Origin of the sequence: Catenovulum sp. 2E275, assembly GCF_025515275.1 — a bacterium.
Lineage (GTDB): Bacteria > Pseudomonadota > Gammaproteobacteria > Enterobacterales > Alteromonadaceae > Catenovulum.
Genome location: NZ_JAOPFU010000038.1, coordinates 1 through 43,376 on the forward strand (window position 1 = coordinate 1; position 43,376 = coordinate 43,376).

General features: G+C 38.9%; 45 protein-coding genes and 1 pseudogene. 33 read left to right on the forward strand and 13 right to left on the reverse strand.

Going from position 1 to position 43,376, the window contains the following annotated elements; genetic code table 11:
• The first annotated feature begins 105 nt into the window (after nucleotides 1-105).
• Complete coding sequence (locus N7931_RS15070; protein WP_262795175.1) at nucleotides 106-447, forward strand: hypothetical protein; 342 nt, start codon at nucleotides 106-108, stop codon at nucleotides 445-447.
• Between the two features lie 301 nt (nucleotides 448-748).
• Nucleotides 749-1,114, forward strand: coding sequence for a hypothetical protein (locus tag N7931_RS15075; protein ID WP_262795176.1), 366 nt, complete (start codon nucleotides 749-751; stop codon nucleotides 1,112-1,114).
• A gap of 387 nt (nucleotides 1,115-1,501) precedes the next feature.
• Here the strand turns inward: N7931_RS15075 and N7931_RS15080 are convergent, their stop codons facing one another.
• The 5 genes and pseudogenes from N7931_RS15080 to N7931_RS15100 form a co-directional block, all read right to left on the reverse strand.
• Nucleotides 1,502-2,380, reverse strand: a complete 879-nt coding sequence (locus tag N7931_RS15080; RefSeq protein WP_262795177.1) for a hypothetical protein — start codon at nucleotides 2,378-2,380, stop codon at nucleotides 1,502-1,504.
• 99 nt (nucleotides 2,381-2,479) lie between these two features.
• On the reverse strand, nucleotides 2,480-4,111 hold the full coding sequence (locus N7931_RS15085; RefSeq protein WP_262795178.1) for an esterase-like activity of phytase family protein: 1,632 nt from the start codon (nucleotides 4,109-4,111) through the stop codon (nucleotides 2,480-2,482).
• A 451-nt stretch (nucleotides 4,112-4,562) separates the two neighbouring features.
• A pseudogene (locus N7931_RS15090) lies at nucleotides 4,563-4,707 on the reverse strand (transposase); the annotation flags it as partial.
• Nucleotides 4,708-5,146: 439 nt separating this feature from the next.
• Nucleotides 5,147-5,455, reverse strand: a complete 309-nt coding sequence (locus tag N7931_RS15095; RefSeq protein ID WP_262795179.1) for a DUF3301 domain-containing protein — start codon at nucleotides 5,453-5,455, stop codon at nucleotides 5,147-5,149.
• A complete protein-coding gene (locus N7931_RS15100; protein WP_262795180.1) occupies nucleotides 5,442-6,473 on the reverse strand; it encodes a DUF3549 family protein in 1,032 nt (343 codons plus the stop codon). The genes N7931_RS15095 and N7931_RS15100 overlap by 14 nt, the downstream gene beginning before the upstream one ends.
• Nucleotides 6,474-6,560: 87 nt before the next feature.
• Here N7931_RS15100 and N7931_RS15105 point away from each other — a divergent pair, with 87 nt between their 5' ends.
• From N7931_RS15105 to N7931_RS15115, 3 genes are read left to right on the forward strand one after another with little or no spacing between them, the layout of a single operon-like run.
• Nucleotides 6,561-6,881 carry a YqcC family protein gene (locus tag N7931_RS15105; RefSeq protein WP_262795181.1) on the forward strand — a complete coding sequence of 107 codons (321 nt, stop codon included), beginning with the start codon at nucleotides 6,561-6,563 and terminating at the stop codon, nucleotides 6,879-6,881.
• Between the two features lie 14 nt (nucleotides 6,882-6,895).
• Entirely contained in the window at nucleotides 6,896-7,705 is an 810-nt protein-coding gene (truC, locus tag N7931_RS15110; protein WP_262795182.1) for a tRNA pseudouridine(65) synthase TruC, read from the forward strand.
• Nucleotides 7,702-8,154, forward strand: coding sequence for a flavodoxin domain-containing protein (locus N7931_RS15115; protein ID WP_262795183.1), 453 nt, complete (start codon nucleotides 7,702-7,704; stop codon nucleotides 8,152-8,154). Before truC ends, N7931_RS15115 begins: the two co-directional genes overlap by 4 nt.
• A gap of 13 nt (nucleotides 8,155-8,167) precedes the next feature.
• On the opposite strand, the gene N7931_RS15120 is transcribed toward N7931_RS15115, so the two are convergent.
• From N7931_RS15120 to N7931_RS15145, 6 genes are all read right to left on the reverse strand, one after another.
• Entirely contained in the window at nucleotides 8,168-8,872 is a 705-nt protein-coding gene (locus N7931_RS15120) for a TIGR01621 family pseudouridine synthase (protein WP_262795184.1), read from the reverse strand.
• A gap of 28 nt (nucleotides 8,873-8,900) precedes the next feature.
• Complete coding sequence (locus N7931_RS15125; protein WP_262795185.1) at nucleotides 8,901-9,332, reverse strand: DUF2069 domain-containing protein; 432 nt, start codon at nucleotides 9,330-9,332, stop codon at nucleotides 8,901-8,903.
• The gene (gene wrbA, locus N7931_RS15130; RefSeq protein ID WP_262795186.1) at nucleotides 9,332-9,916 is read right to left on the reverse strand and encodes an NAD(P)H:quinone oxidoreductase; all 585 of its coding nucleotides are present in this window, start codon (nucleotides 9,914-9,916) and stop codon (nucleotides 9,332-9,334) included. The genes N7931_RS15125 and wrbA overlap by 1 nt, the downstream gene beginning before the upstream one ends.
• On the reverse strand, nucleotides 9,916-10,272 hold the full coding sequence (arsC, locus tag N7931_RS15135) for an arsenate reductase (glutaredoxin) (protein WP_262795187.1): 357 nt from the start codon (nucleotides 10,270-10,272) through the stop codon (nucleotides 9,916-9,918). The genes wrbA and arsC overlap by 1 nt, the downstream gene beginning before the upstream one ends.
• 2 nt (nucleotides 10,273-10,274) lie before the next feature.
• Complete coding sequence (locus N7931_RS15140) at nucleotides 10,275-11,738, reverse strand: M48 family metalloprotease (protein WP_262795188.1); 1,464 nt, start codon at nucleotides 11,736-11,738, stop codon at nucleotides 10,275-10,277.
• Between the two features lie 67 nt (nucleotides 11,739-11,805).
• Entirely contained in the window at nucleotides 11,806-12,444 is a 639-nt protein-coding gene (locus N7931_RS15145; RefSeq protein WP_262795219.1) for a hypothetical protein, read from the reverse strand.
• A gap of 82 nt (nucleotides 12,445-12,526) precedes the next feature.
• On the opposite strand from N7931_RS15145, the gene N7931_RS15150 reads away from it, so the two are divergent.
• The 10 genes from N7931_RS15150 (at nucleotide 12,527) to N7931_RS15195 (ending at nucleotide 23,367) form a co-directional block, all read left to right on the forward strand.
• Nucleotides 12,527-12,748 (forward strand): sulfurtransferase TusA family protein, encoded by a 222-nt coding sequence (locus tag N7931_RS15150; protein ID WP_262795189.1) that lies wholly within the window; start codon nucleotides 12,527-12,529, stop codon nucleotides 12,746-12,748.
• Nucleotides 12,749-12,826: 78 nt separating this feature from the next.
• Nucleotides 12,827-13,339 (forward strand): hypothetical protein, encoded by a 513-nt coding sequence (locus N7931_RS15155; RefSeq protein WP_262795190.1) that lies wholly within the window; start codon nucleotides 12,827-12,829, stop codon nucleotides 13,337-13,339.
• Between the two features lie 117 nt (nucleotides 13,340-13,456).
• Entirely contained in the window at nucleotides 13,457-15,367 is a 1,911-nt protein-coding gene (locus N7931_RS15160) for an ATP-dependent DNA helicase (RefSeq protein WP_262795191.1), read from the forward strand.
• 82 nt (nucleotides 15,368-15,449) lie between these two features.
• The gene (tsaB, locus tag N7931_RS15165) at nucleotides 15,450-16,157 is read left to right on the forward strand and encodes a tRNA (adenosine(37)-N6)-threonylcarbamoyltransferase complex dimerization subunit type 1 TsaB (RefSeq protein WP_262795192.1); all 708 of its coding nucleotides are present in this window, start codon (nucleotides 15,450-15,452) and stop codon (nucleotides 16,155-16,157) included.
• Between the two features lie 92 nt (nucleotides 16,158-16,249).
• A complete protein-coding gene (locus tag N7931_RS15170; protein ID WP_262795193.1) occupies nucleotides 16,250-16,900 on the forward strand; it encodes a M50 family metallopeptidase in 651 nt (216 codons plus the stop codon).
• Nucleotides 16,884-17,492, forward strand: a complete 609-nt coding sequence (locus N7931_RS15175; RefSeq protein ID WP_262795194.1) for a Slp family lipoprotein — start codon at nucleotides 16,884-16,886, stop codon at nucleotides 17,490-17,492. The genes N7931_RS15170 and N7931_RS15175 overlap by 17 nt, the downstream gene beginning before the upstream one ends.
• A 15-nt stretch (nucleotides 17,493-17,507) precedes the next feature.
• Nucleotides 17,508-18,452 carry an alpha/beta fold hydrolase gene (locus tag N7931_RS15180; RefSeq protein WP_262795195.1) on the forward strand — a complete coding sequence of 315 codons (945 nt, stop codon included), beginning with the start codon at nucleotides 17,508-17,510 and terminating at the stop codon, nucleotides 18,450-18,452.
• Nucleotides 18,453-18,521: 69 nt separating this feature from the next.
• Entirely contained in the window at nucleotides 18,522-18,740 is a 219-nt protein-coding gene (locus N7931_RS15185; protein ID WP_262795196.1) for a DUF3820 family protein, read from the forward strand.
• An 89-nt stretch (nucleotides 18,741-18,829) separates the two neighbouring features.
• Complete coding sequence (locus N7931_RS15190; RefSeq protein ID WP_262795197.1) at nucleotides 18,830-22,513, forward strand: hydantoinase B/oxoprolinase family protein; 3,684 nt, start codon at nucleotides 18,830-18,832, stop codon at nucleotides 22,511-22,513.
• A gap of 53 nt (nucleotides 22,514-22,566) precedes the next feature.
• Entirely contained in the window at nucleotides 22,567-23,367 is an 801-nt protein-coding gene (locus N7931_RS15195; RefSeq protein WP_262795198.1) for a tRNA1(Val) (adenine(37)-N6)-methyltransferase, read from the forward strand.
• A gap of 57 nt (nucleotides 23,368-23,424) precedes the next feature.
• Here the strand turns inward: N7931_RS15195 and N7931_RS15200 are convergent, their stop codons facing one another.
• On the reverse strand, nucleotides 23,425-25,134 hold the full coding sequence (locus N7931_RS15200) for an alpha-amylase family glycosyl hydrolase (RefSeq protein WP_262795199.1): 1,710 nt from the start codon (nucleotides 25,132-25,134) through the stop codon (nucleotides 23,425-23,427).
• Nucleotides 25,135-25,406: 272 nt separating this feature from the next.
• Between N7931_RS15200 and N7931_RS15205 the strand changes: the two genes are divergently transcribed.
• The 17 genes from N7931_RS15205 to tsaA all read left to right on the forward strand — a co-directional run bounded on the left by N7931_RS15205 (nucleotide 25,407) and on the right by tsaA (nucleotide 41,368).
• Nucleotides 25,407-27,038, forward strand: a complete 1,632-nt coding sequence (locus N7931_RS15205) for an alpha-amylase family glycosyl hydrolase (protein ID WP_262795200.1) — start codon at nucleotides 25,407-25,409, stop codon at nucleotides 27,036-27,038.
• A gap of 118 nt (nucleotides 27,039-27,156) precedes the next feature.
• A complete protein-coding gene (iscR, locus tag N7931_RS15210; RefSeq protein WP_262795201.1) occupies nucleotides 27,157-27,648 on the forward strand; it encodes a Fe-S cluster assembly transcriptional regulator IscR in 492 nt (163 codons plus the stop codon).
• A 54-nt stretch (nucleotides 27,649-27,702) separates the two neighbouring features.
• Nucleotides 27,703-28,917 carry an IscS subfamily cysteine desulfurase gene (locus N7931_RS15215; protein ID WP_262795202.1) on the forward strand — a complete coding sequence of 405 codons (1,215 nt, stop codon included), beginning with the start codon at nucleotides 27,703-27,705 and terminating at the stop codon, nucleotides 28,915-28,917.
• Nucleotides 28,918-28,936: 19 nt separating this feature from the next.
• The gene (gene iscU / locus N7931_RS15220) at nucleotides 28,937-29,317 is read left to right on the forward strand and encodes a Fe-S cluster assembly scaffold IscU (protein WP_262795203.1); all 381 of its coding nucleotides are present in this window, start codon (nucleotides 28,937-28,939) and stop codon (nucleotides 29,315-29,317) included.
• Between the two features lie 44 nt (nucleotides 29,318-29,361).
• Nucleotides 29,362-29,685, forward strand: coding sequence for an iron-sulfur cluster assembly protein IscA (gene iscA / locus N7931_RS15225; protein ID WP_262795204.1), 324 nt, complete (start codon nucleotides 29,362-29,364; stop codon nucleotides 29,683-29,685).
• 38 nt (nucleotides 29,686-29,723) lie between these two features.
• On the forward strand, nucleotides 29,724-30,239 hold the full coding sequence (gene hscB / locus N7931_RS15230) for a co-chaperone HscB (RefSeq protein ID WP_262795205.1): 516 nt from the start codon (nucleotides 29,724-29,726) through the stop codon (nucleotides 30,237-30,239).
• 22 nt (nucleotides 30,240-30,261) lie between these two features.
• A complete protein-coding gene (gene hscA / locus N7931_RS15235) occupies nucleotides 30,262-32,127 on the forward strand; it encodes a Fe-S protein assembly chaperone HscA (RefSeq protein ID WP_262795206.1) in 1,866 nt (621 codons plus the stop codon).
• 1 nt (nucleotide 32,128) lies between these two features.
• Nucleotides 32,129-32,467: an ISC system 2Fe-2S type ferredoxin gene (gene fdx, locus N7931_RS15240; RefSeq protein WP_262795207.1), complete on the forward strand. Its 339-nt coding sequence runs from the start codon at nucleotides 32,129-32,131 to the stop codon at nucleotides 32,465-32,467.
• A 160-nt stretch (nucleotides 32,468-32,627) separates the two neighbouring features.
• The gene (ndk, locus tag N7931_RS15245) at nucleotides 32,628-33,053 is read left to right on the forward strand and encodes a nucleoside-diphosphate kinase (RefSeq protein WP_262795208.1); all 426 of its coding nucleotides are present in this window, start codon (nucleotides 32,628-32,630) and stop codon (nucleotides 33,051-33,053) included.
• A gap of 150 nt (nucleotides 33,054-33,203) precedes the next feature.
• The gene (locus tag N7931_RS15250; RefSeq protein WP_262795209.1) at nucleotides 33,204-34,328 is read left to right on the forward strand and encodes a bifunctional tRNA (adenosine(37)-C2)-methyltransferase TrmG/ribosomal RNA large subunit methyltransferase RlmN; all 1,125 of its coding nucleotides are present in this window, start codon (nucleotides 33,204-33,206) and stop codon (nucleotides 34,326-34,328) included.
• Nucleotides 34,309-35,145 carry a type IV pilus biogenesis/stability protein PilW gene (gene pilW, locus N7931_RS15255; RefSeq protein ID WP_262795210.1) on the forward strand — a complete coding sequence of 279 codons (837 nt, stop codon included), beginning with the start codon at nucleotides 34,309-34,311 and terminating at the stop codon, nucleotides 35,143-35,145. The genes N7931_RS15250 and pilW overlap by 20 nt, the downstream gene beginning before the upstream one ends.
• The gene (locus tag N7931_RS15260; RefSeq protein ID WP_262795211.1) at nucleotides 35,142-36,203 is read left to right on the forward strand and encodes a RodZ domain-containing protein; all 1,062 of its coding nucleotides are present in this window, start codon (nucleotides 35,142-35,144) and stop codon (nucleotides 36,201-36,203) included. The genes pilW and N7931_RS15260 overlap by 4 nt, the downstream gene beginning before the upstream one ends.
• Before the next feature lie 2 nt (nucleotides 36,204-36,205).
• Nucleotides 36,206-37,324: a flavodoxin-dependent (E)-4-hydroxy-3-methylbut-2-enyl-diphosphate synthase gene (gene ispG, locus N7931_RS15265; RefSeq protein WP_262795212.1), complete on the forward strand. Its 1,119-nt coding sequence runs from the start codon at nucleotides 36,206-36,208 to the stop codon at nucleotides 37,322-37,324.
• Between the two features lie 159 nt (nucleotides 37,325-37,483).
• Nucleotides 37,484-38,758 carry a histidine--tRNA ligase gene (hisS, locus tag N7931_RS15270; protein ID WP_262795213.1) on the forward strand — a complete coding sequence of 425 codons (1,275 nt, stop codon included), beginning with the start codon at nucleotides 37,484-37,486 and terminating at the stop codon, nucleotides 38,756-38,758.
• A gap of 10 nt (nucleotides 38,759-38,768) precedes the next feature.
• Nucleotides 38,769-39,401: a YfgM family protein gene (locus tag N7931_RS15275; RefSeq protein ID WP_262795214.1), complete on the forward strand. Its 633-nt coding sequence runs from the start codon at nucleotides 38,769-38,771 to the stop codon at nucleotides 39,399-39,401.
• Entirely contained in the window at nucleotides 39,401-40,621 is a 1,221-nt protein-coding gene (gene bamB, locus N7931_RS15280) for an outer membrane protein assembly factor BamB (RefSeq protein ID WP_262795215.1), read from the forward strand. Before N7931_RS15275 ends, bamB begins: the two co-directional genes overlap by 1 nt.
• A gap of 9 nt (nucleotides 40,622-40,630) precedes the next feature.
• Nucleotides 40,631-41,368, forward strand: coding sequence for a tRNA (N6-threonylcarbamoyladenosine(37)-N6)-methyltransferase TrmO (gene tsaA, locus N7931_RS15285; RefSeq protein WP_262795216.1), 738 nt, complete (start codon nucleotides 40,631-40,633; stop codon nucleotides 41,366-41,368).
• Here the strand turns inward: tsaA and N7931_RS15290 are convergent.
• Nucleotides 41,343-41,939, reverse strand: a complete 597-nt coding sequence (locus tag N7931_RS15290; protein WP_262795217.1) for a YtjB family periplasmic protein — start codon at nucleotides 41,937-41,939, stop codon at nucleotides 41,343-41,345. The two genes, tsaA and N7931_RS15290, sit on opposite strands and share 26 nt — an antisense overlap.
• A gap of 160 nt (nucleotides 41,940-42,099) precedes the next feature.
• Here N7931_RS15290 and serB point away from each other — a divergent pair, with 160 nt between their 5' ends.
• Entirely contained in the window at nucleotides 42,100-43,152 is a 1,053-nt protein-coding gene (gene serB / locus N7931_RS15295; RefSeq protein WP_262795218.1) for a phosphoserine phosphatase SerB, read from the forward strand.
• Nucleotides 43,153-43,376 lie beyond the last annotated feature (224 nt).

Here is a 43,376-nt window from a genome sequence, read left to right on the forward strand (position 1 = left end):
AGAAAAATAGGTAAAAGTAAATATCAAATTAATTATTAAGCAGATTGTGGCTAAACCGGAGCTTTAAAACAGGTTTTTCTACAGTCTCGTTATGTGCACATGTTAATGCGAATATTTTTAGTTTTATTATTACTTAGCGGTTGTTCAAGCATAGACAATAAAATTGGCTACGGTGTTAGTTTTGAAGTACCAATAAAAGCTTCGTGCTTAATACACGCTATAAAAAAATATGAACCTTTTAGTTCGACTATAATTGTTGATACAGAGTTGAAATTCTATTACTCAGATAACCGAGTGGAACTAGAATTTTATTCTCACAATTTAACAGCTGGCTATAAGCTAACTATTGACGGTACCTCAAAAGGAAAGAGTTATAAGCAATTTATTCAAGAAGCCGAAGAAACATCGAAAATAGTGGGACAACTCGTTAGTAAAGAATGTTCTTAGTCGGTGGTGCACATAACAGTGCAATTAAGGGCGGACTAAAAAAGCTTGGCTTAGTTCGTATCTCACTAATTTTAGCCAAGCCTTTTTAGCCGCTTATTGCGGCGTTGAGATTGTAGAATTACTCATATTTGGCATTTTGGGTAGATAATTAACGTTTTATACGCCAAAAATGGCCTGTCTACGTGAAATCTAGTTAACTTTTCATCTGAAGGGTAGCTAAATTTTAGGTAGGAGCGCACAATTTAATTTTATTTTTACAGACTGGAGTAATTCTTACAGTCTCGTTATACAGCAAGGACGTATGGACGAAACATTCAGACAAAATAGTATTAATTTAGTCATTTCTACCTTGGCTATTTTGTGTTCTTATTTCTTAGACCTAGGCGGCGGTCTATTTTGGTTTGGTGGGCTTCTAATAATTCCTGCCATTGCTTTTTTGTTTCAGTTTAAGTTTGCCTGCGGTCCATACTTATTACGCCTCAGTATCGCAATCTTGCCTTGGTTAGTTCTGTGCATTATTGGTTTGCTTTGGGCATCAAAAACGGAGCATGATGGTCAACGAACCATGAATATGTTCTTTTTTGAAATGCCACTGTACTCTGTTGCAGCGGGGAGCGTTTTAGTGACCATATGGTTTCTCATTCAAAAAGCGAGAACACCAAGTTAGTTGCTGTATAACAAACCAAGTAAGCGGGACAATAACCACGTGGGCTCCCGTCACTTCGTTCCGTATTTTAGCCCACGTATTATTGCCCTTTCTTGGGGCGTTGAACTTGTTTTTCTGTATTTAAGTTTAGTCGGCTAACTGGCTTTAGCTGACGTATATATCCTAGAGCTCAACTTCCGCTTCTGGCACAATTTTGACAAAGCCACCAAACATGGTTGTTAATCTCTATTAACACTCATGGTGAGTGACGTTCCAAAAGCTACTGACAGATTCACTACGTTTATCAACACTGATTAGTGGCATATTACAAAATTTTAATTTATAGCTTTTAGGTCGTGGCCTATTTAACTTGACTACTACAGGTATAAATTGCTGGGCGAATAATCATTAATTGCAAAAGTTGCTGTTATATTGATAGACAGATTGAGTCTTTGTCGTTGAACCTAATTCATTCCAACTATCTAATGTCAACAAGCTATCAAAAGCGGCTTTTGCTCTTTTTACGACTTTTTGTGTGTAATCGGCTGATGGATCTTCATATTTAAACGAGGCTTCAGCAATAAATGGGCTTTGACTGCCTGATGGTGAGCTGGTGTACCATAACGTGATACTAACCTCGGCATCAATAGAACCTAAATCAATCTCTGCACCTTTATAGACTCGTTCGTGGATAGTTAGGTTACCGACTAAATCCAAAGCTAAGTTATCGTTGAAACCATAATCGTTTTCAAAACCTGGATAGTGAGTGTTGATGTCTTTAAAATCGTTAATGGTTCTGGTGTTTGGTGCTTTGGTTGAGTGTCCATATACAATTTTGTAACCAGCGCTATTGATCCCCCAATCGGCTTCTAATTTAGTTTCGGCACCACTGGTTGCTGAAGATAAATCCTCAAAATCTGAGATATATCTATCTTGGCTACGGAATTTAAGGGTGACTTCAGAGTTCCCATTTTCGATGCGCTCACGAAACACATAACCCAAGGCGTTAAGTTGGCAGCTACCTGAAGTGTCGAAAAACTTAACGGTACGAACTTTATCAAGCGACAAAGAGCCTGTAACATCACGGGAGATAGCCGCTTCTACCACAGTTTCAAACGCACTGAAATAATTAGCAACCTTGGTGGATTCTGTGTTGTAAGTGAATAATGTCGGGTCTAATAATCTTTTATATTCACGTGATGTTACATCAGGATTTGCCATTGCTAGCTCACAAAACATAGTTGTAGCAATACATGCGATACCAGTAAATAAATGCTTATTACGCATAGTCATCGTCCTTATACATTAAATTAAGTGGATTATGAGTAGGTAAAAAAGAGCCGACATTAAGTCAGCTCAGGTTTGATCTCTTATTAAGATTACAGCTTAGTTAGCTGATAAATCTAAACCAGCAACGATATATAACGTATTGCCGTCAACAACCGTGTTGTTGCTGTCTAGGTATTTTTGACCTAATGGACCACCACTTGTTGCTTCTGACCAAGTTGCGAAATCGTCGTCGTTAAGTACGCCTAAACGGTGTTCATCAATTACCCACAAGCCTTCCATTTTGTCATGCGGGTATGAAACTTCGTTCACCATATCAACTACTAAACTTAGTTTTTCAGCTGGAACAATACCGTTGTTTGAAAGGGTATTCCAACCCGTATCATAATCTGCTGCGTTATTGACAACTTGCTCTAACGTTTCGCCTGCAATGGTTAAACCTAGCGCGTCGTCTTGTGCAATGTCGCCAGCTGCCGCAATACCTTCAAGGTTTGTTGCATTGCTGATATCAATTTTATAGACGTATTTCTGAGCAGTGTCGCCGCCTTTGTTGTAGAACGCGCCATCACGCTCTAATACTAAGAACTGAGTTGCACTTAGTGCTTTAATCGCAGAGTTAGAGTTCGAACCTTTATCTTGTCGGTAAAGATATTGCGCAATGGCTCCAGTTTCTAGGTTAACCGTAACGATACGAGTTAAGTCAGTGCGGTTTTTACTAGGGTTATCTAAGCTAGATTGCATAATACCAACTAAGGTTTTTTCATCAGGTGTAATCGTTAAACCTTCCATTCCACGGTTAGCCCAACGGTTACCAAATTCAGCTGGTAAGTCATAAAGATTACGGTCATCTGCCGCAAATGGGTTGATGCGCTCTAACTCAACGCCTTCCGCACTGTAATGAACCATGTGTGGGCCGTATTCGTCACTTACCCAGAAAGTACCATCGCTAAGTGCAGCTAAACCCTCAGAATCTAAACCATAGTCATCAAATACTGCTGGGTTAGTCGTTGCATCATATGGTTGAGTCATATCTTGGCGAATAACTTCACCGTTAGTGTTATAAGGTACTTCGCCAGTGCCACCTAATGCAGATGAATTAGGTAAACCGCTGATTGCATTGCCATCACGGTCTTTTAATAAAATATCTTTAATTTTAGCAATAGAACCGTTGGCTTGGATTTCGAATAAACCGATGCGAGGTGTGTAATCTGGTGTTGGGAACTTTTTACCATTACCGTAAGGTGCACCTTCTTGAGTGGTACGGTAGTTCGCATTTGGACCACGGTCAGTCAATGCGTAAAATTGCATTGGGTTAGTTGGATGGCCATCCATATCTGAACCATAACCACCATTACGTACTTCAAACGTTGAACCAGTGTAATACACGTTGTTTAGATCGTTACGCATAACTGAATAGGGTAAACGAACGCCGCTTGTACCGAATGTATCAGGATTACATGCATATGAAGTGCTAGTGATTTCGCTCGCTTCTAAAGTTGCATTAGCATCTTGATCTAAACCAGAATCGATTTGTACACCACCTAACCAGCAATGCTCATTACCTGTACTCAACTGAGTTTGTACAAGTAAGCTATTTAAGCCATTGTTACCAGCTGCGCCATCTACACCGTTAGTACCATTGGTGCCGTTTGCTCCGTCTTTACCATCATTACACGCACTTAGTAGTAAAGCTGTCGTAACGGCTAGTAGAGAAAAGTTAAATTTTTTCACGGTATAAACCTCTTTTTTATAATGTTTTTTAATGAAAGCGTTTTAAAGGTAACCAACATAGCGAGACTTAATTTTATTTTGATATGCTTTTTGTGAATTTTTTATGTGAAAAATATTAAACGAGAGGGGAGTGAACATTACATACTTTTAATATGCCGAATTTGTTAGTTAAGAATATTCAACCGAAGATGCATGATTTCATCAAAAGATAAAAGCATTTAAACAAGGTATTGAACACAGGTAAATATTTAGCCTCCTGATTAGAGGTATTAAATATCAATCATGAGCAAAATTAAGTCAATTGAATTGAATCTGCAAAAATCTAACATTGAAATTCTGTTATCCGTTCGTTACGGTGACCCTGTAACAGATTCTGTGTAACTGCCATTTAGTTTATATGTCTTTCGAGGCGTTCCTCGAATTCGATAATAAATCGACTCATCGCCTGACGCTAGTTTTGAATGGGCATAGTCCATTTTTTTACTGGCATTCTTGATACCAAGGTAAACCATCTTTTTAGCTAAATCATCGCTGGGGAAGATTTTTCGCTTCTTTATAGCCTTGCGGGTAACGCTGTTAAGTGACTCAATGGCATTCAGGCGTTTTTATTCCTCTGTCCGCTTCCTTTGCGAAAGCTTAAAGTTCTTTTTTGTTCATTTGTATCTGCCTATCCTTAACTCTCAATAGGGTACGTTGTGATAGGCAGTTACACAAAATTAGTTACAGACTCGCTTTTTTGTTGTGGTGTAATACTCATCGAATAACTCATACGAGCTATCCGTTAATCGCTCAAACCAACCAGATGTCTCCTTAGGATCGCATATCTGACCTGAGTAAAGTTTTTACTAAGGTTCCCAAAGTGGCATAGTTATGAAATTTAGTCGAGAGTATTTTCGTCCGCTCTTGCTTGAGTTTAAATGAGCAGAAGCGGGAGTTTGATCGTCGGTAAATGGCACCTTGGCGACAGCCTAGTTTGATTAATTCCTCTCTGTTTATTTACCTAAAAGCTACTTTTAGTGTGATTATCCTCTCAGGTTAATTAATCGGATAAGCCTGAGTGGTGATATTAACTAAGCGCATATCCTGAAGCTGCATAAAGCCTAAGCTTGAATCTTCGCCATTGCCGCTAAATTCAATTTCAAATTCACTTTGCCATTCAATCAGCTTTTTTTTGAATAGTTTTATTTTGGTTTGTTTACGGGCAAGCGAAATAAACTGCAAATTATTTTGTTCGCAATAATTATTCGCATAAGCCAGCGCAGCTTCAGTTTGTTTACGGAGTTGCCAAAACTGAAACCCGACTAAAAATAGCCCAATTAAAATAACAATATCAATGAGCTGCATTATATTTACCTGCAACCATTTTACTTAATGCTTCACGGGTTTTGGGGAGTGCATTTGGGTTTTGCAGCAATGCAAAAATACAGCGGCGAATATTTGGAATGGCGACTAAATCGGTAAACAAAGCTTCAAATAAACCATCAGTCGGGTAAGCTGCGATTTTTTCAAGATACAGGCTTAATAATAATGGATCGCCCAATGCGGCAAAACAGCGGGCGCTAATCACTGCCAATAAATCTGCATCCAATGTTTGTTCTTGGCTCAGTAGCTCAGTTAAGTATTGATTAAATTCTGCGTCATCAGAAAATCCAGCTAAGCAGCGTAATAAAGTGACTTGCTCGGTTTTATCCAAATCTTTATTTTGAAGCTGTCGCACAATTCGTCGGTATGCTGCGCGGCTTAACTGTTCATGTTCAATTAAACTGGCTAACTCGGTTTTCATCTCAGCCGGAAATTCAAAAAAGCCATCGTCAAATAGCTGATTAACTTTCGGATCGTTTAATCTTACTAATAAGTCTGCCCAACCCTGAATTGCAAGGTTTTGCCAGTTATCCCAGTTTTGATGCGATAAATAACTAATGCAGTCGGCTAAATATTTTGATGGTGGAAGTTTTAATTTTTGTTTTAATTTGGCATTAACGACTGCTAGTTTTTTTGCATCCGGCGCTTTTATATACGGATTATCCGGCAGTTTATCTTCACTGCCTTGGGTTATTTGACCGCCCATTGCTTCTTGAATAATCGCTACAAAATGATTTCGAGATGCCAGAATAACCTGACTTTCTTCATTTAGCGGTAAGTTCATAAACCAGATATAAGGATTATTGGTTTGCCCTAAAGGCCAATAAACCAGTGCAAATCTGGCCGTTTTTTGAATTGGATACGGGTAGGGAATTTGAGTATTTTCAAACTGTTCAAACTCGGTTTTTGAAATTTCGGTGACCCGGCGACCAATATCGTAAATGCAATAATCGCAGCCAGCAGCTTGAACCAGTTGATATAAAGTTGAAATAGTATCCATAACAAAATTCAGTAAAACATAAATAATTACATTATATCAGAAGCTGACTCAGGCTATAATAGCCATTTTGCCTAAAAGCTTTAAATTATGACCCAAAATCAACATCTGGATATGCTATTAACCGAACTGGAACAAGCACTTAAACAAGTTAATTTATGGCAGCAAACCCGCCCGAGTGCACAAGCTTTAGCCAGCACTCAACCTTTTTGTATTGATACATTAAGCTTTGAGCAATGGCTACAGTTTATCTTTATTGAAAAAATGCGTATTTTACTGCAAACCAAGCAAGCCTTACCGACTACATTGGCGCTGTTGCCACTGGCAGAAGAGGTTTATAAAAATAGCCAGTTTGATAAACAGATTTTATTAAACGTGATTGTAAAAATAGATAACGTGTTTGCACCTTAAATCCAAGAGTAAAGATGATTAATCAAGTCGAATTAAACACAACGGAATCAGTTGAAACTGCTGAAAGTATGCAGCGACAAACTGAACCTGAAAAATTGGAAGTGCTATATCAGGATGAATATATCATCGCGGTAAATAAACCGTCTGGCCTGTTGGTGCACCGCTCGTTAATTGATAAAAGAGAAACCCGCTTTGCGATGCAGATTGTACGCGATCAAATTGGTCAATATGTATATCCGGTACACAGGCTGGATAAACCGACTTCGGGCGTATTATTAATGGCGTTATCGTCGGATATCGCACGGGCATTATCTCAACAGTTTGAAAACCGGCAAATTCAAAAAACGTATTTTGCTATAGTACGTGGGCATTTAAATGATAGCGGTGTGATTGATTATCCTTTGGTTGAGCAGCTTGATAAAATGACAGATAAAAAAGCCAATCAACAGCAACCGGCAAAAGAGGCAATCACCGAATATCTATGTTTACTTCAGTCGCAAATTAATGTTGAAATTAACCGTTATCCGCAATCACGTTTTAGCTTATTAAAGCTGTTACCTAAAACGGGCCGAAAGCATCAAATTCGCCGGCATTTAGCACACCTTCGCCATCCAATTATTTATGATGTAAACTATGGCGATAATAAATACAATAAGTATTTCAAAACGTTAAATGATGAAACCCGATTAGCGCTACATGCCTGTCAATTAGATTTGCTGCATCCGGTTTCACAACAAAAATTAACTTTAATTGCCAAATTAGATTCCAGTTTTAAACAGTTATTGGCAATGACAAATTTAAATTTTAAAGAGGATATAAAATGAGCCTGACTGCAATTTTAGTCGGATCTGTGTATGGTGGCGCGGAAGATTTAGCAGAAAACACCTTAAAAAAGTTTAAGCAAGCCGGAGTTGAAGCTAAAGTTTTTTCAGATTGTTCCTTGGCTGATATTCTTGCCGAAAATCCAGAACATTGGTTGGTTATTACCTCTACCACCGGGCAAGGTGATGTGCCAGATAATTTAGCTAATGTGTATTTTGAACTCAAAAATACCCCCAATTTAACTGGCCAAAAATACGCTGTCATTGCGATGGGGGATTCATCTTACTTTGATACTTTTTGTCAGGCAGGTAAAGATTTTGATGAAGTATTAGCAGAATGTATGGCGACCCAGCTTCAACCTAAATTAGAAATTGATGCCTGCGAAACGATGGATGCGGTTGGTGCCGCACAAACTTGGCTTGATGAATTTATCGCTAAACTTAAAGTGTAACCAACAAAAATAATTAAAGTATGGGCCAGTTAAAATCGTTAAACTGGCTCACTTGAGTTAATAAATCTGCTGGTATTTGCTTAAAATAATCACCTTGCTTTGGGATTGAGATTAGGCTGATTTGTGTTTGTTGGTAATTAAAACTCAAAGCAAAAGCATGTAAGTATAATCTGTCTGCTTTTTCACCCTGATAAATATCATCACCGATAATACTGGCACTGATTGATTTCATTGCCACCCTAAGCTGGTGGGTTTTACCTGTGTAGGGTTTTAATAAATATAATCTTTTTTTATCGCCAACAGAAAATGAATAAAAGAAGGTTTTAGCTGGATTGAGTTTGGTTCGAGATAACTTCCATGCTTTATTCCGCGATTTTTCCATATCACCAATAATTCGCCCTTGTTTTTGTTTAGGCTTATGGCCCCCAATGGCAAGGTAATATTTATTGATTTGATGTTGTTGCAATGCTTGATTAAAAAAATGTTCAGCTGCTAAATTGCGGGCAAATATGATAAGGCCAGACGTGGCTTTGTCTAAACGGTGAACAGGGTAGAGTGACTCCCCCGTTTGCTGTTTAAACTGGTTAAAAAAGCCGGTTTCGCCTTGATTGTCATGAAAATCAACATTATGTGGTTTGTTAACTATATAAAAATCAGCGTGAGTGAAAACAATTTCTACCGGCTCATTGATTGCTTTCATATCTATTTCTGTACTCATCTTGGCTGTTACCCAGCGCCTCGTGATCTTAATCTGACTTTTTTAACTTTTTTAAACCTAACCCTTGATACTGGCCCTGATAACGTGCGTAGTAACTTGCACCAGTAAACCAGCAACAGGCCAGAATAAGTTCGGCCAGCGCTAAATAGCGTTCGCTTTCAGATGCATAAATTAACGTTAAACTATGCAAAAAGTAAAACATGCAAATGAAATTAGACCATGCATAAGTATAAGCTTTGCCTGTTATCATGCCTTTTAGTGGGAATAACAAAGGGACTAACCAAAGCGTTAATACAAACCCGACAGACATACCATCCAGTGGTGGTGCTAACCAAACATGCCAGATAGGTATTAATACAAATAACCCCAAATAGCCTACTAAAGCTAACGTTTTACATTGTTTGATTTTTTTTAGTCGCTCAGGGCTTTGATGCAAAGCCTGTTTGTCTTGTTCTGTCATTATGATAGTTTTTGCGCTATTTGAGCGACTCGTTTGCCTAACGCAAAAGCCAGCTCAGCTTCCTCTTTTGATAACTTGTTATTTTGGTTTGTCGCTAAATGGCTTGCACCATAAGGCGTTCCGCCAGTTGTAGTGGTATGTAAATGTGATTCGCTATAGGGTAAACCAACTAATAACATGCCGTGATGTAAAAGTGGCGGCATCATACTTAAAAGTGTTGATTCTTGTCCACCATGCAGCGAACTGGTAGAGGTAAAACACGCTGCTGGTTTACCGTTTAATTTGCCTTTTAGCCAAATCTGACTGGTTTGATCTAAAAAGTATTTGAGCTCTGCGGCCATATTACCAAAGCGGGTGGGAGAGCCTATGATTAAACCATCACAGTTTGCTAAATCTTGCTCGCTGGCAAATAAATCGCCTTCTGATGGAATCGCCGGACTGGTGGCTTGATGAGTGGTCGATAACTCGGCCACTCTGCGAATATTTGCTTGTGCACCGACCGACTCAACCCCATTAGCAATTTGATATGCTAAAGCTTGGGTAGAGCCGTGTCGGCTGTAGTATAAAACCAGTATTTCAGTCATTATTGGTTAATGAGTGAAAGTACGTTTTCTGGCGGACGGCCAATAACCGCTTTATCGCCTTTTACTACAATTGGGCGTTCAATTAATTTAGGATATTCGTTCATTAAAGGTAATAACTCTTCATCAGACATTAAGTCGTCTAAATCAAGTTCTTTATATATTGCCTCTTTATCACGAATAAAATCATGAACGGATTCTACATTTAATTTAGTTGCAAGCTCAGCCAAAGCTTCAATGCTTGGTGGTGTGTCCAGATATAAAATAACTTCCGGCTCAATGCCGTGTTCTTGCAACAGGGCGAGAGTTTCCCTGCTTTTACTGCAACGAGGATTATGATAAATGATGTAATTGGACATAGTTACAGCCTTTTCAGATTTTCTTGTTCATTTCTTAACTGTTTAATCCTGGCTGAAATTCGCTTTTTATCGATTTCAGACTGACGATCAATATGGTTAAACGCCGTGTGTAATTCATCAATAGCTTTAGGATAAGCTAAAACTAACGCGTAGAGTTCAGCTTGTGCCTGATGATATTGAGACCTGTTACCTAATTGTTTATAGGCATCAGCCATTATTTGCCAAGCAAGATAATGCTGTGGGTGCAGAATAATAAAATCTTTTAAAATATCAACTGCTTTATTTGCCTGATCGCCCTGAACCAGCGCGTTTGCATAATTAAGCACCAGCACTTGGTTATTTGGCATTAATTTTAGCTTCTGTTCGAGTAATTCATAGATGACTTTGAATTGTTTTAAGCCAATTACAATATCGGTTTTTAAATCCAGATAAAATAAATTACTACTGTCTCTGTCTAACAACTCATCAATAATTTTATTTGCCGCCAGATATTCTTCATTTTTCATTAACGCAAGGGCAAGGCCATACTGGAAAAAAGGTTTGTGCTGCGGGCTAACATTTTTGAGCCGGTTTTCAAAAAACTCAATATGATATTCTGGTCTTTGGGTATAAAACACCGCAGTACGGATTTTGGCTAACTGAAAATCGCTACTAACAGGTAAAAATACTGGGGCTAAGCCATCTATTCTAGCTCGAATATCGCTCACCCGAGTATCCGGTAACGGGTGAGAATACAGCATGGCCGGTAATTTACTGGAGTAACGGGTTTGCTCTGCTAATCGCACAAAAAAGTCACGCGCACCACGCGGATCATATCCGGCATCAATCAGTGTTCTGAGTCCAATCCGATCAGCTTCCTTTTCGTTTTGACGAGTATAGTTTAGTGTCATTTGCTGCGAACTGGCCTGAGCTGTGGTAATGGCAGCAGCACCTGCGCTAGGGTCTGCCATTGCAATTAAAATCGCCCCTAATAACGAGGCTATGGTTAATGGTGCATTTCTTTGTTGTTCTTCAATTGAGCGGGCAATATGGCGCTGGGTAACGTGTGCAATTTCGTGAGACAGTACAGAAACCAGTTCACTTTCGGTTTCAGCTTCAAGCAGAGTTTGGGTATGAATGGCAACCACACCGCCAAAAGTGGCAAAAGCATTAATTTGAGGATTTCTGATTAGATAAAAATCAAATGGATAACGTACATCATTTGCTTTAGATACCAGCTTTTTGCCTAATGTATTAATGTATTCATCTAATAAAGGATCACTAATAACAGGGGAAGTTGCTCTAAGTTGTTTTCTAATTACATTGCCAATTAACTTTTCTTTCTCAATTGTCAGAGAGCTGGCTGCAACTGTCCCTAAATTAGGTAAATTATGAGGGCTTTGTGAATTTGCAGATGCAAACTGCACTGTAGAAAGCTGACAAGCAATTGCTAAAGACGCAATAATTTTGTTAAACCTAATTTTCAAACTAATACCTTTTTATCATTTTAATCGTTTATGTTTGATTAGAGCATTGTTTGTTGCATTTGTTTCATTATTCCCCTAAAAGCAAACCATCCAGATCAGAATCATCCATTCTTTTTTCTAAATTTTTATAATATTGTTCAATACTTACACCATCAAATTTAACCACATCTACATGCGCTTTCATATAATCAATTAAATTATCAACTGCTTTCATGGCATAAAAAATTAGCGCTTTGTCGGCTTTATCACCACTTTGAAAATAATATTCGATAAATTTGTGTAATTGGTTAATTCGTCCCAATACTTTCATTGTTCCCGGGTCCCAAAGTTCAAATTCCATTAACCTGTGGCCTTTTACATATTGATCAATTTGTTTATCCTTAGCAAACGGAAAACAATGTAACTCAAAACCTCGGTCAGTAAATAACTGATAAATTGCTAAACGAGGTTTGCGCTCAACATGAATTTGGTTTTGCTCATCAATATAACCATCTAACAATTCAATATTCCAGTTAGTTGGATTGCAGATTTTTTTTAAGGCGTTATCAAATCCCATAGAGTGCTGGCTTTCTAATTCACTGATTGATGAAGCAAGCATGTGATAAAAAGGCGGCAAATCGCCCCAGTTTAATTGTTTTTTAAACTTATTAATGTCTTTTAATGTCGGATTTTGAGGAAGTACAGGTCGGTTAATTGAAGAATTCACCATGTATAAAAAACCTTTGATATTATTCTGAATATTAATATGTTGATAAATAAGTTCCAGCATCATAAATGAGATTTAGTGAATGCAATTTAATCTAGATACCCGAGGGCTGATTTGTCCTATGCCATTGCTTAAACTTAAAATGCTGTTAAAACAATGCCAGCAGGGTGATAGCATAACTCAACTTATTACTGATCCTACCTCGGTTAAGGATATTCCAGCATGGCTCGAAAAGAAAGGGCATAAAATACAAATTAAACAAGAAATAGATTCGGTTTTTGTGTTCCACATCACAATATTTTAAGTAAATTGCTGGCGTTTTGAACAATTCAGCCGATGTATAAGTCAATAAAGGTATATTTTGTTATTTCGGTGACCAAAAATGAGCCAAGATTTATTAATCCCATTTTTACCCAGAGTGGTTCAAAATAAGCTTGAACGGCCAAGGCTGAATGTAAAACGCGTTAATAAAGAGCCAAAAATTTCAGATGAAGCTTATAAAGAAGAAACTCAGCAAGAGCATTATGAGCAAAATAATGTTGTGATTAGCCGCAGACAAAACCGTCATTCAAGTCAACATCAGCAAACCGGAAAACAAGAAACCATTTTAGATGAAAAAGCGAATACGGATGAGTTAACTGAATCTGAAATGGAACCATCACAGATTGACTCTGAAGGTAAAGAAACAGAAGCACTAACACCTGAGCAGCAACAACAGCTAGTAGCTCAGCAACAAGCTTTTGAGCATCCTGTTTATGAAAAAGAAGAGATTTTAAATCATGAGCAACAAAAAGAACGCCAACTATCTGAAGATGTAGAAAAAACTAACTCTCATAATCAAGATAAATTAGATATTGAAGATGCTCAGGATAAGCACATTGATTTACTGATCTGAACGGATTAAAAATAAAATACAAGTGTGTTCTTAAGTGAAAATTGCTTTTAAAATTAGCGCTAGATAATTTAGTTAAAAACTGGATAATGGCTCATTTTATTGTGCCCAGAGGTTGTTTTGACAAAACTTGATCAGGTTTTTTCTAAAGATGGTGCGTTAGCCAAAGTGATCTCTGGTTATCAGCCGCGTCAGGCACAATTACAACTGGCCGAGGCGTTTGCAAGCGCAATAAAAAACAAAGATCTGTTAATTGCCGAAGCGGGCACAGGCACAGGTAAAACATTTGCTTATTTAATTCCGGCCTTGTTAAGTGAACAAAAAGTCATTATTTCAACCGGTACTAAAAACTTACAAGAGCAGCTTTACCACCGTGATTTACCCGTTGTAAAACGTGCTTTAGTTAGTAAAGCTAAAACCGCCTTGTTAAAAGGCCGTGGTAATTATTTATGTTTATTAAGGCATAAACAGCAACAATCTCCCGAATTATTACAAGATAAAAGCATAGCCAAAGATTTAAAACAAATAACCCGCTGGGCTGTGGCGACTCAAAGCGGTGATATTGGTGAGGTCACCAGCATTGCCGAAGACTCTAAAGCGATTCCTCTAGTTACCAGCACCATTGATAATTGTTTAGGTAAAGAGTGCCCAGATTATAATGACTGTTATTTGGTAAAAGCCCGTAAAAAAGCAGCCGATGCAGATTTAGTGGTGATTAATCATCATTTATATTTTGCGGATATGGCGGTGAAAAACACTGGGTTTGGCGAAATAGTGCCGGATTCTCAAGTGGTCGTGTTTGATGAAGCGCATCAAATACCAGATATTGCCTGTGAATATTTTGGCCAGCGTTTATCAACCCGCCAGCTTGTTGAATTAGCAAAAGATATAGAAGCCGAATACCGGACAGAACTTAAAGACATTCGCCAGTTAGGTAAAGCGGCTGATAAATTACAAACCAGTGCTAAACAATTTAGATTAGCATTTCCGATAGATCCTGAAAAAGGTAATTGGCGGGATAAAGGCCAAAGTGAGGAATTTAGCCAGCACATTGAACATTTATCACAAGCGATGGAATTTTGCTATGAGGTGATTAAACTGGCGGTTGGCCGCACCAAAAATGCAGATCACTTATTTGATCGAATTGTACAAGCAAAAGCAACACTGGAGCGGTTAACTCAGTGGCATCAAAGCAATGTTAGCTTGTGGTATGAAACCACCCCAAGACACGCGATGTTAAATTTAACGCCACTGTCAATTGCTGATAAATTTGCCAATTTACGTACAGATAAAAAACAAGCTTGGTTAATGACATCGGCTACTTTAGCGGTAGATGGAAAATTTGATCACTTTACCGATTTATTAGGATTAAATGAGTTTGAATCTTTATCTTTAGAAAGCCCGTTTGATTATCAAAACCAGTCATTATTATGTATCCCGAGATATTTCCCTGAGCCTCATGAGCGCAGTGTATTGGCTGAACTCAAAAAAATGGCGATTGAATTAATTAACGCCAGCCAAGGCCGCTGTTTCTTTTTATTTACCAGCCACCGGATGATGAATCTGATGGCGAAGAGTTTAAAATCGGCAATTGATAATCCAATTCTGGTTCAGGGTGAAGTACCTAAGCGTAAATTATTAGAACAATATCTGGCTGAATCTAACCCAGTGTTATTAGCAACCGGCAGTTTTTGGGAAGGGGTTGATGTGCGTGGTGATGCATTAAAATGTGTGATTATTGATAAATTACCCTTTGCTGCGCCGGATGACCCGCTAACTCAAGCGCGGATTGAAAATTGTCGCAGAAATGGGCAAGATCCTTTTAATAAAATTCAGATCCCTCAAGCGGTTATTACACTTAAACAAGGTGCTGGACGCTTAATTCGGGATGTAAAAGATAAAGGCGTATTAGTGATATGCGATCCAAGGCTGGTGAGTCGTCCATACGGGGAAATATTTTTACAAAGTTTACCGGATATGAAACGCACCCGAACGTTAAGTATCGCGTGCGATTTTTTACAGCAAAGTTAGGATTGGTTGACATTTGATGTGCAAAATCGTACTCAAAAGATCAACAAGCCCTAATCCAAGATTTGAAATTAAGAGATATTAAATGAGCGAAACGCAAAACTATCGCATTTTAGCATTAGATACTTCAACGGAAGCCTGTTCAGCTGCGGTATTAACACCAGAGGCTGAATTTGTTGAGTTTGATGTGTGCCCGCGCGAGCACAACAAGCGCATTTTGGTTATGGCTGAGCAGGTCTTGGCTCAGGCAAAGTTAACCTTGGCAGATATTGATTTTATTGCCTATGGCAAAGGGCCGGGCAGTTTTACCGGCGTGCGAATTGCTACTGGCATTGTGCAAGGAATGGCTTTTGGTGCAGATAAACCGGTTGTTGGTATTTCTAGTTTAGCGGCAATGGCACATGCGTTGTATCGTGAATATAAAACAGAAAATGTGATTAGTGCAATTGATGCCAGAATGAATGAAATTTATTTAGGCGCTTATCAAACCCAAGGATTAGGGTTAACTCAAGTATTAATCGATGAGGTGGTTTGTCCACCACAAAATGCACTCAATCATTTAGATAAAAGCATTAACTGGCAGGCGGTTGGTACTGGCTGGCAAACTTATCATGACCTGTTAACTGAGCAAATTAATGCTCAAATCTCAACAGACATTGAGTTCCCAAATGCTTTGGACATTGCTTATCTTGCGTTAACTGAATTTAAGCAAGGCAAGTTTACGTCGGCTGATAAAGCTTGTCCGAGTTATGTACGCGATCAAGTGACATGGCAAAAATTACCGGGAAAATAACCTAAAATAATCTCAGCCGATTAGGTTAAATCTGCTCAATAAGTTTAAACAAAGCTTGAATTTAAGAATAAAGCAGCTCAGGGTAAAGCTTAATGAAACATCCTAAAATTCAATTTATTGTATTTGTATTCATTGCTTTGGCTTTGGAATTTGTGCCAATTGTTAGAATTCCGCTGAAATGGTTTGAAACATATTTTCACGAAATTAGCCACGGCTTGGTTGCTTTAGCAACGGGCGGGCAAGTTTTGTCGATTAGTTTAAATCCAAACGGCTCAGGTTTATGTATTAGTCAGGGTGGCATGCCGATTCTGATTACGCTAGCTGGTTATTTAGGCGCTGTGTTTTGGGGTTGGCTAATTATTGGTATCGCCCAGAAAAAAGCTAAAATAGCCCGATTATTCAGCCTGTTAACTTTAGCTTTATTCTCTGTTAGCCTGATCCTGTGGGCACGCGATATTTTAACAATTTTAATTTTGGTTTTTTTATTGGCGCTGAATTTGTTGATGTTCCGCAAACTGGATCACAATTGGCTGAAAGCGGTTCTGATGTTTATCGGGATAAGCGTTATACTTAATGCCATCAAAAGCCCTTGGTATTTAATCGACGGGCAGGCCAGAGGAGATGGCGCAAGTTTGGCTAACTTAACTTATATTCCAGAATTAATTTGGATTATTATATGGTTAGCTGCTGGTTTATACGGACTTTATTCGAGTTGGCGAGGTATTTATGCAAGTCGCAATTAAACAATTAAAACTAAGTATTGCTCTGTTATCTACTTTATTGGCAAGTGCCTGTAGCACAGTGCCGGAAAATTTAAGAGTTGCAGACAATGTTAAACTGGTGAGCTATCAGCAAGCCAGTCAAAACGCGAAACAGAATGTAGGTGAACAAGCTCGTTGGGGTGGAGTGATTGCAAAAATATCACACAAGTCGCAGCTAACTATGCTGGAGCTGGTTCAGTACGATACTTACAACAGCTCAAAACCAAAGCCAGGAGATGACTCGTTAGGCCGGTTTCGAGTGTATGTGGATGGTTTTTTAGAGCCAAATATTTATAAACAAGGCCGTTTAGTTAGTGCGCTTGGGGTGATTGGCGAACCTGAGCAAGGCAAAATTGATGAGCAGGTTATTTATTATCCGGTTTTAAAACAAAGCCAAATACATTTGTGGCCAAAAGAGTCACAAGTTAGGGATAAAGATTATTGGCGTGATCCGTTTTGGCCTTATTCAAGCCGTTGGTATTGGAGCCGCTACCATCATTTACACCCGTACTATATTCCAAAACCAAACAATAATAAGCCAAAACCCAAATCTGAACGTAAAATGGTTCAGTAATTCTTTATTGATTTTATGGCAAAACAAGACTCATTTGGCTGGCAACAAAATGTTGTCAGCCTTAATCCCACTTTAAGTTATAGCTTTTTAACTAACTTTGATTTTTCTCAACTAAGCGATTCTTCCCAACCTAAGCAACTGGCTGATAAACCTGTATTGTTGTGTTTACATGGCTGGTTAGATAATGCGGCCAGCTTTACCCCGCTAGCTGCTTTTTTTGATGGTTATCATATTATTGCGCTGGAATTAGCCGGACATGGTTATTCATCGCATCGACCAGAATTTAGTCATTACCACTTAGTGGATTGGGTATATGATCTTTATTTATTGGTCGATAAACTCAATTTACCAGCTTTTTATTTACTTGGGCATTCAATGGGTGGGATGATAGCCTCGGTTTATACCGCGTTAAAACAAGATAAAGTAAAGAAATTGATTTTATTGGAATCATCCGCAGCCTTTACCTCTAATGCCGACGCTTTGGTAGACAATATGCAAGCTGCATTTGAGAGCCGTTTACAGCTTGAAAAATCCACACCAGATTCTGACTCTGCTAATAACAAAAATAACCGAAAAATGCGCAGTTTAAAATCGTTACCTGGTTTAATTCAGGCCAGAGCCAGAATGAGTGATTTAACCGACGCATTAGCCGGTTTATTAATTGAGCGTAATATCGAATTATTGGCAGATGGTTTTATTTGGCGAAGCGATCCGAGAGTCAAAACCTTATCACCGATTCGCTTAGACGAAGCTCAGGCCAAAGCTTATATTGAAGCCATTCAAGTGGATTGTTTGGTTGTTTTGGCTTTAAATGGGTATCCGAGCATTGCCCGCGCGATTTATAATCGACAAACTTATTTTAAACAACTTGAAATTCAACGTTTGGCTGGCGGGCATCATTTTCACATGCAAAATCCGGCTGAGCTGGCGGCTTTGATCAAGCGTTTTATTGCTGACTAGACTGCTGAATAGTAAAACCTGTATAAAACCGAGCACTAAACCGAACATCAAATCGAACAGAATAAAACAATGCAGCAAACTGACTTAATCAAAATAGCCAATACGCAAATGCCATTTGGCAAATATGCCGGCAGGGCATTAATCGATTTACCCGAAGAATATTTGTTATGGTTTCAGAAAAAAGAATGGCCAAAAGGCGAGTTAGGGCATTTAATGCAGATTACTTTAGCGGTGAAAATGGAAAATTTGGATTATTTAATTAAACCGTTAAAAGCGCAGCGCGGTTAAGCAAGCGAATAAAAGCACGATTAAATAGCACAATTAAATAACGCTATAAATAATAAAAAATATAAAACTTTAGATAAGAGAGGCAGACATTGGCTGGTTGGCAGTTTTGGGTAGATAGAGGCGGTACTTTTACTGATATTGTTGCGATTAATCCCAGTGGTGAATTTATCACTCATAAATTATTATCAGTGAATCCGGCACATTATCAAAACTCGGCTATTGCTGGGATTAAAGCAATCTTAAACTCTGCTAATGCTTTAATTAATAATCACCTTATCGACAGCCAAATAATTGAAAGTGTAAAAGTTGGCACTACGGTTGCGACCAATGCACTACTCGAAAAAAAAGGCCAAAAAACAGCTTTAGTAACGACTTTAGGTTTTGCTGATGCGTTAAAAATTGCCAATCAAAATCGGCCGGATATTTTTGCCTTACATATTCAACTGCCGGATACTTTGTTTGAAACAGTGATTGAAGTAGATGAGCGCATTCTGGTGAGTGGTGAAATAGAAACCAAGCTTAATCAACAGGCGGTTTTAACTCAGTTAACTCAATTAAAACAGCAAGGTTATCAGTCGCTGGCTGTAGTATTAATGCATTCTTGGAAAAATCCACAGCATGAACAACAAATTGCTGAAATTGCCCGTTCATTAAATTTTAAGCAGGTTTCGCTTTCGCATCAGGCCAGTCAAACCATTAAGTTAATACCTCGTGGTGATACGTGTGTTGCCGATGCTTATTTAAACCCGGTGATGCAAGATTATGTTAATCAAATTGCGGCAGAGCTTAATACTGTGCCTTTGTATTTTATGCAGTCAAATGGCGGGTTAACTTTAGCTGAACAGTTTCATGGTAAAGATGCGATTTTATCTGGCCCTGCGGGTGGGATTGTTGGTGCAGTTAAAGTATCAAAACAAGCAGGGTTTAATAAAATGATCGGCTTTGATATGGGCGGAACATCAACTGATGTGAGTCATTTTGCCGGTGAGTTAGAACGAAGTTATCACAGTGAAATTGCCGGTATCCGACTCGCTACCCCAATGATGAATATTCACACTGTAGCGGCAGGTGGCGGCTCGATTTGTTATTATCAGGATGGCCGTTTTCAAGTAGGGCCTGAATCTGCCGGTGCATTTCCCGGACCTGCCTGTTACCGAAATCAAGGGCCATTAACCGTTACTGACTGTAATTTAGTTTTGGGCAAACTTCAGCCAGAGTTATTTCCAGCTGTGTTTGGTAAAAATGCCGATCAAACTTTAGATAAACAAGCATCTTTGAGTGCAATTGAACACATTCAACAAGCATTAAAGCAAGATGGTGTGACCTTATCTGTTGCGGATATTGCCAGTGGTTTTATCAAAATTGCAGTTGATAATATGGCCAATGCAATTGCCAAAATATCAACCCAGCGAGGTTATGATATTAGCGAATATTGTTTAACTTCGTTTGGTGGTGCTGGTGGTCAACATGCTTGTTTGATTGCAGAAGAATTAGGTATTAAGAAAATATTAATTCATCCTTATGCGGGGGTTTTGTCCGCTTTTGGTATTGGGTTAGCTGAGCAAACTCAAACGGATGAAGTGAGTATTCAGCTTGAATTAACCCCACAAAACTTAACTCAACTTCAGCTTAAATATAAAACGGTAGCCGATAAACAAATTGCTTATTTAACTGCAATGGATAAGCAGGCTCAGATTAACTCTAGTATTAAAGCATTATTAAAATATAGTGGTGCAGAAGTTAGGTTAGAAGTTGAACTAGCTGATGTTGAAACCATGCAAGCTGAATTTGCGCAAAAGCATTTGCAAGAGTTTGGTTATCTGGATAGTCGTAGTGCTATTTTAATTGATTCTGTGATTGTTGAACATAGTTTAAATATTGAATTTAACCGCTCAGATAACCAACTTGATGATACGCCAATTATTACTTTAGACTCTTTAAAAACGGATACTCTTGATGATGTCAACTGTTATTCAGTGGATTGTTATTTAAAGTCTGACTGGCATCAAGTGAGCGTATATCAAAGTGCGGATTTGCTGGGTAAAGTGATTGATGGGCCGGCGATTATTGTTGAAAAAACCGGTACTAATTTAATTGAGCCAGGTTGGCAGGTTAAATTAAATCAATTTAATATGCTTGAAATTAGTCAAATTACAACTGCCAAATCTGATATTGCAAATAAAGCTGAAAATAAAACGACCAGTGAAATTAAAAAAAACTTAGCGCAGCCTCAAAAGTTACATATCAGCCCAATTGAACTGGAAATTTACAATAACCAGTTTATGGCAATTGCAGAACAAATGGGATTAACACTGGCTAAAACAGCTCATTCAGTCAATATTCGGGAAAGATTGGATTTCTCCTGCGCAATTTTTAATGCTAATGCTGAGTTAATTGCTAATGCGCCGCATGTGCCAGTGCATTTAGGCTCTATGTCGCATTCGGTTAGTTATCTTGCTAATAAGGTTACTAATATGCGAGCAGGCGACAGTTATATAATTAATTCGCCTTATGCCGGTGGCACTCATTTACCTGATTTAACCTTAATTACACCGGTGTTTACCAGTAACAGTATTCAGCCTGATTTTTATTTGGCATCGCGGGCGCATCATGCCGATGTGGGTGGCATTACCCCCGGATCTATGCCGGCTAATAGCACGAGTATTTTAGAAGAAGGTTTGATTTTTGAAGGGGAAAAGATTGCAGAAAATGGCAGTTTAAATACTCATTGGATCAAATCATTTTTTAGTCAGGGTGAATATCCTGCGCGTAATATTCAGCAAAATATTGCAGATTTAGCAGCACAATTAGCTGCAAATAAATGGGGGGCAGAAGCCTTAATTAAGTTAACTCAAAGCCAAGGATTAACTTATATCAATCAGGTGATGGACGCCATTTTAGATAATGGAGAACAAGCCGTTATTAATGCGCTGCAAAAACTCAAAAGTGGTCAATATGTTCAGCAGATGGATAATGGTGCAGTCATTAAAGTTAATATTCAAATTGATTTGCAAGCAAATCAGGCCAGTATTGATTTTAGCGGAACCAGTGAGCAGCAAAATAATAATTTTAATGCGCCGCGCTCAATTACCGATGCCGCAGTGATATATGTATTTCGTAGCTTGGTTGATAAAGCGATTCCGCTTAATTCAGGGTGTATGAGACCACTCAAAGTGATTGTGCCGTCAGGCTGCATGTTATCGCCTGAGTTTCCGGCAGCAGTGGTTGCCGGTAATGTGGAAGTGTCACAAGCGATTGTGAGCTGTTTATTACAGGTATTGGCGATTCAGGCATCCGGCCAGACAACAATGAATAATGTGTCATTTGGTAATCGGGATTATCAATATTATGAAACCCTAGCTGGTGGAACCGGCGCCGGAGATTATTATAACGGAACTGATGCGGTGCATAGCCACATGACTAATTCTCGACTAACCGATCCTGAGATCCTTGAGCAAAGATATCCTGTTATTTTACGTGAGTTTTCGATTCGTCAGCATTCTGGTGGCACTGGCAAATTTAATGGAGGAAATGGATTAATTCGTGAAATTGAGTTTTTGCAAAACATGCAAGTCAATTTGTTGACAAACTCAAGGGTTATTGAACCATCTGGTTTGGCAGGTGGTGAAAATGGCCTTTGTGGTAAAAACGTATTAATTAAAGCAAATGCACAAACTCAAGTGTTAGCGCCATCTTGCCGATTTGAGGTAACCCCAAAAGATAGATTTAGAATAGAAACGCCAGGTGGCGGTGGTTTTGGGAAAAGTGTTTAAATACGCCATGATAAAATACAAAAAGCCGCAACCTCAAAGAGTGTAAACTCAGCATGTTTAAATGTAAGCAATTTACGGTTAAACAAGATTTAGCCGCAATGAAAGTGAGCACGGATAGCTTAATTTTAGGAAGCTGGAGCCAGCTAGCCGATTTATTAGATGAAGATGATAATAAACTTAATTCAGCTAGCAGCTTGGCCGCTTCACATCACGTTTTGGATATAGGCACAGGTACTGGTATTTTAAGTTTAATGCTGGCGCAAAAAACACAAGCCAGTTTATCACCTGTTTATTTAGATGCTATTGAGCTAGATTCAGCCGCTTGCCAACAAGCTGAAGATAATTTTATAAATTCAAAATGGCGCGACAGGTTAGCGGTGCGACAGGTCAACTTTTTTGATTTGCAGCAGTCGGATTATTACAGTTGGGCAATTGCTAATCCACCTTATTTTTCATCTGATAATTGTAGTGATCAACAAAGGCAACTGGCTAGACAATTACAAGGCAACTCGTGGTCGGATTGGTTTACTCAATGCCATTTGGTATTAAAAAATAAAGCTAAACTAGAAATGATTATTCCGGCAGATATTGCGGATAAGTTAGTTAGTATCGCCGGTGAAAAAGGTTTTAACCTGATCGCCAGATTAGACATTATGCCAGCACCAAATAAAGCCGCTAAACGAGTTTGTTTAAGGTTTGAAAAATCTGCTGACCAGATTAACCACTATAGATGTGAAAGTAAGTTTGATCGCGAGCCTGCTTATCAGCAGCAAAGCTTATTGATTTATCAGCAAGATAATCAATACAGCCCAGCTTATAAAGCTTTATGCAAAGCGTTTTATTTAAAGTTTTAGATAAAAATCAAATGAAAAAAGAGGCCAGACATTTCTGGCCTCAGACTTTATTAACTGTTATTCGGGAACAACCTGCTGTAACTCTTTTAATTGGGCGATAAGCTCAGGTTGAGTGATTACGCCATCTAAGATCAATACCGCAACACCGTTAGCATCTAACTGATAACTTAGTTTATCTGCTAATTTGATGGTTTCGCCGTTAATTGCATTAGTATAGCTACCAGGTTGAATCAGGTTAGTTAACTCGATGGTTTTGGCCTGATTTGCTTTGTTAAGTAAAACTAGAGCCGTTTGGTTAACGCCATCTTTTTGGTAAACACGATAAAACGCAGCAGTATCTTTAGCAAAATCAATGTTAAGTTGTAAACCTTTTTGAAGTGCAACATGCTCAGCTCTCACATGCGCTATGGTTTTTAACGCTTGAGCAATTGGGTTACTCATGGCTGAATCGATTCTTTGCTGACCAAAATAATTACGGTTGCCTTCGTGCTCTTTAGTTCCGGCCATAAAACCAATTTCTGAACCATAATACACTACAGGTATACCACGGCTGGTAAATAACCAGTTATTGGCGTTGATAAAACCTTGCGTATCTGCATTCATGCGTGCCATATCGTGGTTATCATAAAAAGTCATTAAATCATAAGGGTTATGATAAGGACTTTGTTGTAAATAAAGGTAGCTTTCAAGTTCAGCAAAGCTGCTGTCTTTGTTTTCAAATACCTGAGTCATTGCTTTTTGTCCCGGAAAATCCAAGACACTCACTTTACCGTTTTCAGGTAAAGTATGCTCGGCAATAAAATCGGCTTCGTATACAAAGCTTTCACCAAACATAAAAAAGTCTGGGTGTTTTGCACGAATATTATCAGCAAAAGCTTTCCAGAATTCATGTGGCATGTGACGAATGGTATCTATTCTAAACGCATCTGCACCTTGCTCTATCCAATATAAATAGGCCCGGGTAAAATAATCCAGCACAGCTGGGTTTTCAAAATTAGTATCAGATAACTGAGCTAAGTCAGGTTCGTTACGATAAAACTGATGCAAAGAGTTATTTGGATCTAATTTGGTTGGGTGAAGATTTTGATGATCTGCAATTAAGCTGCCGTCTTGATCATAAATTTCGCCGAATTTTGCTTGATCTTCAGGCATGGTATAAGCCGGTGAACCGTGATTGGCGACTATATCTAAAACAGTTTTTAAACCTTTTGAGCGCATGGCTGCACTATATTGCTTGAATTTAAAGTTATCTGAATATAAATGTTCGTCTTCTTCAAAAAAGTTAACCCCCCAATAACCGTGGTAACCTGTTTTACCGCCATCTTTAAACATGCCGCCATAGGTTATTTCTTCACCGCCAGAAAAGTTTTGGTCTGGGTTATCAACAATTGGAGTTAACCAAACAGAGCTAAAACCAAGTGATTTAATATAATCAGCATTTTGATAAATCCCTTTATAATCGCCGCCAATATAACCCACATTGGCAACTTTGCCGTCTTCGCCTTTTAACTCTCGGTTGAACGTTGGGAATTTGCCTCCCTGAGTTTCGTAGTTATTACTTGGGTCTGCATCCACAAATCTGTCTGTCATCACAAAATAAACAGCTTCGCTGGCAAAAGGCTCGCTAGTACCGTAAAAGCTTAAATTAGATTCAGCTTTATTTTGTGGATTAGCTGGCGTTGAGTTACAACCAGATAATAATAAGCTGCTTAGAATTGCACTGTTTAATAGACTTAACTTAGCATGCTTGGGTTTAATTATTGTCATACAGTTTCCTCAATTATATGCTCAAAGTAACATTTGTATTTTGCTATTAATCATAGATGAATAAGTTGTAAAAATGTTACTTTTACATACGTATTCAATTTATTTAATTGGTTTTAATACATAAATTTTCGGTGACTTCTATTTAGATAAATTTATTTGTTAGCTGCATACGTATGCATGGTGCGAGTTTTATTTGATGCGTTAAGATAAATGTAAATGAAAGTTTAACAGGCTGATTCTCACCTGTATTTTTTAGCCCTAGAGGTGATGCTATGACAGAAAATTTAAATTGGTGGCGTGGCGCTGTCATTTACCAAGTATATCCAAGAAGCTTACACGATAGTAATAATGATGGCATAGGTGATTTAAAAGGCATTATTAATAAGCTCGATTACATTGCGAGTTTAGGAGTGGATGCGATCTGGATATCTCCATGCTTTAAATCGCCAATGAAAGATTTTGGTTATGACATTAGTGATTACCGTGACATTGATCCAATTTTTGGTGATTTGACTGATTTTGATGAATTAATCGAAAAAGCGCATTCATTGGATATTAAAGTAATGATAGATCAGGTATTGAGTCATACCTCTGATCAACATGACTGGTTTACGGAAAGTCGTCAGGATAAAACCAATCAAAAAGCGGATTGGTATGTTTGGGCCGATCCAAACCCAGACGGAACACCACCTAATAATTGGCAGGCCATTTTTGGTGGGCCAGCATGGCAATGGGATTCTCGACGTTGCCAATATTATCTGCATAACTTTTTAGCAAGTCAGCCAGATTTAAATTTCCATAACTCAGATGTTCAAAAAGCCGTATTAGACAATGTTGAATTTTGGCTAAAACGTGGGGTAGATGGGCTGCGCTTAGATGCGATTACTTTCTGTTTCCATGATCAGGAATTAAGAGACAACCCAGCTAAACCGGAAGAATTAAGAGCAGGGCGTGGATTTAGCGAAGATAATCCTTATGCTTACCAGTATCATTATTTTAATAACGAGCGTCCTGAAAATATTGGGTTTATTGAGCAAATCAGAGCTTTATTAGATAGATATCCGGGCACAGTTTCATTGGGTGAGATTTCATCGGAAGATTCGCTTAAAACAATGGCTGAATATAGTAAAGGTGATAACCGCCTACACATGACATACAGCTTTGAGCTATTAACCGATGATTACAGTACGGATTATGTTAAAAATACGGTATCCACTTTAGAATCAGCATTAACGGATGGCTGGCCTTGTTGGGCGGTGGGTAACCATGATGTTGCCCGTGTTGTGACTCGCTGGGGTGAAAATACGCAAAATCCAGATTTTCCAAAAATGGTGACTGCAATGTTAGGCTCGCTCAGAGGCAGCTTGTGTGTTTATCAAGGTGAGGAATTAGGTTTAACCGAAGCTTTAGTTCCTTATGATAAATTACAAGACCCGTATGGAATTGAGTTCTGGCCAACATTTAAAGGCCGTGACGGCTGCCGTACACCTATTCCTTGGGACGATCAGGCAAAAAATGCAGGCTTTAGTGATGGCACACCTTGGTTACCGGTTGATGAAGCGCATGTGACTAAATCGGTTAACTTACAGGAAAAAGATGAAAACTCAGTTTTAAATGCTTACCGTGCATTTATGAAATGGCGTAAACAGCAGCCAGCATTAATAAACGGTAGTTTAGAGTTTTTAGATTTAGATCCTAATTGTTTGGTGATTAAACGGGTTGATCCTGCATCAGGGCAGAATATTTTAGCGGCATTTAACTTTACAGATAAAGTGCTTAATATTCAGTCAGACGCATTAAAGGATTTAACTCAGATCAAATTAAATAGCCATAATAATGCAAAAATTGAGCAAGGAGAGTTGACAATTCCTGCATTTGGCGTATTTTTCTCTACCTTCCAATAAGACCCCTGCTCATTAGCTGTGGCATGGTGCAATCCTGAGTAATTTAGTCGGGTATTTACTTGACTATTTTACTCAGGTAATAGATAATGCACGCATAGACCACGGAGAATAATGAGTTATGAGATTAACATCAAAAGGGCGCTACGCCGTTACAGCCATGCTAGATGTTGCTCTGCATGCTAAACAAGGCCCAGTGCCATTAGCTGACATTTCTGAACGTCAAGATATCTCTTTGAGTTATCTCGAACAATTATTCGCTCGTTTAAGAAAACAAGGTGTTGTAACCAGTGTTCGTGGACCGGGCGGTGGTTATTTACTTGGACGAGAAATGAATGATATCTCTATCGGTCAAATTATTAATGCAGTAGATGAATCAGTAGACGCAACTCGTTGTAATGGCAAAGCGGGTTGTCAGGGCGGAGCTCAATGTTTAACTCATAGTCTGTGGGACGAGTTAAGTGATAGAATAGCCTCCTTTTTAAATGATATCACCCTAAAATCCTTGGTCGATAAACAGGAAGTTAGGGTAGTAGCTGAAAGACAAAATAAAAAACAAAGAACTCATTCAGCTTTTGCTTTAGGGCAAATATCGTTAGACGAAATTAGTTAGTTTGTAATTTGCAAAGTGCAAATTAAGCCATATTAAATGTATGCGGAGAGATAAATGAAGTTACCAATTTACTTAGATTATTCAGCAACAACCCCTGTGGATCCTCGGGTGGCTGAAAAAATGATGCAGTGTTTATGCCCTGATGGTGTATTTGGTAATCCTGCATCTCGTTCTCACCGTTTTGGCTGGCAGGCAGAAGAGTTGGTTGATATTGCACGTGGCCAAATCGCTGAGCTGGTTAATGCAGATCCACGTGAAATTATTTTTACCTCTGGTGCAACAGAATCAAACAATTTAGCGATTAAAGGCGCAGCTAAGTTTTATGGTAAAAAAGGTAAGCATATTATTACTGTAAAAACTGAACATAAAGCTGTTTTAGATACTTGCCGTGAGTTAGAGCGTCAAGGTTATGAAGTCACTTACCTTGAAGTTCAGCAAGATGGTTTAATCGATTTAGAAAAATTTAAAGCTGCACTTAGAGAAGACACTGTTTTAGTGAGTGTTATGCATGTTAACAATGAAATTGGTGTGATTCAGGACATTGAAACAATTGGCGAATTATGCCGAGCAAATAAGACCGTTTTTCATGTTGATGCAGCACAAAGTGCCGGTAAAGTTGAGATTGATTTAACTCAGTTAAAAGTCGATTTAATGTCTTTTTCTGCACATAAAGTATATGGCCCTAAAGGTATTGGCGCTTTATATGTAAGACGTAAACCAAGAATCCGCCTAGAAGCTCAAATGCATGGTGGCGGTCATGAACGTGGTTTCCGTTCTGGTACTTTAGCGACTCACCAAATTGTTGGTATGGGTGAGGCGTTTCATATCGCTAAAGAAGAAATGGTTGAAGAAAATGCACGTTTATTACATTTAAGAAATAAATTATTAGACGGCGTTAAAGGTATTGAAGAAGTTTATGTTAACGGCTCACTTGAACACCGAGTAGCAGGTAACTTAAACATCAGTTTTAACTATGTAGAAGGTGAATCGTTAATCATGGCTTTAAAAGACATGGCGGTTTCATCTGGTTCAGCGTGTACATCTGCAAGTTTAGAGCCTTCTTATGTATTACGTGCTTTGGGTTTAAATGACGAATTAGCACATAGCTCAATTCGTTTTAGCATGGGTCGATTCACCACCGAAGAAGAAGTTGATTATGTTGTTAGTGTGATTCAGGATGCAATCGCAAAACTTCGTGAAATGTCTCCATTGTGGGATATGTTTAAAGATGGTGTTGACCTGAGCAAAGTTGAGTGGGTTCACCACTAAGTTAAAGAGGAATTGAATCATGGCATATAGTGAAAAAGTAATCGACCATTATGAGAATCCTCGTAATGTAGGTAGTTTCGATAAATCAGATGCAAATGTTGCAACTGGTATGGTAGGTGCGCCAGCTTGTGGTGACGTGATGAAATTACAATTAAAAATTTCAGATGACGGCATCATCGAAGACGCTAAGTTTAAAACTTATGGTTGTGGCTCTGCGATTGCTTCAAGCTCATTAGTAACTGAATGGGTTAAAGGTAAATCGATTGAAGAAGCATCAAGCATCAAAAATACTGATATTGCGCAGGAACTAGCTTTACCTCCGGTAAAAATTCACTGTTCAATTTTGGCTGAAGATGCAATTAAAGCCGCAATTAACGATTATAAATCGAAGCGCAGTTAAGATTTATACAGTTACCCAGAGATAAATTTAGGAGTTAATACCCAATGGCAGTTACATTGACCGAAACCGCAGCTGACCGAGTTAGACATTTTTTGTTAAACCGAGGAAAAGGCATTGGTTTACGCTTAGGGGTAAAAACCTCTGGCTGCTCGGGTATGGCTTATATTATTGAATTTGTGGACGAGCTTAATGCCGATGATCAGGTTTTTGAAGACAAAGACGTTAAAGTCATTGTTGACGCTAAATCTTTATTATATCTGGACGGCACTGAGCTTGATTTTGCTAAAGAAGGGTTGAACGAAGGGTTTAAATTTAATAACCCGAATGTAAAAGATGAATGTGGCTGCGGTGAGAGCTTTCACGTTTAAAAATATTCTTCAACGCTTCTTCCATCGATAGGTAATCAATGAATTATTTCGAGTTATTTAACTTTGAAGTGGGTTATGACCTCGATGTGAAACAATTGGCGGATCGTTACCGCCAATTACAACGAGCTTTTCATCCTGATCAGTATGCCAGTGGCAGTGAATCTGAACGCTTATTAGCAGTTAAAAAATCTGCTCAAATCAATGATGCTTTTAGCACTTTAAAATCACCGGTTGCCCGCGCTGAATATTTATTAGCCATGGCCGGAATTGAACTTTCGCACGAAACTAAAACCTTGCAAGATCCTGTATTTTTAATGCAGCAAATGGAATATCGTGAACATTTAGAAGATATTCAGCAAATGTCTGATCCACTCAATGCGATTATGGAATTTGAACAAACGCTTGAGCAGGAACAAAGTGCATTGCAGCAAGCAATTAGTGCACAATTACAAAATAAAGATTTTGATGCAGCAGCTAATTCAGTTCGTAAACTTAAATTTATGATTAAATTAAATAGCGAACTAGAGCGTTTAGAAGACCAAATCGCAGACTAAAACCAACTAAGCAAATTAATCTATGGCTTTATTACAAATTTCAGAACCCGGTCAAACCGCAGCACCTCATCAACGTAAACTGGCTGTCGGGATTGATTTAGGAACAACCAACTCATTAGTCGCTACTGTACGCAGTGGCGAGGCGTTACCTTTAGCTGATCAAAATGGTATTAAAATGTTGCCGTCTGTCGTGCAATATCAGCAAGATAATATTGTGGTTGGTTACAATGCACTTGAGCAGGCCGAAGCCGATCCAGAAAATACCATAATATCGGTTAAGCGTTTTATGGGACGTTCTTTGGATGATGTATTAACCACATATCCTGAATTACCTTATCAATTTGAAGGTGACTCTGCTAATTTAAGCCGAATTAAAACCCGTCAAGGCAATAAATCCCCCATTGAAGTTTCAGCCGATATTTTATCTGCGTTAAAACAAAGAGCAGAGCACAGCTTAGGTGATGAACTACAAGGGGTTGTGATTACGGTACCTGCTTATTTTGATGATGCGCAGCGCCAAGGTACAAAAGATGCAGCCCGAATTGCTGGGTTAAAAGTTTTACGCCTATTAAACGAACCAACAGCCGCGGCGATTGCCTATGGTTTAGACTCTAAACAAGAAGGCGAAATTGCTGTTTATGATTTAGGTGGCGGTACCTTTGATATTTCAATTTTAAAGCTGGAAAAAGGCGTATTTGAAGTCTTATCAACCGGTGGTGATTCTGCCTTAGGTGGTGATGATTTTGATCAGGCAATTGTTAACTGGATTAAAGTTCAAGCTGAGTTAAATCAAGTATTATCTTCGCGCGAACGCCGAGTGTTAAAAGAGCAGGCTAAAAAAGCGAAAGAAGCGTTATCTGATGCCGATTCAACTCAAATTCAGTTTAAGTTGGATAATCAAACTCAAATTGAATTAACTTTATCTTTAGCTGAGTTTAACCAAATGGCGCTGCCATTAGTGCAAAAAACCATTATTGCTTGTCGCCGAGCATTAAAAGATGCACAACTTAAAGCCGGTGAGATTAAAGATGTCGTGTTAGTTGGCGGCTCTACTAGAGTGCCGTTAGTTCGCGAAAAAGTGGCAGAATTTTTTGGCCAGCAGCCGCTTAGCTCAATTAACCCGGATGAAGTTGTTGCAGTTGGCGCCAGTATTCAAGCGGATATCTTGGTTGGCAATAAACCAGATTCGGATATGGTATTACTGGATGTGACCCCGTTATCTTTAGGGATTGAGACAATGGGCGGGTTAACTGAAAAAATTATTAGTCGTAATACGACGATTCCTGTTGCTAAAGCGCAAGAGTTTACCACGTTTAAAGACGGGCAAACTGCTATGGCAATTCATGTAGTGCAAGGTGAACGTGAATTGGTTAAAGATTGCCGTTCACTGGCTCGTTTTGAGCTGCGTGATATTCCACCAATGGCAGCAGGTGCTGCGCATATCAGAGTGACTTTTCAGGTAGATGCTGATGGTTTGTTATCTGTGACCGCGATGGAAAAATCAACAGGTGTTCAAGCAAGTATTCAGGTAAAACCAAGCTATGGACTGGAAGAAGAAGAAATTCTTTCTATGTTGAAATCATCAATCGATAATGCTCAAGAAGATGTTGAGGCAAGACGATTTGCTGAGCAAACTGTTGAAGCCGCTCGCATGATAGAGTCACTTGGTAACGCGCTTAAAGCAGACGGTCATTTACTGGATGAGAAATCGCGTCAAACCTTATCAAACGAACTTGAGGTTTTACATCAGCTCACTTTGCAAAATGATGCAGAGGCGATAAAAAAACAAATTGAAAAAATTGATCAGTTAAGTCAGGATTTTGCAGCCTTGAGAATGGATCAATCAATTAAACTTGCCTTAAAAGGCCAACAGGTAGACGAGATTTAATATGCCACAAATTATATTTTTACCACATCCTGAGTTATGTCCAGACGGAGCAGTAACAGAGGCTGAAAACGGTGAAAGCGTATTAGACGTAGCGCTTAAAAACGGAATTGATATTGAACACGCATGTGAAAAATCATGTGCCTGTACAACTTGTCATGTGATTGTCAGAGAAGGTTTTGATTCGCTTGCAGAAAGTGATGAGCTGGAAGACGATATGCTAGACAAAGCCTGGGGACTGGAAGCCGAGTCACGTTTAAGCTGTCAGGCGTTTGTAAAAGACGAAGATTTAGTGGTAGAAATACCAAAATATACCATTAACATGGTGAGTGAAAATCACTAAATCAACAAACTTAAAGCCAGCTAAATTAGCTGGCTTTTTTTGCGCGTTTTAAAAATAGGTCAATTTATTGATAATTGAACTTGACTAAAACCATGAATTTATTGATAAGATTGAACCAGATTAAATACATCACTAGCATTTTAATTTAGGAATTAAAATAATGGCAATTGAACGCACTTTATCTATTATCAAACCTAATGCTGTCAGCGCCCATAAAATTGGTACTATCATTGAACGTTTAGAGTCAGCCGGTTTTACGATTGTTGCTTGTAAAATGGTTAAATTAACCGAAGAGCAAGCTGAAGGTTTTTATGCTGAGCACAAAGAACGTGAGTTTTTCCCTCGTTTAATGAGTTTTATGTTATCTGCACCAGTTGTTGTACTGGTTTTAGAGCGCGATAACGCCATTGAAGCTTATCGTGAAATTATGGGCACAACCGATCCTGAAAAAGCAGCAACCGGTACTATTCGCGCCGATCATGGTGAAAATGTGACAATTAATGCGGTTCATGGGTCAGATAGCCCACAGAGTGCAGCCCGAGAAATCGCTTATTTTTTTGCAGAACAAGAAGTGAATAGCTATTAAACTCTGATTAATAAATATTTGTTCACTAAAGCCAACAGTTTTACGTTGATTTACTAATCAAATTGCTTTTAAGTCGTTGCTATTATTTGCAATGTGCGGTGAATGCCGTAAAATTGCGGGCTGTTCGTTCATCTTAGGTAAGTAGTTTAAATGTCATCCAATTCAGCCAAAATTAACCTGTTAGATCTAGACCGCAATGCAATGCGGGAATATTTTGCTTCAATCGGCGAAAAAAGCTTTCGTGCCGATCAAGCTATGAAATGGATTTATCATTATGGTATGGATGATTTTTCGCAAATGAATAACTTCAGCAAAGCTTTGCGCGCGCGTTTAGCTGAAGAGTGTGTGGTTGAAGGGCCGGAAATTTCGGTTAGACAAGCGTCAAAAGACGGCACAATTAAATATGCGATGAAACTAAAAGGTGGACAGGAAGTTGAGTCTGTTTGGATACCAGAGGGTGATCGCGCTACTTTATGTGTATCGAGTCAGGTTGGTTGTGCACTTGAATGTACATTCTGTTCAACTGCGCAGCAGGGCTTTAACCGTAATTTATCGGTTGCCGAAATTATCGGTCAGGTTTGGCGGGTTGCTAAAGATATTGGTCCGGTAAAAGTAACGAATAAACGCCCGATCACCAACGTGGTCATGATGGGTATGGGCGAGCCTTTGTTAAATTTGACGAATTTAGTGCCTGCATTAGAGCTAATGATGGATGATTTAGCTTTTGGTTTATCTAAACGTCGGGTGACAGTTAGTACATCCGGGGTTGTACCGGCACTAGATAAGTTAAAAGAAAAAATTGATGTTGCATTAGCCATCTCACTTCATGCGCCAAATGATACTTTACGCGATGAAATTGTACCGATTAATAAAAAGTACAATATTGAAGCATTTTTAGCTGCATCTCGCCGTTATATTGAAGGCTCTAAAGCCAACGAAAAAGTCACGGTTGAGTATATTATGCTGGATCATATTAATGACAGTACCGATCAGGCGCATGAACTTGCTAAAGTATTAAAAGGCACACCATCAAAAGTGAATTTAATTCCTTTTAACCCGTTTCCGGGAAGTGACTATGGCCGTTCAAGCAACTCAAGAATTGACCGGTTTGCAAAAGTATTGGCCGGTTATGGCTTAACCACAGTGGTACGAAAAACTCGCGGGGATGATATTGATGCAGCTTGCGGACAACTGGTCGGCGAGGTGGTAGACCGCACTAAACGTATGTTGAAAAAACAACAAAAAGGCGAAAGCATTGATATTAAAATGGCCTGAGCTAAATAGTATGATTCATCACAAGCCGCTACTGACTGTAGCGGCTTGTTTGTTATTGTCTATTACGGTTAGTGGCTGTGTTCAGCATAAAACTTATGTGGGTACAGATAAACCCGTTGTTGAAAAAGAATTAGACCCGGTCAATGCGGCTAAAAACAGAATTGCACTGGGGTTAACTTATCTGCAAAAAGGTAATACTCAACAAGCTAAGTTTAATTTAGAAAAAGCATTAGAGTTTGCACCAGATTTAGCCGAGGCAAACTACTCGATGGCTTATTATTATCAAACTGTTAATGATTTTGATAAAGCCAGAGCTTATTATGAAAAAGTCATCGACTTAGATGATAAAAATGGTGATGCTTATAATAATTATGGTGTATTTTTATGCCAGCAAGGCGAAGTTGAAAAAGCAAAACAGCTTTTTTTAGCCGCGATTGAAATTGATAGCTATCTTAGAGTTGCACAAACTTACGAAAACTTAGGCTTATGTTTATATAACACAGGCATTGAGGATTATCAGACACAGGCTAAACCGTATTTTGCCAGAGCATTAGGGTATGACCCTAAGCTGGTTAAATCGGTGGCTTATTTAACGCAAATAGCAATAGATGAACATAATTTAGCAGACGCTAAAAGATTTCTGCAAAGATTAGATAAACTGGTTCAAGGACATAATGCGAGTATTTTATGGCTGTCTTATCAGCTAGCTCAGGCAAGCGGACAAAGTGCACAAGCGCAACATTATGCACAAATGCTAATCGGTGAGTTTCCGGAAAGCTCAGAAGTACAATTATATTTAGAATCGATTAAAAAATGATGACTCAAGTTGAACAAGAAAACGAAACTAATTCTGAAAATACGACCCATTCATTGCCGACTCCCGGCGCAATTTTAACGCAGGCGCGTGAGCAAAATCAGTTATCGCAACAAGATGTTGCAGACAGCCTAAATTTAAAATTAGTGATAGTTAAAGCAATAGAGCAGGATGAATTTAAGCAAATGCCTGCTGCTACTTTTACTAAAGGGTATTTACGCTCTTACGCGAAGTTAGTCGCGGTGGATGAAAATAAAGTGATTGAAGCATATCAGGCGTTAGGTATTAGTCAGGTCGCACCTAAAATTGATATGAAAAGCTTTTCTAAAAAAAATAAGCTAAAAAAATCAGATGACCGCTCGTTAGTCATGCCATTTATTATTTTGTTACTTATCATTATTGTTGGTGGCTTTTTATGGTTCAGCGGTAAAGATTCACTATGGTCTTTTAAGTCAGCTGATGAAATGAGTGCAAACTCGCCATTAAGTATCGAGTTAGATAATGTTGAGTTAGAGGTTGCTGAAACCGATAATTTTCCAACCCAAGCGGAGTTAACCCAACAAGTTCAGCAAAATTTAACCAATGAAACTGAATTGACTGCGGCTGAATATGAAGCAGAGCTAACAGAAAATGTACTAACAGATTCAGAAGTGGCTGAACCAGAAAATATAGAACCTGCCAACATCGAGGCCACTGAAGACGTTATATCCAGTTCTGAACAAACCTTTTTAGCAGAACCAAATACCAGTGATGCAGACGCAGAGCTAACAGCGGTAAATGCTGAGCCTGAATCAAATCAAGTGGTCACCGGTGAGCATGTTGTTAGTATGCAATTTGAAGCGGATTGTTGGATTAATATTTTAGATGCCACAGGTGAAAGAATTGCTTATGGGGTTAAAAAAGCCGGCCGTTTAATGCAAGTAAGCGGACAAGCACCGTTTGAAATTACATTAGGTGCACCGGAAAATGTACAAGTTAGTTATAATGATCAAGCTATTGATATGCAACAGTTTAAAAAAGGCATGGTAGCTCGTTTTTCATTACCGTTAGAGAATGAATAATTATGTTTAAAGAAACACCAATTAAACGCAAACAAACTAAAAAAATCTGGGTTGGCTCTGTTGCGGTAGGTGGCGATGCACCAATTGCCGTACAAACTATGACCAATACATTAACAACGGATGTGGAAGCAACGGTCGCTCAAATTAATCGAGTTGAGCAAGCTGGCGCAGATATTGTTAGGGTATCTGTACCAACAATGGAAGCGGCAGAAGCATTTAAGCTTATCAAACAGCAAACTAATATTCCGATTGTTGCCGATATTCACTTTGATTACCGCATTGCCTTAAAAGTGGCTGAATATGGAGTCGACTGCTTACGTATTAATCCGGGTAATATTGGTCGTGAAGATAGAATTCGTGCTGTTGTTGATTGTGCCCGTGATAACAATATTCCAATTAGAATTGGGGTCAATGGCGGTTCACTTGAAAAAGATTTACAAGAAAAATACGGCGAACCGACTGCGCAGGCATTGTTAGAGTCAGCGATGCGTCACGTCGATATTTTGGACAGGCTTAACTTTGATCAATTTAAAGTGAGTGTTAAAGCATCGGATGTATTTTTAGCTGTTGATGCGTATCGTTTATTGTCTCAGCAAATTGATAACCCGCTGCATTTAGGTATTACCGAAGCTGGCGGTGCACGAACCGGCGCAGTTAAATCCGCAATTGGTTTAGGCATTTTATTAAATGAAGGCATAGGTGATACGTTACGAATTTCACTGGCGGCCGATCCGGTTGAAGAAGTTAAAGTCGGTTTTGATATTTTAAAATCACTGAGAATCCGTAGCCGAGGAATTAATTTTATTGCATGTCCAAGCTGTTCAAGACAAGAGTTTGATGTGATTAAAACGGTTAATGCGTTAGAACAAAGGCTTGATGATATTACCACCGCAATGGATGTTTCCATTATTGGTTGTGTGGTAAACGGCCCGGGTGAAGCATTAGCGTCAGACATTGGTTTAGCCGGCGCAGCTAAACAAAGTGGGTTTTATGTAGACGGTGAACGCCAGAAAGAACGTATAGATAATGACGATATTGTGGATACGTTAGAGAAACACATCAGAGCAAAAGCGGCTCGGGTAGATGAAAAAAACAAAATTGATGTTCAGCAAGTAGATTAAAACAGTTCAATTGCATTAAATTGGATGTAAGTTGACTAGATATTAAGCAACTAAAATAGGGCGCTTTGCCTTTTAGGTGAAGTTCTCTATAATTCAGCCTTTTGTAATATATTGTTAATTAATCGCTGAGTGTGTAACTGAGTGTAAGCGAGAAAAAGCGTGTCAAAAAATATTCAGGCAATTCGAGGCATGAACGACTGTTTGCCGAGCCAAACGCCAGTCTGGCAAAAAGTAGAATCTGTATTAAGAGATGTAGTGAATCGCTATGGTTATAGCGAAATCAGAATGCCAATTGTCGAAATGACAGAGCTATTTAAACGCTCAATTGGTGAAGTAACAGATATCGTAGAAAAAGAAATGTATACCTTTGATGATCGTAACGGGGATAGCTTAACCTTACGACCAGAAGGAACCGCCAGTTGTGTACGTGCCGGTAATGAACATGGTTTGTTGTATAACCAGATTCAGCGATTATGGTATATGGGACCTATGTTCCGTCACGAGCGTCCACAAAAAGGACGTTATCGTCAATTCCATCAATTTGGGGTGGAAACATTTGGCATGAATGGACCGGATATAGATGCGGAAATTATCGCTCTAACGGCTAGAATGTGGAAAGAGCTAGGTATTAAAGAGCAGGTTCGTTTAGAAATTAACTCGTTAGGTTCAAATGAAGAAAGAGCAACTTACCGTGATGCTTTAGTTGAGTTTTTAAAGCAGCATGAATCAGCATTAGATGATGACTGTCGCCGCAGAATGTTAACTAATCCATTAAGAGTATTAGATACCAAAAATTCTGATATTCAGGTGATTTTAAAAGATGCTCCAAGATTATCTGATTATTTTGGCGAAGAATCGAAAAAACATTTTTCAGGTTTGTGTGAACGTTTAGACGCTTTAGGTATCCAATACCAGGTTAACGAAAGGCTGGTACGTGGTTTAGATTATTATAATTACACAGTTTTTGAATGGATTACTGAAAGTTTAGGTGCTCAGGGTACAGTTTGTGCTGGCGGTCGTTACGATGGTTTAGTTGAGCAACTTGGTGGTAAAGCAACTCCAGCCGTTGGTTTTGCAATGGGACTTGAGCGTTTAGTTTTAATGCTTGAAACTTTAAAATTAAATGAAGATGTTCGCCGTGCAGTTGATGTTTATGTCGTGATGTTAGGTGAGCAGGCAGAAATTAAAGCACCAGCCATTATTGAAACGTTAAGAGATCAGCTACCGGATGTTCGGATTCAACTGAACTGTGGCGGCGGGAATTTTAAAAAGCAATTTAAAAAAGCAGATAAAAGCGGTGCAGAAATCGCGCTGGTTTTTGCCGAAGATGAAATTGCTAACCAAAGTGTAAGTGTTAAACATTTACGTAAACAACAAGAACAAATAACAATAAGCCTGAGCGATGCAGCACAGGCAATTGCAAAAGAGCTATAAGGGGACAGTCATGGAAATTTATTCAACTGAAGAACAACAGGTTGAAGCTATTAAGTCAATTTGGAGCAAATACGGCGGCGCTATTATCGGTGGTGTTGTTGTTGGTTTAGCAAGTATCTATGGCTGGAACTGGTATCAAGATAATGAAAAAGCAACGCAAGAAGCACAATCATTAGCTTACCAGCAAGCAACTGAAAATGTATCAGTTGATAACACAGCAAAAGTTCAGTCATTTATTGAAGCAGAAAAAGGTTCAGGTCTAGCAACTTTAGCCGCTTTACAACTGGCTAAAACTTATGTTGAAGCTAATCAATTAGATAAAGCCGCAGAGCAACTTAAATGGGCAAAAGACAATACTCAGGATAAATCAGTTCAGGATTTAGCCACTTATCGTTTAGCCCGAATTGAATTTGCTCAAGGCAATGCCGATGCTGCGTTAGATTTGGTTAACGCACCTAACAGCGAAGCATTTACAGCACAGTTTGCTGAATTACGTGGCGATATTTTATTAAGCCAAGGTGATGCTGATAAAGCTCGTGGTGAGTATCAAACCGCTGCTGACAATGATGGCTTAATGGGTAACCCTGGCCTTAAAATGAAATTAGATAATTTAGCTCAAGATAACGGAACGGTTGCGTTGTAATGAAGTTTAAACAAGCGAGAAAAACGGCTGTTGCTATTTTAGTTATATCAGGATTAGTTGGTTGTGCATCAAACGACGAAGATCCAGATTCACTACCGGCTGAAAAACCGGAAATTCAGAATCAATTTTCAACCAAAGTTGAATGGCGAAAATCGGTAGGCGAAGGCATACAAGCATTTTATTCTCGCTTGAAACCTGCGGTTGGTTACGACAAAGTATTTGCCGCAGACCGCTCCGGTTTAATTACCGCTTATGAACAAACATCTGGTAAACAGGTTTGGGAAAAAGATATTCGAGCAAAAGAAGAAAGCTACTTACGCTGGTTTGGCATTAATATGTCTGCGGATGTAAGAGTTTCTGGCATGGTCGCATCTTACGAAAAACTGTTTGTTGGTTGTGAAAACGGCCAAATCTATGCGCTGGATATTAATACCGGTGAGCAACTTTGGCAGGCTTCTGTATTAGGGGAAATTTTATCAGCCCCGATAGCAGAAGAAGGTAAAGTGATTGTCAATTTAGGCGCTGGTAATACAGTTGCGTTAGATGCAGATGATGGAAAGCAGCTTTGGGATTCCATTTCTGAAGTGCCTACTTTGACTATTCGAGGTGTATCGTCTCCGGCTTATGCGCAGGGCGGTGTATTTGTGGGTGGTGCTAACGGTAAGTTATTAACTTATGCGGCGGCTAATGGCCAGCTTGCTTGGGATGTTGCCATTGCCAAACCTCAAGGTTCAACTGAGCTTGCCCGTATTGTTGATATTGATGCAACGCCAATTATCTCTGGTTACAACTTATATGCGTTATCAGCGGGCGGTGCGTTAAGTTCAATTGATATGCGAAGTGCGCGTGTTGTTTGGAAGCGTGAGTACCGCGGTTACGAAAATATGACGCTTGACGGCAGCCAATTATTACTCAGTGACGATCACAGTGTATTATATTCGGTTGACGCTCGTACTGGGGTTGAAAACTGGTCTAACTTGAAACTGCGTAATCGTCAGGTAACAGCCGGTGCTGTATTTGGTGATTATTATGTGGTCGGTGATTTTGAAGGTTATTTATATTTCTTTAATAAAACCGATGGTGAGTTAGTTTATATGCGCCAATTAGATAACGAGTCTTTGGTCGCTCAGCCCGTTGTTGAAAACGGACTATTATATGTTCAAACCAGAGAAGGTGATTTATTTGCAATTTCTCTGCCGCAAACTCAAGATGAGTCTTAATCATTTATAATGAAGCAGACTTCACCAGCCTGGCCAATTGAAATCATTGGTCAGGTTGAATCACCTTTCAAAGAAAAGTTCTCTGTACCACGCCAGCCAAACTTGGCCTCAGCCGTTAGAGGCAAAATTCATTTTTTTGCGCCTTTTAATCAAGCTCCATGTTTTGCTGGATTAGAGCAATTTAGTCATATCTGGCTACAATTTATTTTTGATAAAACCGCAGAGCAGGGCTGGAAGCCTAGTGTGAGACCGCCCAGATTAGGCGGCAACAAAAAAGTCGGGGTATTTGCAACCCGTTCACCGTTTCGGCCAAATCCAATTGGTTTATCTTGTGTTGAGTTAATTTCGGTTGATATTAATCAACAGCAGGAAGTCAGTTTAACCATTGCAGGGTTAGATTTGGTGGATAAAACGCCGATAGTCGATATTAAGCCTTATGTGCCTTATGCGGACAGTCTGGCCGATGCAAGTAGTTTGTTTTCACCGCAAGCGCCGGATTTATTAAATAAAGTCGAATTTTCTACCAACTTAACCAGCCAAATTCAGCAAATTAGTCAATCTATTCCAGAGTTTGCCCAAGTTGTTGAGCAGGTATTATTGCAAGATCCAAGACCGGCATACCATAAAAAAGATCCGCAAATAGATCGTATTTATGGCGTGAAATTATATAACTTTGATATTCGTTGGCAGATCAATGATCAGATATGTTATGTCGTTGCGATTAATCCGCAGGATCAGACTGAATAATATTACTTACCTGACGGTAAAATGCCCGGCTGAATAGCAGCCCAGCTAAGCCAGCTAAAAACAACATTAATCGGCCAGTAGAACTTTGTTTTTCAAGCATTTGTTGTTGGGGTTCATTAAAGCGGTTTTTATCATAGCTGACCCGTAAATAACCTAACAGAGTATGGTTATCGTCATATAACTCAGTTACGGTTGGAATAATTGAGACAGAGCCATAAGGGTTTAATCCGGTTGCATCTGCCACAGATAAGCTATTGGTTGAACGCGCAATGATTTTACCTTTTTCATCATACAAACTGGCATCAATAATACGCTTGGAAATCACAATATAATCCAGCGTTTCAGCGGCATTTTCAAAGCCTTTCATATATAAAAAACGCTGTGCCAGCATATCACTTAGTTCTCTTGCCGTTTGATAATTATACTCTCGGAACTTAACGTCAAAATAGCGGTTTTGATCAAGCCATAAACCTAAAATGACAAAAATAATAGCGCTGGCAAGGCCTGCCTGAACTATTTTTCGGATAATCCAGCGTTTATCACTTTTGTATATGTTATTGATTAAGTTCATAAAAAAATAAAGGTAGAGAAGACAGCCAGTGCCAAATATATCGAATGACAACAAATAACGCAAAAAGAATCGCGCAATCCGCTAGATTATCTTATCTTGTTTATTTAAATATCCGATTTTTTCAGTACAATATTCAAAATTTTTTAGATAAGAGCTTTTTGTGAATCCATTTTCAGAATTAACTGAGCAAACCATAAACTCAGATGCTTTGTTTGCTACACACTATCTTCCTTTGCTTTGTGAACAAAATAAAAAGCAAGATACATTAACCATTGAACTTGATCCAGCAGATGCCACACGTTATCGCTTAACGTCGCAATTTACGGCAACTGGTCCAGAATTAATTATTTATGCACAAAATTTAACTCAAGCTCAGTTTGACCATGTTAGTCGCTTTTGCCAGCAACAAGCCATTCAAATGCAGACTTGTTATTTAATTGCGGCAATTGACGGTCAAAATGATTGTGCAGTGAGTTGGTGTTTAAACCAGAGCTTAACCGAAAATGTTTTTGCCGAGCTAAAACAATGGGCTTTAGAGCAAGGGTTAGAAATTTGGCAAGTAAACCAGCGTCCAAGTTTATCTGAGCCGGGTTTATTGTTAATGGATATGGATTCAACCACGATTAAAATCGAGTGTATTGATGAAATTGCAAAATTGGCCGGAGTGGGTGAAGAAGTTGCAAAAGTGACTGAACTGGCAATGCTGGGTAAGCTAGATTTTGCTGAAAGTTTACGTGGACGAGTTGCTACGTTAAAAGATTGCAACGAAAGTGTATTGCAGTCGGTTGCCGATAATTTACCTTTAATGCATGGTTTAGAGCGCTTAATTAAAGTGTTGAAACAACATCACTGGAAAGTGGCTATTGCCTCAGGTGGTTTTACTTTTTTTGCTGATAAGTTAAAAGCGCAACTGGGTTTAGATGCCGCAGTAGCTAATGTGTTGACCATTGAAAATGGAAAATTAACGGGCGAAATAACGGGTGAAATTGTTGATGCCCAAGTTAAAGCACGCACGTTAAATGAATTAGCGGCAAGTTTTAATATTCCTCAGTCGCAAACAGTTGCAATGGGCGATGGTGCTAACGATTTAGTGATGATGTCAGCCGCTGATTTAGGGGTTGCATTTGAAGCTAAACCGATAGTGCAGGATAAAGCTGATGTTGCGATTAATCATCATGGCTTAGATGCATTATTATTTATTTTAAAAGCTTAATTTTTCTTTTTAGCTTTTTTATTTTTATAACTCTGGTTTTCATCACTTTGTTTTTATCTCCCAAACAAACCCGTTTGGGAGATAACTTAACTAACCTCAATTCGGTTTAATGAATATGTTTCAAACGGTCTTTTTTCGCGGGTACTGCGTTAAATTCACTTGCAATACGACCCCATGGATGGGGGAGGTAGAGCGACGTCGGAACTAAAGCCGAGACTAGCTAT

Bases quoted from the DNA above. Each gene is read 5' to 3' on its own strand.
- N7931_RS15070 (WP_262795175.1), top strand. From the start codon at position 106: ATGCGAATATTTTTAGTTTTATTATTACTTAGCGGTTGTTCAAGCATA.
- N7931_RS15075 (WP_262795176.1), top strand. From the start codon at position 749: ATGGACGAAACATTCAGACAAAATAGTATTAATTTAGTCATTTCTACC.
- N7931_RS15080 (WP_262795177.1), bottom strand. From the start codon at position 2,380: ATGCGTAATAAGCATTTATTTACTGGTATCGCATGTATTGCTACAACT.
- N7931_RS15095 (WP_262795179.1), bottom strand. From the start codon at position 5,455: ATGCAGCTCATTGATATTGTTATTTTAATTGGGCTATTTTTAGTCGGG.
- N7931_RS15100 (WP_262795180.1), bottom strand. From the start codon at position 6,473: ATGGATACTATTTCAACTTTATATCAACTGGTTCAAGCTGCTGGCTGC.
- N7931_RS15105 (WP_262795181.1), top strand. From the start codon at position 6,561: ATGACCCAAAATCAACATCTGGATATGCTATTAACCGAACTGGAACAA.
- truC (WP_262795182.1), top strand. From the start codon at position 6,896: ATGATTAATCAAGTCGAATTAAACACAACGGAATCAGTTGAAACTGCT.
- N7931_RS15115 (WP_262795183.1), top strand. From the start codon at position 7,702: ATGAGCCTGACTGCAATTTTAGTCGGATCTGTGTATGGTGGCGCGGAA.
- N7931_RS15120 (WP_262795184.1), bottom strand. From the start codon at position 8,872: ATGAGTACAGAAATAGATATGAAAGCAATCAATGAGCCGGTAGAAATT.
- N7931_RS15125 (WP_262795185.1), bottom strand. From the start codon at position 9,332: ATGACAGAACAAGACAAACAGGCTTTGCATCAAAGCCCTGAGCGACTA.
- wrbA (WP_262795186.1), bottom strand. From the start codon at position 9,916: ATGACTGAAATACTGGTTTTATACTACAGCCGACACGGCTCTACCCAA.
- arsC (WP_262795187.1), bottom strand. From the start codon at position 10,272: ATGTCCAATTACATCATTTATCATAATCCTCGTTGCAGTAAAAGCAGG.
- N7931_RS15150 (WP_262795189.1), top strand. From the start codon at position 12,527: ATGCAATTTAATCTAGATACCCGAGGGCTGATTTGTCCTATGCCATTG.
- N7931_RS15155 (WP_262795190.1), top strand. From the start codon at position 12,827: ATGAGCCAAGATTTATTAATCCCATTTTTACCCAGAGTGGTTCAAAAT.
- tsaB (WP_262795192.1), top strand. From the start codon at position 15,450: ATGAGCGAAACGCAAAACTATCGCATTTTAGCATTAGATACTTCAACG.
- N7931_RS15170 (WP_262795193.1), top strand. From the start codon at position 16,250: ATGAAACATCCTAAAATTCAATTTATTGTATTTGTATTCATTGCTTTG.
- N7931_RS15175 (WP_262795194.1), top strand. From the start codon at position 16,884: ATGCAAGTCGCAATTAAACAATTAAAACTAAGTATTGCTCTGTTATCT.
- N7931_RS15180 (WP_262795195.1), top strand. From the start codon at position 17,508: ATGGCAAAACAAGACTCATTTGGCTGGCAACAAAATGTTGTCAGCCTT.
- N7931_RS15185 (WP_262795196.1), top strand. From the start codon at position 18,522: ATGCAGCAAACTGACTTAATCAAAATAGCCAATACGCAAATGCCATTT.
- N7931_RS15195 (WP_262795198.1), top strand. From the start codon at position 22,567: ATGTTTAAATGTAAGCAATTTACGGTTAAACAAGATTTAGCCGCAATG.
- N7931_RS15200 (WP_262795199.1), bottom strand. From the start codon at position 25,134: ATGACAATAATTAAACCCAAGCATGCTAAGTTAAGTCTATTAAACAGT.
- N7931_RS15205 (WP_262795200.1), top strand. From the start codon at position 25,407: ATGACAGAAAATTTAAATTGGTGGCGTGGCGCTGTCATTTACCAAGTA.
- iscR (WP_262795201.1), top strand. From the start codon at position 27,157: ATGAGATTAACATCAAAAGGGCGCTACGCCGTTACAGCCATGCTAGAT.
- N7931_RS15215 (WP_262795202.1), top strand. From the start codon at position 27,703: ATGAAGTTACCAATTTACTTAGATTATTCAGCAACAACCCCTGTGGAT.
- iscU (WP_262795203.1), top strand. From the start codon at position 28,937: ATGGCATATAGTGAAAAAGTAATCGACCATTATGAGAATCCTCGTAAT.
- iscA (WP_262795204.1), top strand. From the start codon at position 29,362: ATGGCAGTTACATTGACCGAAACCGCAGCTGACCGAGTTAGACATTTT.
- hscB (WP_262795205.1), top strand. From the start codon at position 29,724: ATGAATTATTTCGAGTTATTTAACTTTGAAGTGGGTTATGACCTCGAT.
- hscA (WP_262795206.1), top strand. From the start codon at position 30,262: ATGGCTTTATTACAAATTTCAGAACCCGGTCAAACCGCAGCACCTCAT.
- fdx (WP_262795207.1), top strand. From the start codon at position 32,129: ATGCCACAAATTATATTTTTACCACATCCTGAGTTATGTCCAGACGGA.
- ndk (WP_262795208.1), top strand. From the start codon at position 32,628: ATGGCAATTGAACGCACTTTATCTATTATCAAACCTAATGCTGTCAGC.
- N7931_RS15250 (WP_262795209.1), top strand. From the start codon at position 33,204: ATGTCATCCAATTCAGCCAAAATTAACCTGTTAGATCTAGACCGCAAT.
- N7931_RS15260 (WP_262795211.1), top strand. From the start codon at position 35,142: ATGATGACTCAAGTTGAACAAGAAAACGAAACTAATTCTGAAAATACG.
- ispG (WP_262795212.1), top strand. From the start codon at position 36,206: ATGTTTAAAGAAACACCAATTAAACGCAAACAAACTAAAAAAATCTGG.
- N7931_RS15275 (WP_262795214.1), top strand. From the start codon at position 38,769: ATGGAAATTTATTCAACTGAAGAACAACAGGTTGAAGCTATTAAGTCA.
- bamB (WP_262795215.1), top strand. From the start codon at position 39,401: ATGAAGTTTAAACAAGCGAGAAAAACGGCTGTTGCTATTTTAGTTATA.
- tsaA (WP_262795216.1), top strand. From the start codon at position 40,631: ATGAAGCAGACTTCACCAGCCTGGCCAATTGAAATCATTGGTCAGGTT.
- N7931_RS15290 (WP_262795217.1), bottom strand. From the start codon at position 41,939: ATGAACTTAATCAATAACATATACAAAAGTGATAAACGCTGGATTATC.